At 66.0% G+C, this 56,403-nt stretch carries 50 protein-coding genes and 7 tRNA genes (1 of these 57 only partly in view); 9 read left to right on the top strand and 48 right to left on the bottom strand.

Features of this window, described 5'->3' with window-relative positions; translation table 11 throughout:
* The 16 genes from aroA to ACTOXK_RS04360 all read right to left on the bottom strand — a co-directional run.
* Positions 1-711, bottom strand: partial view of a 3-phosphoshikimate 1-carboxyvinyltransferase gene (gene aroA / locus ACTOXK_RS04435; RefSeq protein ID WP_482277849.1) — the 5' portion only. The gene continues 624 nt to the left of window position 1, outside the view; only the first 711 of its 1,335 coding nucleotides appear in the window; the start codon lies at positions 709-711; the stop codon falls past the left edge of the window.
* Positions 701-1,870, bottom strand: a complete 1,170-nt coding sequence (locus ACTOXK_RS04430) for a prephenate dehydrogenase (RefSeq protein ID WP_482277848.1) — start codon at positions 1,868-1,870, stop codon at positions 701-703. Before ACTOXK_RS04430 ends, aroA begins: the two co-directional genes overlap by 11 nt.
* A 138-nt stretch (positions 1,871-2,008) precedes the next feature.
* Complete coding sequence (locus ACTOXK_RS04425) at positions 2,009-2,488, bottom strand: GNAT family N-acetyltransferase (RefSeq protein WP_482277847.1); 480 nt, start codon at positions 2,486-2,488, stop codon at positions 2,009-2,011.
* Complete coding sequence (locus ACTOXK_RS04420) at positions 2,488-2,721, bottom strand: type II toxin-antitoxin system TacA family antitoxin (protein WP_482277846.1); 234 nt, start codon at positions 2,719-2,721, stop codon at positions 2,488-2,490. The genes ACTOXK_RS04425 and ACTOXK_RS04420 overlap by 1 nt, the downstream gene beginning before the upstream one ends.
* 198 nt (positions 2,722-2,919) lie before the next feature.
* Positions 2,920-4,278: an ABC transporter substrate-binding protein gene (locus tag ACTOXK_RS04415; RefSeq protein ID WP_482277845.1), complete on the bottom strand. Its 1,359-nt coding sequence runs from the start codon at positions 4,276-4,278 to the stop codon at positions 2,920-2,922.
* A complete protein-coding gene (locus ACTOXK_RS04410) occupies positions 4,275-6,527 on the bottom strand; it encodes an ATP-binding protein (RefSeq protein WP_482279857.1) in 2,253 nt (750 codons plus the stop codon). Before ACTOXK_RS04410 ends, ACTOXK_RS04415 begins: the two co-directional genes overlap by 4 nt.
* A gap of 158 nt (positions 6,528-6,685) precedes the next feature.
* Positions 6,686-7,627, bottom strand: coding sequence for a ketopantoate reductase family protein (locus tag ACTOXK_RS04405; RefSeq protein WP_482277843.1), 942 nt, complete (start codon positions 7,625-7,627; stop codon positions 6,686-6,688).
* A 3-nt stretch (positions 7,628-7,630) separates the two neighbouring features.
* The gene (gene panC, locus ACTOXK_RS04400; RefSeq protein ID WP_482277842.1) at positions 7,631-8,482 is read right to left on the bottom strand and encodes a pantoate--beta-alanine ligase; all 852 of its coding nucleotides are present in this window, start codon (positions 8,480-8,482) and stop codon (positions 7,631-7,633) included.
* 9 nt (positions 8,483-8,491) lie between these two features.
* Entirely contained in the window at positions 8,492-9,316 is an 825-nt protein-coding gene (gene panB / locus ACTOXK_RS04395; RefSeq protein ID WP_482277841.1) for a 3-methyl-2-oxobutanoate hydroxymethyltransferase, read from the bottom strand.
* A gap of 259 nt (positions 9,317-9,575) precedes the next feature.
* Positions 9,576-10,403: a pseudouridine synthase gene (locus tag ACTOXK_RS04390; RefSeq protein WP_482277840.1), complete on the bottom strand. Its 828-nt coding sequence runs from the start codon at positions 10,401-10,403 to the stop codon at positions 9,576-9,578.
* 218 nt (positions 10,404-10,621) lie between these two features.
* Positions 10,622-11,587 carry an SMC-Scp complex subunit ScpB gene (gene scpB / locus ACTOXK_RS04385; RefSeq protein WP_482277839.1) on the bottom strand — a complete coding sequence of 322 codons (966 nt, stop codon included), beginning with the start codon at positions 11,585-11,587 and terminating at the stop codon, positions 10,622-10,624.
* A 96-nt stretch (positions 11,588-11,683) separates the two neighbouring features.
* Positions 11,684-12,475 carry a segregation and condensation protein A gene (locus ACTOXK_RS04380; protein ID WP_482277838.1) on the bottom strand — a complete coding sequence of 264 codons (792 nt, stop codon included), beginning with the start codon at positions 12,473-12,475 and terminating at the stop codon, positions 11,684-11,686.
* A 9-nt stretch (positions 12,476-12,484) separates the two neighbouring features.
* Entirely contained in the window at positions 12,485-13,165 is a 681-nt protein-coding gene (locus ACTOXK_RS04375; RefSeq protein ID WP_482277837.1) for a site-2 protease family protein, read from the bottom strand.
* Between the two features lie 172 nt (positions 13,166-13,337).
* Positions 13,338-13,799 carry a tRNA (cytidine(34)-2'-O)-methyltransferase gene (locus ACTOXK_RS04370; RefSeq protein WP_482277836.1) on the bottom strand — a complete coding sequence of 154 codons (462 nt, stop codon included), beginning with the start codon at positions 13,797-13,799 and terminating at the stop codon, positions 13,338-13,340.
* A 191-nt stretch (positions 13,800-13,990) separates the two neighbouring features.
* Positions 13,991-16,171, bottom strand: a complete 2,181-nt coding sequence (locus tag ACTOXK_RS04365; RefSeq protein ID WP_482277835.1) for an ABC-F family ATP-binding cassette domain-containing protein — start codon at positions 16,169-16,171, stop codon at positions 13,991-13,993.
* Between the two features lie 243 nt (positions 16,172-16,414).
* Positions 16,415-16,489, bottom strand: a tRNA-Val gene (locus ACTOXK_RS04360).
* A 134-nt stretch (positions 16,490-16,623) separates the two neighbouring features.
* Here ACTOXK_RS04360 and trpS point away from each other — a divergent pair.
* The gene (trpS, locus tag ACTOXK_RS04355; protein WP_482279856.1) at positions 16,624-17,682 is read left to right on the top strand and encodes a tryptophan--tRNA ligase; all 1,059 of its coding nucleotides are present in this window, start codon (positions 16,624-16,626) and stop codon (positions 17,680-17,682) included.
* 205 nt (positions 17,683-17,887) lie between these two features.
* Here trpS and ACTOXK_RS04350 read toward each other — a convergent pair whose 3' ends face one another.
* From ACTOXK_RS04350 to ACTOXK_RS04330, 5 genes are all read right to left on the bottom strand, one after another.
* Complete coding sequence (locus ACTOXK_RS04350) at positions 17,888-19,930, bottom strand: Na+/H+ antiporter (RefSeq protein WP_482277833.1); 2,043 nt, start codon at positions 19,928-19,930, stop codon at positions 17,888-17,890.
* A gap of 125 nt (positions 19,931-20,055) precedes the next feature.
* Complete coding sequence (locus ACTOXK_RS04345; protein ID WP_482277832.1) at positions 20,056-21,921, bottom strand: NYN domain-containing protein; 1,866 nt, start codon at positions 21,919-21,921, stop codon at positions 20,056-20,058.
* A 53-nt stretch (positions 21,922-21,974) separates the two neighbouring features.
* Positions 21,975-22,050: transfer RNA gene (locus ACTOXK_RS04340), tRNA-Lys, on the bottom strand.
* A gap of 78 nt (positions 22,051-22,128) precedes the next feature.
* Positions 22,129-22,205 (bottom strand) — tRNA-His (locus ACTOXK_RS04335).
* Positions 22,206-22,255: 50 nt separating this feature from the next.
* Positions 22,256-23,005, bottom strand: a complete 750-nt coding sequence (locus tag ACTOXK_RS04330) for a tRNA threonylcarbamoyladenosine dehydratase (RefSeq protein WP_482277831.1) — start codon at positions 23,003-23,005, stop codon at positions 22,256-22,258.
* A 106-nt stretch (positions 23,006-23,111) separates the two neighbouring features.
* Here ACTOXK_RS04330 and ACTOXK_RS04325 point away from each other — a divergent pair, with 106 nt between their 5' ends.
* Positions 23,112-24,236, top strand: coding sequence for a DNA/RNA non-specific endonuclease (locus ACTOXK_RS04325; protein ID WP_482277830.1), 1,125 nt, complete (start codon positions 23,112-23,114; stop codon positions 24,234-24,236).
* Between the two features lie 215 nt (positions 24,237-24,451).
* On the opposite strand, the gene ACTOXK_RS04320 is transcribed toward ACTOXK_RS04325, so the two are convergent.
* The 5 genes from ACTOXK_RS04320 to arcA form a co-directional block, all read right to left on the bottom strand.
* Positions 24,452-24,526, bottom strand: a tRNA-Ile gene (locus tag ACTOXK_RS04320).
* 45 nt (positions 24,527-24,571) lie between these two features.
* On the bottom strand, positions 24,572-26,299 hold the full coding sequence (gene argS, locus ACTOXK_RS04315; RefSeq protein WP_482277829.1) for an arginine--tRNA ligase: 1,728 nt from the start codon (positions 26,297-26,299) through the stop codon (positions 24,572-24,574).
* 210 nt (positions 26,300-26,509) lie between these two features.
* Positions 26,510-28,114, bottom strand: a complete 1,605-nt coding sequence (locus tag ACTOXK_RS04310; protein WP_482278542.1) for a YfcC family protein — start codon at positions 28,112-28,114, stop codon at positions 26,510-26,512.
* A 105-nt stretch (positions 28,115-28,219) separates the two neighbouring features.
* Entirely contained in the window at positions 28,220-29,215 is a 996-nt protein-coding gene (gene argF / locus ACTOXK_RS04305) for an ornithine carbamoyltransferase (protein ID WP_482278541.1), read from the bottom strand.
* Between the two features lie 176 nt (positions 29,216-29,391).
* Entirely contained in the window at positions 29,392-30,615 is a 1,224-nt protein-coding gene (gene arcA, locus ACTOXK_RS04300; RefSeq protein ID WP_482278540.1) for an arginine deiminase, read from the bottom strand.
* Positions 30,616-30,965: 350 nt separating this feature from the next.
* Between arcA and ACTOXK_RS04295 the strand changes: the two genes are divergently transcribed.
* A tRNA-Pro gene (locus ACTOXK_RS04295) sits at positions 30,966-31,042 on the top strand.
* Positions 31,043-31,282: 240 nt separating this feature from the next.
* Positions 31,283-32,509 carry a DUF3810 domain-containing protein gene (locus ACTOXK_RS04290; RefSeq protein ID WP_482278539.1) on the top strand — a complete coding sequence of 409 codons (1,227 nt, stop codon included), beginning with the start codon at positions 31,283-31,285 and terminating at the stop codon, positions 32,507-32,509.
* 121 nt (positions 32,510-32,630) lie between these two features.
* Here the strand turns inward: ACTOXK_RS04290 and ACTOXK_RS04285 are convergent, their stop codons facing one another.
* The 5 genes from ACTOXK_RS04285 to ACTOXK_RS04265 form a co-directional block, all read right to left on the bottom strand.
* Positions 32,631-33,131 (bottom strand): hypothetical protein, encoded by a 501-nt coding sequence (locus ACTOXK_RS04285; protein ID WP_482278538.1) that lies wholly within the window; start codon positions 33,129-33,131, stop codon positions 32,631-32,633.
* 29 nt (positions 33,132-33,160) lie between these two features.
* Complete coding sequence (locus tag ACTOXK_RS04280) at positions 33,161-34,501, bottom strand: ATP-binding protein (RefSeq protein ID WP_482278537.1); 1,341 nt, start codon at positions 34,499-34,501, stop codon at positions 33,161-33,163.
* Between the two features lie 160 nt (positions 34,502-34,661).
* Complete coding sequence (gene cimA, locus ACTOXK_RS04275) at positions 34,662-36,257, bottom strand: citramalate synthase (RefSeq protein WP_482278536.1); 1,596 nt, start codon at positions 36,255-36,257, stop codon at positions 34,662-34,664.
* A 150-nt stretch (positions 36,258-36,407) separates the two neighbouring features.
* Complete coding sequence (locus ACTOXK_RS04270) at positions 36,408-36,944, bottom strand: GNAT family N-acetyltransferase (protein WP_482278535.1); 537 nt, start codon at positions 36,942-36,944, stop codon at positions 36,408-36,410.
* 149 nt (positions 36,945-37,093) lie between these two features.
* Positions 37,094-37,654, bottom strand: coding sequence for an NADPH-dependent FMN reductase (locus tag ACTOXK_RS04265; RefSeq protein WP_482278534.1), 561 nt, complete (start codon positions 37,652-37,654; stop codon positions 37,094-37,096).
* Positions 37,655-37,950: 296 nt separating this feature from the next.
* On the opposite strand from ACTOXK_RS04265, the gene ACTOXK_RS04260 reads away from it, so the two are divergent.
* The 3 genes from ACTOXK_RS04260 (at position 37,951) to ACTOXK_RS04250 (ending at position 38,772) form a co-directional block, all read left to right on the top strand.
* A tRNA-Arg gene (locus ACTOXK_RS04260) sits at positions 37,951-38,026 on the top strand.
* A 49-nt stretch (positions 38,027-38,075) separates the two neighbouring features.
* Positions 38,076-38,375, top strand: coding sequence for a nucleotidyltransferase domain-containing protein (locus ACTOXK_RS04255; protein WP_482278533.1), 300 nt, complete (start codon positions 38,076-38,078; stop codon positions 38,373-38,375).
* Entirely contained in the window at positions 38,353-38,772 is a 420-nt protein-coding gene (locus ACTOXK_RS04250) for an HI0074 family nucleotidyltransferase substrate-binding subunit (RefSeq protein WP_482278532.1), read from the top strand. The genes ACTOXK_RS04255 and ACTOXK_RS04250 overlap by 23 nt, the downstream gene beginning before the upstream one ends.
* Positions 38,773-38,846: 74 nt before the next feature.
* Here the strand turns inward: ACTOXK_RS04250 and ACTOXK_RS04245 are convergent.
* Positions 38,847-38,920 (bottom strand) — tRNA-Gly (locus ACTOXK_RS04245).
* A gap of 264 nt (positions 38,921-39,184) precedes the next feature.
* On the opposite strand from ACTOXK_RS04245, the gene ACTOXK_RS04240 reads away from it, so the two are divergent.
* Both ACTOXK_RS04240 and ACTOXK_RS04235 read left to right on the top strand, forming a co-directional pair.
* Positions 39,185-39,385 carry a helix-turn-helix transcriptional regulator gene (locus ACTOXK_RS04240; protein ID WP_482278531.1) on the top strand — a complete coding sequence of 67 codons (201 nt, stop codon included), beginning with the start codon at positions 39,185-39,187 and terminating at the stop codon, positions 39,383-39,385.
* Between the two features lie 10 nt (positions 39,386-39,395).
* A complete protein-coding gene (locus ACTOXK_RS04235) occupies positions 39,396-39,959 on the top strand; it encodes a hypothetical protein (RefSeq protein WP_482279855.1) in 564 nt (187 codons plus the stop codon).
* A gap of 14 nt (positions 39,960-39,973) precedes the next feature.
* On the opposite strand, the gene ACTOXK_RS04230 is transcribed toward ACTOXK_RS04235, so the two are convergent.
* The 16 genes from ACTOXK_RS04230 to ACTOXK_RS04155 form a co-directional block, all read right to left on the bottom strand.
* Positions 39,974-40,651, bottom strand: coding sequence for a DNA alkylation repair protein (locus tag ACTOXK_RS04230; RefSeq protein WP_482278529.1), 678 nt, complete (start codon positions 40,649-40,651; stop codon positions 39,974-39,976).
* Between the two features lie 83 nt (positions 40,652-40,734).
* Positions 40,735-41,652 (bottom strand): thiamine pyrophosphate-dependent enzyme, encoded by a 918-nt coding sequence (locus ACTOXK_RS04225; RefSeq protein WP_482278528.1) that lies wholly within the window; start codon positions 41,650-41,652, stop codon positions 40,735-40,737.
* On the bottom strand, positions 41,649-42,842 hold the full coding sequence (locus tag ACTOXK_RS04220; protein ID WP_482278527.1) for a transketolase C-terminal domain-containing protein: 1,194 nt from the start codon (positions 42,840-42,842) through the stop codon (positions 41,649-41,651). The genes ACTOXK_RS04225 and ACTOXK_RS04220 overlap by 4 nt, the downstream gene beginning before the upstream one ends.
* Positions 42,839-43,177: a 4Fe-4S binding protein gene (locus tag ACTOXK_RS04215; protein WP_482278526.1), complete on the bottom strand. Its 339-nt coding sequence runs from the start codon at positions 43,175-43,177 to the stop codon at positions 42,839-42,841. The genes ACTOXK_RS04220 and ACTOXK_RS04215 overlap by 4 nt, the downstream gene beginning before the upstream one ends.
* Positions 43,174-43,806, bottom strand: a complete 633-nt coding sequence (locus ACTOXK_RS04210; protein ID WP_482278525.1) for a 2-oxoacid:acceptor oxidoreductase family protein — start codon at positions 43,804-43,806, stop codon at positions 43,174-43,176. The genes ACTOXK_RS04215 and ACTOXK_RS04210 overlap by 4 nt, the downstream gene beginning before the upstream one ends.
* A gap of 72 nt (positions 43,807-43,878) precedes the next feature.
* Complete coding sequence (locus tag ACTOXK_RS04205; protein ID WP_482278524.1) at positions 43,879-44,535, bottom strand: LysR substrate-binding domain-containing protein; 657 nt, start codon at positions 44,533-44,535, stop codon at positions 43,879-43,881.
* A 93-nt stretch (positions 44,536-44,628) separates the two neighbouring features.
* Positions 44,629-45,969: a phenylacetate--CoA ligase family protein gene (locus tag ACTOXK_RS04200; protein WP_482278543.1), complete on the bottom strand. Its 1,341-nt coding sequence runs from the start codon at positions 45,967-45,969 to the stop codon at positions 44,629-44,631.
* Between the two features lie 220 nt (positions 45,970-46,189).
* A complete protein-coding gene (locus ACTOXK_RS04195) occupies positions 46,190-46,498 on the bottom strand; it encodes a holotricin-3 (RefSeq protein WP_482278676.1) in 309 nt (102 codons plus the stop codon).
* A 378-nt stretch (positions 46,499-46,876) separates the two neighbouring features.
* Positions 46,877-47,776 (bottom strand): Rpn family recombination-promoting nuclease/putative transposase, encoded by a 900-nt coding sequence (locus ACTOXK_RS04190; protein ID WP_482278675.1) that lies wholly within the window; start codon positions 47,774-47,776, stop codon positions 46,877-46,879.
* 231 nt (positions 47,777-48,007) lie between these two features.
* On the bottom strand, positions 48,008-49,588 hold the full coding sequence (gatB, locus tag ACTOXK_RS04185; RefSeq protein WP_482278674.1) for an Asp-tRNA(Asn)/Glu-tRNA(Gln) amidotransferase subunit GatB: 1,581 nt from the start codon (positions 49,586-49,588) through the stop codon (positions 48,008-48,010).
* Positions 49,589-51,082: an Asp-tRNA(Asn)/Glu-tRNA(Gln) amidotransferase subunit GatA gene (gatA, locus tag ACTOXK_RS04180; protein WP_482279395.1), complete on the bottom strand. Its 1,494-nt coding sequence runs from the start codon at positions 51,080-51,082 to the stop codon at positions 49,589-49,591.
* Positions 51,082-51,393: an Asp-tRNA(Asn)/Glu-tRNA(Gln) amidotransferase subunit GatC gene (gatC, locus tag ACTOXK_RS04175; protein ID WP_482278672.1), complete on the bottom strand. Its 312-nt coding sequence runs from the start codon at positions 51,391-51,393 to the stop codon at positions 51,082-51,084. Before gatC ends, gatA begins: the two co-directional genes overlap by 1 nt.
* Positions 51,394-51,765: 372 nt before the next feature.
* Positions 51,766-52,497 carry an ATP-dependent sacrificial sulfur transferase LarE gene (gene larE, locus ACTOXK_RS04170; RefSeq protein ID WP_482278671.1) on the bottom strand — a complete coding sequence of 244 codons (732 nt, stop codon included), beginning with the start codon at positions 52,495-52,497 and terminating at the stop codon, positions 51,766-51,768.
* A 99-nt stretch (positions 52,498-52,596) separates the two neighbouring features.
* The gene (locus tag ACTOXK_RS04165; protein WP_482278670.1) at positions 52,597-53,691 is read right to left on the bottom strand and encodes a TIGR02452 family protein; all 1,095 of its coding nucleotides are present in this window, start codon (positions 53,689-53,691) and stop codon (positions 52,597-52,599) included.
* Between the two features lie 68 nt (positions 53,692-53,759).
* Positions 53,760-54,833 carry a redox-regulated ATPase YchF gene (gene ychF, locus ACTOXK_RS04160; RefSeq protein ID WP_482279396.1) on the bottom strand — a complete coding sequence of 358 codons (1,074 nt, stop codon included), beginning with the start codon at positions 54,831-54,833 and terminating at the stop codon, positions 53,760-53,762.
* A 229-nt stretch (positions 54,834-55,062) separates the two neighbouring features.
* Positions 55,063-56,403: sodium-dependent transporter (locus tag ACTOXK_RS04155; protein ID WP_482279854.1), on the bottom strand; the 1,341-nt coding region annotated here is incomplete at its 5' end.

Here is a 56,403-nt window from a genome sequence, read left to right as displayed (position 1 = left end):
GGCGAGCATCTCGGCGGGGCCCTCAACGCCGGCCACGCGGGTGCCGGCCGTGGTGGGCACGTTGAACTCGGGCAGCATGAGCTCGGTGTGGTTGCGCGAGGGCGCCGGCTCGGTCACCGTGGTGGTGCCCTCGGCGAAGATGCCGGCCAGCAGCACGGCGGTCTTCAGCTGGGCCGAGGCCATGGGGCTCGCGTACTCGATGGCCCGCAGGCGGCGGGTGCCGTGCACGGTAATGGGCAGGTGCTCGGGGGATTCCGGCTCGAAGGTGGCGCCCATCTTCGCGAGCGGTGCCACGATGCGGCGCATGGGGCGCTTCTGCAGGCTGGCATCGCCCGTGATGGTGACGGCGATGTCCCACGGCGCCACAACGCCCATGAGCAGGCGCGCGGTGGTGCCGGAGTTGCCGCAGTCGATGGGGGCGTCGGGCTGGCTCGGCCCTTCCGCGTCCCAGCCGGTCACGGTGCCGGCGAGGGTTCCGTCGGGCTGCCGGTCGAGCGCCACCGTGGCGCCCAAGGCCTCCACGGCGCGAATGGAGGCGCGCACGTCTTCCGAATCCAACACGCCGGTCAGGTGCGAGGTGCCTTCTGCCATGGCGGCGAACAACACGGCCCGATGGGAGATGGACTTGTCGCCGGGCACATGGCACGTGCCCGCAAGCGGGCCGCCCAGCGGCTCGATGATGGTGTAGGGAGGCAGGTTCTCAGTCGACATGGGCGTACTCCTTCGGCATGAGGGGACTGAACGATACGGAGAAACCGGCATTGATCAGCTGGAGGGAAAGCTGGCCGATGTCGCCCTCATCGGTCAGGATGAGGGAGAGCACGGCGTTGCCCTCGCTGATATGGTCGATGTCAATGGATTGTATATTGCAGCCCACCGACGAGGCGATGGTGCACACCTCGGCCACCACGCCGGTGCGGTTCACCATGGGGATGCGCACCTCCAGGAGCTTCTCGGTGGAGGGCACCCAGGCGGCGGGCAGGGCGCGGCGGGCCTCGGCGGCCTCGGCCAGAAGCCGCGTGAAGGTCTCGCGGTCGCCCTCTTCCAGGGCGCGCGCGAACGAGCCGATGATGGCGGCCATCTCGGCCAGGCCGTCGCGCAGGGCCGCGGCGTTGTCGAAGGCGATGCCGCACCACAGCTTCGGGGATCCGGCGGCGATGCGCGTGGAATCCTTGAAGCCGCCGGCGGCCAGGCGCATGAGCGAGCGGGAGTCGTCGGCATGGGCACTGGCCAGCTGCATGAGGGACGAGGCCACCATGTGGGGCACGTGGCTCACGATGGCGATGGCGGAATCGTGCTCCTCGCGGCGCAGGGACACCACGCGGGCATCGAGGCCGGTGATGAGCTCGTGCATGCGCTGAAAGTCCTCGGGGGCCGTGCGCTCGTCGGGGCAGAGGATCCAGTTCGCGCCCTCGAACAGGTCGGCGCGGGCCCCGGCGATGCCGTTCTGCTCGGAGCCGGCCATGGGGTGCCCGGGCACGTAGCGCTCAGGGGCCGGCAGCAGCGCTTCGGCTGCGGCCAGGATATGCCCCTTGGTGGAGATGGTGTCGGTCACGAGGCCCGTGTAGCCCCAGTCGCGCAGGCGGCCCAGGTAGTCGTCCACCGCGGCCACGGGCGTGGCGATGACCACCAGCTCGCAGTCGCCCTCGATGAAGGCGCGGAAGGCCGCATCGTCAGGGCCGGCCGCCTCGGCGCACCAGCCGCGCTCCACCGCCGTGGCGCAGGTAGCGGCGTCGGTGTCCACGCCGAAGATGCGCACCCCCGGCATCTTGGCCGCCAGCGTGGCCGCCAGCGAGGCCCCAATGAGCCCCAGGCCGATAACGGCCACGGAGGCGAAGGGAGCTTCGTTCAATTCGGAAGATTCAGTCATGGAAATACTTGTGTCCTCAGTCGAGCAGGTACGAATCATTTCCTATTGTATACGAACGCGCCACCCCCCGGGTTCGCGCACCCGCCAGCGCCGCATTTTCCGCACGGCAGCAGCACGTACGACACGTCTCGACGGCGCCTACCTCTTCAAAGGCACGAACATGCGGCCCATACCCGGAATGTCTTTGAAGCCGTATTTTCCGTAGAAGGCCCGCGCCCGCTCATCAACCGGATCCACCAGCAGCGCCTTCGCTCCAACTTGGTCGGCCACCATCAGGGAGCGACGCAGCGCATCGCCGAGCAGCGAGGCCCCTAGGCGTTCGCCTTGGAAGCGCTTGTCGACCCCGAGCATGCCCAGCAGGATCGTCGGAATGGCCTCGGGGGTATTGCGGCGGAGCCATCCGCCGCCCACGTCATCGCGCACAACAGAATGGGTGCACAGGGAGTACAGTCCCGCCACTGCACCGTCGCAGCCCACGACATACACCACCGCTGTACCGTTTCTTTCGGCACCATGGGCCCTGTTACGCGCCCATTCATCCACAACAGCCATGCCACAGCAGAAATTGCTCAGATCGTCATCGGCCGTTAACTTGCGGGGTGCCTCGAACGCGCCCATTACTCCCAAACCGCCTTGCGCTCCATAAGCGCCTGGGCCGCAACGGGCATCGGCTGGTCGAGAGCGGCGGCGAACCGATCGAAGGTCTCCGCCGCAAGGCGCGTGGTGGTCTCGCGCTCAACATCGTAGCGAGCCGCCTCAAGCAGGTGATCGAGCGCCCATTGGGTCAGCGTCTTGCCCTGGATGGCCGCTGCCCGCTCAATCTCGCTGCGCTGTTCGTTCGTCAGCCTCATATCGAATCGGCTAACCTTCGCCGCCGTCGCCATGACTTACCTCCATTTCCTCATACCAATGGAACTTCTTTATTGTACGTAATTTTTCCGTACAATTCAAGTCGAAGACATTATGGGCGCGTAAACCCCGCCCCGCGATTCGCCCAATCCCCGCGAACGACGCGAGACGAGCGGGGGCCATGCGCGGCCCTCGCTCCCCTACTCGTGCAGCTGACTTTGGGCCCAGCCGGCGTCGATGGCGGCGTTGCAGCGCTCATCGAGGGTGGCAGCGCATTCCTCGGGGGTCACCTTGCCCATGAGCAGGTCGCGGATGCAGGGATGGAAGGCCTCGCGGACGGCCAGGGTGTCGGGGGTCTCGCCGGTGAAGTCCACCACATTGCCGATGTTGCCGACGAACAGGTCATAGGCGGGAATGGCGTCACCATAGCGCTCCGCCACGCGGTTCGATGCCGGCAGGGCCCCGGCGGCGAAATCGAGCCAGCGATCGCTGCCGTAGACAAAGGAGATGAAGTCCTTCGCCACCTGGACGCGCGCCCCATCACCGTTGTCGAACACTTGGAAGCCCGAAACGAACGTGGTGGCGCAGCCGTCCTCGTCGGGCCCGGGGAAGTTCACAAGCCCCACGGTATCGCCATAGCGGGTGATGGAGGCGTTGTTCACCATATAGATGGCCAGCTGCTCGGCGCGGAACAGGCTGGAACAGTCCTCGATCTCCAGGTTCTCGGCATGGGGCGGGAACCACCCGCGGCCCACCCCCTCCTGAATCCAGCGCAGGGCCGCCACGCCCTCGGGCCGCGAGAGGGCGAAATGCCCCGCCTCGTCGTAGAAGGACGAGCCGGCCGAGCGCAGCAGCGTCATGATGTGGGTATCGCCCTGGGACGAGGCCGCGTACATCATCAGCGGGAATGTGTCCCGGGGCAGCTCGGTGGCCAGGGTATCCAGGATATGGGTCCACTCTTCCAGCGACCAAGCGGCGATGCGCCCCTCGGCGATGAAGCACTCGAGCCCCGCCTGGCGGAACAGCTCCTTGCGATAACCGAGCACGTTCTGCCGCGCCAGATAGGGCATCAGGTACACGCGGCCCTCCACGGTGCTGGCGTCCCACAGGTAATCGGACACGTCGGCGCGCAGGTCGGGCGCGATAATATCGTCCAGCGGCACCACGCGGCCTGTGTGAACATAGGTGGAAATATTGAAGTAGTCGCCGTAGAGCACATCGGGCGCCTTATCGGTATCGAAAGAGCCCGCCACGGCCTCGTCGTACTGGTTCTGCTCGAATACAATGACCTCCACCTTCACGGGGCAGCCCTCGTAGCGGGCCTCGAAATCGGCGGCCATGGCCTCGATGACAGTCTCAACCTGGGTAATGCCCTTGTCGAACACCACGCTGTGACCCGTGCGCGGCACCTTCACCACCAGGTGCACGGGCTCTTCTCTCGGCGCTGCGCAGCCCGGCACCCCCGCCATGGCGCAGGCCCCCAACGCCGTGGCGGCCATAAATCCGCGCCGGGTCAGGGGGCGCTCCATCCAACGGGCACGGCAACGTATCTCGCTCATGAGGCCTCCTTCCGCACGGCTTCCAGCTTCTGGAGCATGAGTCCCACGTTCAGCGGCTTGGGCAGGAAATCGTCCATGCCCGCATCCAGGGCCCGACGGCGATCCTCCTCGAAGGTGGAGGCGGTGCAGGCGAAGATGCGCACCGTGGCCGCGTCGGCGCGAGGCAGATCGCGAATGGCCCGGGCGGCCGCATAGCCGTCCATGACCGGCATCTGGGCGTCCATGAAAATGGCGGCGAAGTGCCCCACCGGCGATGCCCTGAAGGCGGCCACGGCCTCCTCGCCGTTGCAGGCCACCGTGACCGTGAAGCCCTCCTCGGTGAGGATGCTCGCGATGATGTCGGCGTTCAGCTCGTTGTCCTCGGCCACGAGAATCTCCACCGGGCCGCTGGCCGCCGACGCGGCCGTCGCGGCGTCCACCGACTCGCCCGTCGCGGCACCCGCCTCCTCGGTTGCGACAGCTTCCAAGTCCGCAGCGGCGCCCGCTTCCCCGACGACAGCTTCCCCGGCCGCAGCAGCCGCAGGCGCCTCTTCCGCAGAAGCCCCCTCGGCCGCGCCATCGTCGCGGTGGGCCGGATCCAGGGGCAGGGGCAACGTCACCGTGAAGCAGGAGCCCTGGCCCAATGTGCTTTCCACAGTCAGCGTGCCGCCCATCTGCTGCACGAGCAGGTAGCTGATGGACATGCCCAGGCCCGTGCCCTTCTGGGATTCGCTGTTGCTGTTGCGCTCCTGGGTGAACACGTCGAAGATCTGCCGCTGGAATTCCGGCGTCATGCCGCAGCCGGTGTCGGCGACGGCGATGGTCAGCTGGGCATCGCGGCCCGATGCCCCCACGAACTCGCTCGCCGTCAGCGTGATGGTGCCGCCCTCGGGAGTGAACTTCACGGCGTTGGATAGGATGTTCATGAGCACCTGGCTGATGCGCACCTCGTCGCCCACCAGATACGGGCGGCTCACCCCGCCGCAATCCCGCCTGAAGCGAATGCCGCGTACCTCCACGGGCTCGCGCTGCATGGCGCACACGTTCTCGATCATCCCGATCGCGTCGAAGGGCTCGTGGACGAGCGTCACCTTGCCGGCCTGCAGCTTCGACACATCCAGGATGTCGTTCACGAGCGAGAGCAGGTACTGGGCCGTCTTGCCGAGCCGATTCACGTAGCCGGCCATGGCCTCCTTATCGTCGATATGGCGTTCCATCAGGTGGTTCAGGCCGATGATGCCGTTCAAGGGCGTGCGAATCTCGTGGCTCATGTTGGAGAGGAACTCGGTGCGGGCGGCCACCTCGGCCCGGGCGCGCGCCGATTGGCGCACGAAACGCAGGATGAGGGCCACCATGATGCCCACCACCACCAGAGTGGCCGTGAGCATGCCCACAGTGAGCGCCATGAACGGGGCGAAGCGCTGGGCGAATACCTCGGTGGGCACGGCCATGATGAACGACCAGGCGGTACCCTCCACCGGCGCGAAGGACATGACGAGCCGTTCTCCCTCCCCCGTGGCGCAGTTGATGACAAAGCTCTTGCCCTCGGCGATGTTGCGGCGCACGTCCTCGATGGTGACGCCGTCCTCGATGGAGCCGGACTCCAGCATGGCGTAGAAGTTGTCGCGGCCGGCCAGGTCGGTGGCGGGGCTGCCACTGACGATGTAGTAGCCCTCGGCGTCCACCACGCTGGAGACGCCCTGGTCGTCGAAGCTCTCGATAATGAGCTGGTTGGAAATGGCCGACAGGTCGCTGCGACCGAGCAGCCCCACGAAGGTGTGCTCGCCGATGCGCAGGTTATCGAGGTCGACGCCGAAGATGAGCGACTCCTTGGTGGTTTCCCAGCGGCCCATCTCATCGTCGTACAGCGTGGCGAAATGGCCGCGCTCTCCCCTGAGCAGCTCGTCGTAGCTGTGCTCGTCGGCCCCCAGGATCAGATACGAGCTGCTGTAGAGCACCCCTTTGTCATCGATCAGGTACAGGGCGTTGAACAAGTTCGAGGACGCCGCCTCCAAATTCAACTGCTCCTGGGCCTCGTACACGTCGCTTACCCGATACACTTCCATGCGCTTGACCACGGCATCCAGCCGGCCGTAGGCATCGTCCAGGGCCCCCTCGATTGATTCCACATCATGGCGGGAAATCTCGTCCACCGAAGTCATGAGGTTGCTGCTCACCGTGGCCGACAGCTGTGCCAAGTACACGCAGGCCGCCCCCGTGATCAGCAACACCGTTACGGCCACGATGGCGATGTACTTTCCTCGGTTCACGGGCATCCTTTGTCTGGCTGGTGACGTTTTCCCAACGACAGTGTAACACTGAACGGCCCGACGCTCAAAGGACGACCAGGTGGAAGGGGGGAACAGCGGGCCGCCCCCCCCCTGACAGGGAGCGGCCCGCTGAAGCAAATCCGGGGTGAGCACCCCCCCTACCAGGCCGCCTCGATGGCCTTGATGGCGGCGTAGAAGCGCTCGTTCACTGGCGTGGGGATGCCGTGGGCCGCCCCGAGGCGGTTGATGGTGCCGCTGAACAGCTCCACTTCGGTGGGCCGGCGCGCCAGCACATCCTGGCGCAGGCTCGGCATGCCGGCAGGGTTCAGGTGGTCGATGATGTCGAGCCAGTAGGTCACGTCCTCATCGGTCAGCGCCACGCCCTCGGCCCGGCCCACCGCGGCTACCTCCCTCATGGCGCCGATCATGGCCTCGCGGGCCTCGCCCGGGGCGTGGATGCCGCTAAAGCAGCAGTCGTACACTGCGCAGGCCTGGTTCACCCCCACGTTGCAGATGAGCTTGCCCCACAGCTGGTGGCGAATGTCCTCGGGGCAGATGAAGGGCTGGTCGATAGCGGACAGCCACGCGGTCACCCGCGCGAGGTTCGCCTGCTGGGCCGTGCTGTCAACGTCGTGCACGCCCAGGGCCACAACGCCCACGGAGCCGGCCGTGACCTGCGGGCCCACCTTGCGGGAGTCCATCTGCTGGGCCACGCACAGAAGCACCCGGTCCCACCCGAAGCGCTCGGCGAGCACCTCCTCGCTCGTCACGCCGTTGAGCACCGAGATAACTGCGGTGCTCGGCCCCACGAGCGGCGCCGACTGATCGATGGCCTCGGCCAGGGCACCGAACTTCACCGCGTAGAGCACCACGTCGAAGGGCTCGTCGACCGCCCGGGCGGCCGCCTCTCCGTAGGTGAGGTAGGTGGCGGCCACCGGCTCGCCGTTGAAGATAGTGGGCTCGGCGCGGTACGTCGCCGTGCGCGCCTCGTCGGCCACCACGAACACGCCTTCGGCTCCCATGGCCTGGCCGAAGCAGCCGGCGTACATGGCCCCCAGCGACCCGAATCCCACGATAGCGACGCGCTTGACCGTGCCCACGGCCTACTCCCCCGCCTCGTACAGGAAATTGTCGATGAGGCGCGTGCGCCCGATATAGACGGCCATGGCGACCAGGGCCGTCTCGCCGATGGCCTCCACGGGTCGCATAGTCAGGCCGTCCACCACCTCGATGTAGTCGATGCGGGCCAAGGGCTCTTCCTCGATGACGGCGGTCATGAGCCGGCGCAGGGTCGTCCCGTCGCGCTCGCCGGCGGCCACGGCGGCCTCGCCGGCGCGGATGGCCCGGGACAGTACGAGGGCCGCCTGGCGCTCCTCGGGCGAGAGGTAGGCGTTGCGCGAGCTTTTGGCCAGGCCGTCCTCCTCGCGCACGATGGGGCAGCCCACCACGGTCACGTTCATGTTCAGATCGGCCACCATGCGCTTGATGATGGCCAGCTGCTGAGCGTCCTTCTGCCCGAAGAAGGCCTGATCGGGACGCACGATGTTGAACAGCTTCGTCACCACGGTGCACACGCCGCGGAAGTGCCCCGGGCGCGAGGCACCGCACAGGGCGTCGGTCAGCGTCTCCATGACCACGTAGGTGTTGTGGGCCGGCGGATACATCTCCTCGGCCGTGGGATGAAACACCACGTCCACGCCGTGGGCGGCGGCGATGGCGCCGTCGCGCTCGATATCGCGCGGGTAGGCATCGAAGTCCTCACCCGGCCCGAACTGTATCGGGTTCACGAACACCGATACCACCACGCGGTCGCAGGCGGCCCGGGCCGCATCCATCAGGCTCTCGTGGCCGGCGTGCAGCGACCCCATGGTGGGCACGAGCCCCACGGTGAGCCCCTCGGCCTTCCAGGCGGCCACCTGGGCCTTCATGGCGCAGACAGTTTCAACGATCTCCATGGCGGCCTCCTACAGGTTCTCGAGCACGCCGGCCGGAGCGGCGTAGCAGTGCTCGGGGGCGGGGAACGTGCCGTCCTTCACGCAACGGTCGTACTCGGCGTAGGCGCCCTTCATGACATCGCCCACCTCGGCGAAGCGGCGCACGAACTTCGGCGTGAAGTCGGTGAAGGTGCCCAGCATGTCCTGGTTCACGAGCACCTGGCCGTCGCAGCCCGCACCGGCGCCGATACCGATGGTGGGGATGGTCAGCTCGGCCGACACGCGCGCGGCCAGCTCGGCGGGAATGGCCTCCAGCACCACGGCGAAGGCGCCGGCCTCTTCCACGGCATGGGCGTCTTCCAGCAGCTTGCGGGCGGAATCGGCGGTCTTGCCCTGCACCTTGAAGCCGCCCAGCGCATTGATACCCTGGGGCGTGAGCCCGATGTGGGCGCAGACGGGAATCTGGGCGGCCACGATGGCGCGGATGCGGTCGGCCACCTCGGCGCCGCCCTCCAGCTTCACGGCGTTGCCGCGGCCCTCCTTCATAAGGCGGCCGGCGTTCACCACGGCATCGTAGACGCTCGCCTGATAGGACATGAAGGGCATGTCGATGACCACCAGCGCGTTCTTCGCACCGCGGGCCACGGCCGCGCCGTGATGGATCATGTCCTCCATGGTGACCGACACGGTGTCGCCCAGGCCCAGCATCACGTTGCCGAGAGAGTCGCCGACGAGGATGGAATCGATGCCGGCCTCATCCACGAGCCGCGCCGTGGTGTAGTCGTAGGCCGTGATCATCGAGATCTTCTCACCCTTTTGCTTCATGGATAGGAATGTGGAAACCGTAACGCTCATGAGCGCCTCCTTTGCGATCCTGCCGCCCGAGACTCTGCTCCCGGTGCAGCGGTATCCTTCACTGGCGCGTATTATAGGCGCGCGACGGCGGCGCGCATCGCACAATATTGATGATTTCCATCAGCATTGCCCATACTGCTATTCTTGCGATCTATAGCACGGGGAAATCGGCGCGCAAGCTCGGGACAGCGAACGGAAGAGGCTCCGCATGGCCCGCACGGCCTGGCACGAAGCCCACCGACCATGGCCGCGAAAGCCCCTAGGAGGCCAGCTCCTTCAGGACGGCCATCTCGCCATCAGATAGCGGGCGCGCATCGCCCCGGGCAAGGTCGCCCAGATCGAGCGGGCCAAAGGCCTGACGGTGCAGGGCGATCACGGGATGCCCCACCGCATCCAGCATGCGGCGCACCTGGCGGTTGCGCCCCTCGCGCAGGCGCACCTCCACATAGGAGCCCGCACCCTCCAGGGCACGGCGCCCGCGCTTGCCCCCGTGGCGCGCCCCCCGGCCGCTGGCCCCGGCCCCGGTACCGATGAGCCGGGCCGCCCGCTCGCCGTCGGCCCCTTCCAACAAGCGCGCGCCGGCCGGCAGGGTCATGCCGTCGTCCAGGGCAACGCCCTCGCGCAGGCGCGCCAGATCGCGCCCGTCGGGACGGCCTTCCACCAGGGCCAGGTAGGTCTTTTCCACGTGGCGACGGGGATGCAGAAGGCCGTGTCCCAACTCGCCGTCGGTGGTGAACAGCAGGAGCCCCGTGGTGTCGGTGTCCAGGCGTCCCACGGGGAACAGAGACGGATGGACCGCGATCTCCTCGGCCATGAGCGCCGCGGCCGTGGGCCGGCCCGCCGGGTCGCTCATGGTGGTCACGAAGCCGGCCGGCTTGTGCAGCATAAAGGTGACGGTTTCCTCGGGCAGGGTCACCACGGTGCCGTCCACCGCCACCATATCGGCGGCAGGATCGACCTTCGTCCCCATCTCCGTGACGACGACGCCGTTCACTGCCACGCGCCCTTCGGCGATGAGCTCCTCTGCGTGACGTCGCGAGGCCACGCCGGCCCGCGCGAGGAACTTCTGCAGGCGCATCTCAGCCATGGAGGCACCTTGCTTTCGGTTGGGATAACCGCCTCATTTTGGCAACAAACTCCGCCAGGAAGACATCCTCGCGTGTCCTTCGACCGCAAAACCACTGCCCCCGAAGCAACAAGGGCGCATATCCCCTGGTGACGGTTAGCCCAAGTTGACCCTTCACCGAGCCTCCTGTCTTCTTGGCGGAGTTTGTTGCACAAAAGCGCCGCCGAGCGATGCCAACCCTACTCATCGTCGGTCTCGAAGGTGAGGGAGTCGAAGTCGATCTTCTCGACAACGCCCAGGGTGGAGGCGATGGCCTCGGCGAACATGGCCTCGGCCGATCGGCCGCCGGTCGTCGCACCTGCGGGCCGCTCGCCCGCGCTAGCGGCCCCGGTCGCCAACGCTCCCCCGGCCCCCACAGCATCTTCGGCCCCCGCGGCGCTCGCCGGCGCGATGTCCCCATCGTCACGGATCTCGGCCTGGACCGCCGCCAGAGCCGTCGCGGCCGCATCCAATCCCTCGTAGACCTCGCCGTCGAACAACAGCGCCTCGCCGTCGCCGCCGGCCGCGTCCTCCCCCATGAGGGCCCGGGCCATGCCGCGAGCCTGCTCGTCGGACACGGTCGCATCCTCGCGGGTGGCGCTCAGGCGCTCGGTGATGAGCCGGCGCGTCTCCTCGTCGGGGGCGAAGTCGGCCAGATCGGGCAGGTCGGCCGGGCTGCGCAGGCCGAACTTCTCCAGAAAGCCGCGGGTAGTGCCGTACAGGGTGGGGTTGCCCGGCGTGTCGGCGGTGCCCACCTCGCGCACGAGCCCCTTCTCCACCAGGGAGTTGATGGGGCTGTCGGAGTTCACGCCGCGCACCGAGGCCACCCCGGCGCGGGTCACCGGCTGGGTGTAGGCCACGATGGCCAGCGTCTCCATGGCCGCCGCCGACAGCTTGCGGGTGTCCCAGGACAGCACGTACTTCTCGATGAGCTCGTGGTAGGCCGGGTGCGTGAACAGGCGCCACCCGCCGGCCACCTCGCGCAGCTGGATGCCGGAGCCGTCCCGCTCCAGCTTCTCGCGCAGGGCCACCAGGGCCGCCTCCACCGAGCCGGGCGCGCATTCCAGCATCTCGGCCAGGGCGATGGTGCCCACCGGCTCGTCGGTCACGAACAGCATGGCCTCCAGGGCCCCCGCCAGCTGGTGCTCCTGCAATCCCTCGAACATCGTCTATCCCTTCGTTGCTCTTCTGAGCGCGGCCCGCCGAGCAGCGGGGGCGCTCCATTGTTTCCAGCCGGCTCCCACCGCGGTCGGGTGCACCCCTTAGGCCTCGCCCACCGAGGTCAGCGCGTCGTCGCCTTCCAAATGCAGCTCGCCGGAGCCCTCGATGTAATCGATGGCGATGTCGCCGAAGGCCTCGTCCTGCACGAGGTTCACCATCATCCGCTTGTACAGCTCCAGGATGGCCAGAAACGTCACTACAATAACTTCCTTGGGCGTCTCCGGCCCCACCAGCTCCGAGAACCGCATCTTCTTGCGGTTGCGGATGCGCTGGTGAATGGCCCGCACGTGCACTTCCACGGGAATAGGCTTCGCGGCGATGTGCTCGCTTTCCAGCAGAAAAACCTCGCGCCGGGCCAGGGCCGCGGCGGCCTGGTAGGCCAGGGCGTCCACGGTAACCCCGGCCAAAAAGTCGGGCATGAGCCCGAGGAAAGCGGCGTCCGGGCCGAAGGGCCGCGTGTGCATGCGCCCCTCGGCGATGAAACGGTTGTGCAGCACGGCGGCGGCGTTCTTGTACTTCTTGTACTCCATGAGCCGTTCGACCAGGATGTCGCGGGCCTCGGAGGGGGCTAGCTCGGCGAGGTCGTCCTCCAGCTCGTCGCGGTCGCGCGGAATGAGGCTCTGGGCCTTGATCTCCAGCAGCGTGGAGGCCACCAGGAGAAAGTCGCTTGCCACATCCAGATCGAGGCTGTCCATGCGGGACACCTCTTCGAGATACTGGTCGGCGATCTCGGTGATGGAGATGGCGCCGATATCCACCTTCTGACGGCTGACCAAATACAGCAGCAGGTCGAAGGGGCCCTCGAAGCTATCGATGCGAACCTTGTAGGACACGGAAAACCCTTAGGAGAAGAACGGCGGGAACATCAGGCCGAACAGGTTGCCAGCCGTCGCCCCCAGATACCACGAGAACGGGTTGAAGTGGAACACATAGGGCACCACCACCATGGCGATCATGAAGATCGGGAAGGCGTACTGCTGAATCTGGTAGTACTTCGGCAGGTACTTCGCCGGCAGCAGGATGGCGAAGATGGAGGAGCCGTCCAGCGGCGGGATAGGCAGCAGGTTGAAGAACATGAGGTACAGGTTGATAAGCGCGAACGTGGGCAGGAACATCACGTAGAAGTAGGCGAACAGCTCGCTGTTGGCGAAGGCCGGGTTGGCCACAAGCCCCGAGCAGCCCCAGGCCACCGCCGCCGCAAGGGCCGCCATGGCCAGGTTGGCCGCCGGACCCGCCAGGCCCACGATGACGTCGTCGCGGCGCGGGTCCTTGAAGTAGCGCGGGTTGTAGGGCACGGGCTTGGCGTAGCCGAACACCGGCCAGCCCATGAGCATGAGCATGGCGGGCAGGATGACCGTGCCGAAGGGGTCGATGTGCTTCAGCGGGTTCAGCGACAAGCGCCCCGATCGCTTGGCCGTGGGGTCTCCCAGCTTGTAGGCGGCAAAGCCGTGGGCCACCTCGTGGAGCACGAGGGCGGGCACGAAGCTCAAGACCGAGCAGATGATGTATGCGATGTTAACCATAGCCCGACAGTGTAGCGCACCGCGCCCACCCCTGCCCCGCTGCCATGGCGAACCCACAGAAACCGCCGACGAGGGGCGCGAACGACGCAGTTCGACCGCACGCGACCGTGCGGGCCACCACGGCAGGAACAGGGCACCGCCCGCCAAGCAACCCAGATCCCGAAGGCCGCCCTTACAGGAGCGTGGGGAATCCCTGTTGGGCCAGGGCCTCGTAGGCGGCGATGGCCACGGCGTTGGACAGGTTCAGGGAACGGGCGCCCGTGCGCATGGGAATGCGCACGCAGACGTCGGCATAGCGGTCGATGAGCCCCTGATCGAGCCCACGGCTCTCGCGCCCGAACAGCAGGAAGGCATCGGCGCCATAGGCGACGTCGCGGTACCCCCGCGCCCCCTGGCCCGTGAACAGGTGCAGCTCACCGTCACCATGGGCCTCAAGGAACGCCTCCACGCAGGGCCAGCGCACGATATCCACCTCATTCCAGTAGTCGCACCCGGCCCGCTTCAGGTTCTTCTCCGTCGGCCGAAACCCCATGGGCTCCACCAAATGCAGCCGTGCCCCCGTGCAGGCGCACGTGCGCGCGATGTTCCCCGCATTCTGGGGAATCTCCGGTTCCACAAGCACGATGTTCAACATGGCGACTTCTTTCATGATCGGTTAAGCAGGCTCGAGATACGGGATGCCCTGACCGAGCGAGTTCCACAGCGACTGCGACAGTCCAGTGGACTGTCGCACAAAGCGAGGACTGTTTGAGCGAATCAGGGTACCCCGTAGCTCGAGCCGGAGAGAGCGAATTGGAACGCCCTGTGGCTCAGACCGGACGAACCCTACCCCTGCTCCTGCTGGCGGGCCATCTCCGCTTCCAGTTCCTCGGTGAGGGCGAACCACTCCTCCTCGGCGGCCGCCAGCCGTGCCTTCAGTTTGCCGTGCTCGGCGATGGCATCGGAGGAGGCATCCTCGTTCACGTAGAAGTCGGGGTCGGCCATAAGGGCCAGCAGCTCTTCCATGCGGGCGTTGTCCCGCTCCATCTGCTCGTCGAGCTGGGCGATGCGCTTGCGGTGGTTCTTCAGGGCGGCGTAGGCGCGGTTGCGGGCCTCGGCCTCGCGGCGCTTCTGCTCCTTGGTCTTGGGGGCGCTGCCCTTCGGGGCCGTGAGCTGCACCTCGCCCCCGCCCGCCGTACCGGCCGCCGCAGCCCCGCCGCGGGCCGGCGCGGCCCCCGTCGTGGTCGCCGGAGCACTGGCCCCCGGCCCGCCCCCGTTGCGGTCGCGGCGGCGGTTCACGGTGATCTTCGTGGCCGCAGCGCCGCCGGGCGCGCGCTTCTCGGGAGCGCCGGCGCTCCCCTTCCCGTGGATGCCGGCATCGGCCAGGGCCTCGTCCACCAGCGTGCGGTCGGCACTCGCGTCGCCTTCCAGCTGGCCCGATTTGTACAGGTAGTAGTCGTAGTCGCCGTCGTAGTTGGTGATGCGGCCGTCCTTCACCTCCACGATGCGGTTGGCCACCCCGCGGATGAGGTGCCGGTCGTGGGTGATGAACAGGATGGTGCCCTCGAAGTGGCGCAGGGCCTGCTCCAGGATGTCGGCCGAGGAGATGTCCAGGTGGTTCGTGGGCTCGTCCAGGCACAGCAGCGGCTTGGGGGCCACGAGCATCTTCGCCAGGGCCAAGCGTCCCTTCTCACCGCCGGAGAGCACGCCCACCTTCTTCTCCACGGCATCGCCGGTGAACAGGAAGGCGCCGAGCAGGCTGCGCACCTGGGAGATGGACCAACCCGGAGCGGCGTGGTCCAGTTCCTCGAACACGGTATTGCCGGCGTGCAGCTCTTCCAGCTGGTGCTGGGCGTAGTAGGTGAGGTCCACGTTCACGCCGTAGTCGATGGTGCCCCCGTCGGGCCGCTCCACCCCGGCGATCATCTTCAGCAGCGTGGACTTGCCCGCACCGTTGGGGCCCACGAGCGCCACCTTGTCGCCGCGGTACAGGGTGAAATCCACCCCGTCGTAGACCGTGTGGTCGCCGTAGCGCTTCACGAGGTTGCGAGCCCGCACCACCTCGTCGCCGGTGCGCGGCGGCTGCACGAAGTTGAAGTGAACGGTCTTCTTCTCCTCGGGGATGATGGGCAGCGTTTCCTTGATCTTCTCGATGCGGCGCTCGCGCTCCTGAGCCTGCTTGGCCTTGGTGGCCTTATAGCGGAAGCGATCGACGAAGGCCTGGAGGTGCGCGATCTCCTCGAGCTGCTTGGCCCGCTCGGCCCGCAGGCGCTCCAGGCGCTCCTCGCGCATGACGAGGTACTTCGAGTAGTTGCCCTTATAGAGGTTCACCTGGCCGTTGTCGATCTCGGCCACGCGGTCCACCATGTTGTCCATGAAGGCGCGGTCGTGGGACACCACGATGACCGTGCCGGCGTAGCCGCGCAAGAAACCTTCGAGCCACTTCACCGACTCCAAGTCCAGATGGTTGGTGGGCTCGTCGAGCAGCAGCACCTCCGGATTGCGGATGAGCAGCTTCGCGAGCGCGATGCGCATCTGCCAGCCACCGGAGAACTCCGTGGTGGATCGAGCCATGTCCCCCTCAGTGAACCCGAGGCCGAACAGCACGCTGCGCACCTTCGACTCCAGCGAGTAGCCGCCGAGCATCTCGTAGGCATCCCGCGCCCGCCCCACGGCCGCCAGCTGCGCTTCGGTGGGCGCAGGCCCCAGCTCGGCCTCCAGCTTGTGCAGGCGACGTTCGGCCTCAAGCACCTCGGTCTGGGACGAGATGACCTCTTCGAAGACGGGCAAGTTCCCCATCTCGATGGCCTCCTGCTCCAGGTAGCCCACCCGGGCCCCCTTGGCGAACAGCACGCGCCCCTCATCCGGGTCGTCCTCGCCCGATATGATGTTCAAAAGCGTGGTCTTCCCCGCCCCGTTGGGGCCCACGAGCGCCAGCCGATCAAACTCCTCCAACCGGAAGGTGACGTCGTGGAACAGCACGCGGCCGCCGTAGGCCTTGGAAAGATGTTCAGTTTGCAGAATCATGATGGTGCCTTCTGGATGTCATCGTCGAAACGGGGCGACCCGGCGGCCACCCCCATTATTGCCGACTGCATAGTGTAGCACGAAGGGACCCCGGGCCCTAAGCGCGCCCCCGAAGACGGCGCCCAGAGCCTCGAGGAGCTGCTCGACTTGGGGGGTGACTTGGGGGGTGATTGGGGGATAAGGTTGCGATATCATCGGCCCGGAGATACCAAAAGGCCCCTCCGCAGAGGGGCCTGTGAGTTATGGTGGTCGCTACAGGATTTGAACCTGTGACCCCCGCCGTGTGAAGGCGATGCTCTCCCGCTGAGCCAAGCGACCGGATCGTGCGCAACTCACTGAGTGACTTGCGACGGCTAAACATAATACACAGGTTCCGAACATCGCGCAAGGGGTAATCTTGTATACTACCCCTAGATATTCACAATTCCATCGCAAAGGAGAAGAAAGCACCGATGGCGAGCGATATGACCAGCGAGACCTTCCTCGCTTCTAAGAAGATCAGCGACGAGATCAACGCCGATCTGCCCCTGCATCCCGAGAAATATACCATGCTGTCGGGCGACCGTCCCACGGGCCGGTTGCACATGGGCCACTACTTCGGCACCATCAAGGAGCGCGTGGCCCATCAGAACATGGGCATTCGCACGAACATCATCATTGCCGACTACCAGGTCATCACCGACCGCGATACCACGGCCAATATCGCCGACAACGTGCACAACATGGTCATCGATTACCTGGCCTGCGGCGTCGATCCGGAGAAGACCGTCATCTTCACCCATTCGGCCGTGCCGGCCTTAAACCAGCTCATGCTCCCCTTCCTGTCGCTGGTGACCGAGGCCGAGCTGATGCGCAACCCCACGGTGAAGGCCGAGCAGGAGGCCTCAGGCCACGCGCTCACGGGACTGCTTCTCAGCTACCCGGTGCACCAGGCCTGCGACATCCTGTTCTGCAAGGGCAACATCGTGCCCGTGGGCAAAGACCAGCTGCCCCACATCGAGCAGACGCGCCTCATCGCCCGCCGCTTCAACGAGCGCTACGGCCAGATCTTCCCCGAGCCCCACGGTCTTCTGACCGAGGCCGTGGAGATTCCCGGTCTCGACGGCCGCAAGATGTCGAAGAGCTACGGCAACGCCATCGCCCTGTCGGCCACGGAGGAGGAGACGGCCAAGCTCATCAAGAAGTCCCAGACCGATTCCGAGCGCTTCATCACCTTCGACAAGGAGAACCGCCCCGGAGTGTCGGCCCTCCTGACCACCGCGGCACTCACCACGGGCCGCACCGAGGAGGAGATCGCCGCCGAGATCGGCAACGACGGTGCCGGCGCCCTCAAGCGCTACGTGACCGAGGCGGTGAACGGATACCTCGCCCCCATCCGCGAGCGTCGCCGCGAGTTGGAAGGCAAGCCGGAGATGGTGCGCGAGATTCTGTACGAGGGCAACCGCCGCGCCAACGAGATCGCCAACGCCACCCTCGATGAGGTGCGCGAGGCCATGGGCATGGTGTACTAGCGCCCCATCCCTCCCCCCGAACGGCGAAGGCCCGCGAGACGTCTCGCGGGCCTTTTTGCATACGGAACGGGGATGGGGCAAAGGCCAGCGGCCGGAAACGGGGTCGCGGGGCCCAGGTGCACAGCGGCCGAAAATAAGGTCGCGGAGACGCCGCACGATGGCCGCGGGATCGCACGCCAAGCGCACGGTCCCGTGGCGGGACTCCCTACACCGTGTCCTCCAGATCCATCTGCATGAGCTGCACGCTCTCGCGCATGCGCTGGGCATGGGCGCGGGAGAGGCGGCCGTCCTCGTAGGCGTCCTGGATCTGCTCCAGCTCGAAGGCGTAGGCGCGGCGCTTGATGCCGTCGGCCAGATCGTCCACTTTGATGACCGAGGTCACCGATGGCCGGGCGCTGTGGAGGGCCGCCACGGAGCGCTGGTACTCCACGAGCAGCGTGGCCGCGTCCTCGGTGGGCACCTGACTGGAGGCCACAGCCTCTTCCAGGTGCTCAATGGCATAGGTGCGCGTGGCCGTTTGCAGCCAGCGCATATCCTCGGTGCGCTCGGCCAGGGCCGTGTTGCCCGGCAGCTCTCGCAGCACCGCCCGCAGGCCCCGGTGCCACAGGGCCCGGAAGCGGCCGTTCCAGCGCCGCAGGCGCCCGCGGCCGCGCCCATGCTCCAAAAGGCCCATCACCTGCTCGAGGCGGCCCATATAGCGGTAGGCCACCACACCGGACACCACACCGCGCTCCATGAGCTCCATGGCCCGATCGTACTCCCATCCGAGGGCCTTCAAGCGCAGGGCCACGTTGGGCTCGTCCTCGATGCCGTTGTTGGCCTTGATGCGGGACAGGCGATCGTTGTAAGAGCGAATGACAGCCTGGGTCTCGGCGCTGTTCTCCGCGTTCTGCTGAGCCGTGAGCATCTCGATGACCTGGCGCATAATATCCATGGTGGTGGCGGCATCCTGGTCGGCCCGGCGCTGCTCGTCCTCCCCCTCGTCGCGGGCCGGGGCCAAAAGCGGCACCACGAACGTGGCCAACAGCAGCGTGCACACGATCACGCCGCAGGCAAGGAAGATGAGCAGCTCGCGCTGGGGAAAGGGCACGTTGGGCGGCCCGATGACCGCGTAGGTGGGCAGGGAGAACATGATAGACAGCGTGATGGTGCCCTTGGCTCCCGAGAAGGTCGTGATGAGGGCGCTGCGCACATCACGACCCGTGAAGCGACGATGCTGAACACGGCGCACATGGACAAGGTCCATGACGAGCACCCAGAGAAAACGGGTTGCCAGAAGGACGAACGTGAGCCCGAGTACGAGCAGCACCAGGGTGGAGTTCGTGATGCGCACGTTCTCCCAAGTCTCCTGCATAGCCAAAGGCAGCTGGGTGCCCAGCAGCACGAATACGATGCCGTTCAGGGCGTAGGTGAGCACGTGCCACACGCTGCCGGAGACGATGTTCATGCGCGAGACCGACGGCCCGATGACCCCCTTCGGCGACGTGACGTTGATGAGGCCCGCCACCACCACGGCGATGACGCCGGACACATGGCAGACGTTGGCCACCAGGTAGATGAGAAAGGGAATGAGCACCTCGAACAGCACATGGAAGTTGGTGTTCTCCACACCGATGGAGCGGGCGCGACGCACCACCCCGTTGCCGATGAGGCCGAGCACCACGCCGAGTAAGAGGCCGCCGACGAATTCCACGAGGAAGTCCACGCTGGCGTTCACGAGAGAGAACGAGCCGGTGAGCACGGCGGCGATGGCGAACTGGAAGGACACGATGCCCGAGGCGTCGTTCAGCAGCAGTTCCCCCTTGAGCATGGAGGCCTGACGCTTGGGGATGTCCACCGACTTGGACAGGGACGACACGGCCACAGCATCGGTGGGGCCGAGGGCCGCGCCCAGGGCGAAGGCCGCCGCCAGGGGGATGGAGGGCACAAAGGCGTGGAGCAGAAAGCCGATGACGAGGGTAGTGGCCACCACGAGCCCGATGGCCAGGGACAGCACCGGCTGGCGCTCGCGCCAGAGGGCCTGCTTGTCGGCGTGCTTCGCCTCGTCGTAGAGCAGAGGCGCGATGAACATGACTAAGAAGAGCTCGGGATCGAGAGTGACCTTCACATCGCCGCCGGCCACGAGCGCGATGACGAGCCCGATGGCGATCTGGATGAGGGGCAGCGATATGCGGGGAATGATCTGATCAACAAGGGAGGACGCCAGCACGGCGGCAAGCAAGAGCAGGCCGAGGGTCAGGGCTTCCACAGACGCATCTCCTTCGGAACGCAGGTTGACGGGAGTACGCTATTGTAAAACATGGACGGGCGCCCTTTCCAGCGAAAGGGCGCCCGCACTCGGCAAACCAACAAGACCGGGGGTCGCTGCGCCGCCTACTTCGCGAGACGGATACGGAGGTTGCGGCCGCTCTGCTCAAGGTCGTAGTCCCCGATGGCGGCCATGTACTGGCGCATCTGGGCGTAACCGAGGTCGCGCACCTTGAAGTCCTTGAAGCGGGCCCGCAGGCGGTCGGTGATGGTGGAGAGCATGATGCCCCCCTCCCCACCCTCGACCACCATCTGGCGGATGTAGCCCTCCGGCGTGTCGGCCGCCGGCTGGGACGCCCCCCTCTTCGCCGGCGATTTCCGCGCGCGCTTCTTCGGCTGGGCGGCCTCGCGCGCCTCCAGAGAAGCCTCGGCTGCGGAAGCCTCGGCGATCGGCTCGGCCGGCGCGGCCTCGGCCTCAGCCGGGCGAGCGGCCGTCGTGCGGCGGGCGCGGCGCTTCGGCTGGGCCGCGGGCGCCTCGTCGGCAGCGGCGGTCTCAGCTGCGGAAGCCTCGGCGGCCTCAGGGGCCTCCGCAGGCGCCGCGGCCTCCGTGGACGCGGCGGCCGGGGCGGCCTTCTTCCGGGAGCGGCGCGGCTTTGCGGGCGCCGCCTGCGCGGGAGCCGGGGCCGGCTCGGCATCGGCCGGCGCAGCCTCTGCGGGCGCGGAAGCCTGAGCGGCCTCGGCCCGGGCCTTGCGCTCGGCGCGGGCCCGGCGGCCCGGCTTCGTGTCGCGCGGGGGCTCCGGCACGGCCTCTTCCCCAGCGGCCGCCGGGGCCTCCTCGGCCGGTGCGGCGCCCTTCGCGGGCTCCTCGGGAGCAGCTTCGCCGGCGCCCTCGGCCGGACGGGCCGCCGCCTTGCGGCGGGAGCGGCGCTTCGGCTGGGGCTCGGCGGCCTCGACCGGAACGGCCTGCGGGCCCTCAGCGCCCTTCGCGGGTTCCTCGGGAGCAGCCTCATCGGCGCCCTCGGCCTCGACGGCGGCCTGAGTGGTCACCCGGCGCGTGCCGCGGTGATTGCGGCCGCGGGCCGGCTTCTCAGCCTTCTCGGCCTTGTCGGCCGACTCCGCCGCCTCGGTCTTCCCCTCGCCGGCGGCCTCCGCCTCCTCAGCAGCGGCCTTCCCCCGGGTGGAGACCTTCTCCTCGCTCGCGGTGCCCTTCTCCCGAGAGGTGCCCTTGTCCTTGGACGGGCGCGCGGGCTTCTCCTCGCCGCCCTCGGCCAGCTCCACGGTGACCGAGCTGTGGTCCTTGGTGATGTTCACGCGCGTGAACTCCTCCAGCAGCTTCGAGAGCAGGTTGGTGCCGTAGCTGCGCACGTCGAAGTCGGGGTAGCGCTTCTGCAGGCGGCTGCCGATCTCGCCAAGACCGGTGGCCTTCCCGTTGTTCTGGTTGTCGGTGATGATATCCACCACGGCCTGTTCCACGGCGTCCTTGGGCACGGCGCTGCCGTTGCCTCCGCCTGAGCCGCCGGAGCGCTCGCGCTTGTTCTGTATGAGCAGCTCCAAGGTAGTGAACACATCGCAGGCGCGACGGAAGGGCACCGGGGTCTTCTTCTCCCCCATGCCGATGACGGTGCGCCCGCTCTCGCGCAGGCGGCTGGCCAGGCGCGTGAAGTCGGAGTCGCTCGACACGAGGCAGAATCCGTCCACGTTGTCGGTGTACAGCAGGTCCATGGCGTCGATGATCATGGCCGAGTCAGTGGCGTTCTTGCCCTGGGTGTAGCCGAACTGCTGGATGGGGGTGATGGAGTTCTCCAGCAGGGCGTCCTTCCACTTGGAGTGGAGGGTGAGCGTCCAGTCGCCGTAGATGCGCTTGATGGTGACGGTGCCGTACTTCGACAGCTCGTTCAGGATGGGCTTGATGTAGCGGGCCGACACGTTGTCGGCATCGATGAGCAGCGCGAAGCGCTTGTCGGAAGTCTCGCTGAGTGGTTTGGTTTCCATAATGGGAGCCTTACATGAAAAGAACTCCCGAGCGGGAGTTCGATGTTTCAAAATGGTGCTCCGTGAAGGACTCGAACCTTCGACCTTGGGATTAAGAGTCCCCTGCTCTACCAACTAAGCTAACGGAGCACATCGTGCCTGCGCAAAGCGCTTGAATATTTTAGATCATTGCGAAGTTTTATGCAAGACCTAATTTTTCAAGCGCGCTGGGGTGGATGATGGGACTCGAACCCACGATCTCCAGAGCCACAATCTGGCGCCTTAGCCAACTAGGCCACACCCACCATTTCGCGCAAGGCTGAATTATAGGCGTATCCGTTTGTTTGCGCAAGACCTAATTTTTCTCGACCGTTCCCGCCAGATCTCGTACCACTTCCCCGCCGAGAATGAGGCCGGCCACCGAGGGCACGAAGGCCACGGAGCCAGGGGCCGGACGGCTGCCGTCCTTGATGGCCTCGGGGGTGGCGGCAGGGGCGCGGGGCGGCTCGGTGGAGTAGACCACCTTCAGGCCGTCGATGCCCCGGCGGCGCAGCTCCCGGCGCATGACCCGGGCCAGGGGGTCCACCGAGGTCTCGTAGATGTCGGCCACGCGGAAGGCCGTGGGGTCCAACTTGTTGCCGGCCCCCATGGACGACATGATGGGAGTGCCCGCGGCCCGGGCCGCCTCCACGAGCGCGATCTTGGCGCTCACCGTGTCCACGGCGTCGATCACGTAATCGTAGGCGGAAAAGTCGAAGGCGCCGGCCGTCTCGGGCAGGAAGAAGCAGCGATGGGCCCGCACGGTGCAGCCCGGGTTGATGGAGGCCACGCGCTCGGCGGCCACCTCCACCTTGGGACGACCCACGGCCGGCAGCGTGGCGATGATCTGCCGATTGAGATTGGTGGGATCCACCGTGTCGCTGTCGATGAGATCGAGGGCGCCCACGCCGCTGCGGGCCAGGGCCTCCACGGCGAAGCCCCCCACGCCCCCCACGCCGAACACGGCCACGCGGGACGCGGCCAGGCGCGCCAGGCCCTCGTCGCCGAGCAACAGGCGGGTGCGGGCGAATATATCGACGGGCTCGCCGCCGCAATGCTGGTCCACTTCGGCTCCTTCCGCTGGACAACCCTTGAGCTCGGGCCATTTTATCGCAGGTTCTGCGCTACGGGGGCCCGCGGGCCGTGGTAGGCTTAGGAGGAAAGGAGAAACCATGGACCACCGCCTACTCCCCCGCCGCCTGGGACTGCTGCTGGCCGCCGCCCTGCTGGCCCTGGCCTGCGCCCTTCCCGGTTGCGGCAGCGCCGACGAGAGCGAGACCCCGGCTGCCCCCGCCGCCCCCGACACGCCGGCTGCGGCGACACCGGAATCGGAGCCGGACGAGGCGGCCGAAGCATCCCTGCCCGAGACGACCGCCGAGCCCGATGCTGCCCCCGAGGCCGCCGGCGCCCCGGACACCCCGGCCTACCACGACCTGCCCGCTTACGACGGCAGCCCCTACGTCTATGTGAACGACGGGGAGCCCACCTTCACCGGCGAGGAGCGCGCGGCGGCCGCGGGCACCGAGTTCTACGGCGAGCTGGACGCACTCGGGCGCTGCACCACCACCTTCGCCGTGGTGGGCGTCGAGACCATGCCCACTGAGGAGCGGGGCTCCATCGGCGAGGTGAGGCCCACGGGCTGGAAGATGGGCAAGTACGACTTCGTGGACGGGAAGTACCTCTACAACCGCTGCCATCTCCTCGGCTTCCAGCTGACCGGCGAGAACGCCAACGTGTGCAACCTCATCACCGGCACCCGGTACATGAACGTGGACGGCATGCTGCCCTTCGAGAACGCCGTGGCCGACTACATCCACGCCACGGGCAACCACGTGCTCATGCGCGTGACCCCGGTCTTCGACGGCGACGATCTGGTGGCCCGCGGAGTGCACATGATGGCCGAGTCGGTGGAGGACGGCGGCGACGGCGTGGCCTTCAACGTGTTCGTCTACAACGTGCAGCCCGGCGTGGTCATCGACTACCGCACCGGCGAGAACATGGCCGCCGAGGACGCCACGCCCCTGCCCGCCGTATCCGGCGACGGGGCCGAGGCCTCCTCGGGCGACGGTGCCGGTCCTCAGGGCTCTGCCGATGGCGGCACGGCCCTCTCCGACAGCGGCGCGGGCACCGACAAGGGCACGACCGAGTACGTGCTGAACACCAACTCCAAGAAGTTCCACGTGCCCAGCTGCTCCTCGGTAGATCAGATGAGCGCCAAGAACCGCCAGGACGTGGAAGACACCCGCGAGAACATCATCGCCCGCGGCTTCGACCCCTGCAAGCGCTGCAACCCCTAGGGGCACGGCGCGGGGCCGGCCGATGAGCACGGCGTCGCTGGCGCACGCCCGGCCGCCGAGCCCAACACCGCCGGCGGCACCAGGGCCCCGGGCCGCTATCGCCCGGCATCTGCCCCCGTCGCCAGCGCCCGGCACCACCGGCGCCATCGCTCCCCTTCCCCGCCCCCGAACGCCAAAAGGCCCCCGCCATCGCTGACGGGGGCCTTCTCATGTCGTGGTAGGCCCGCCCGGATTCGAACCGAGAACCAAGGGATTATGAGTCCCCTGCTCCACCGTTGAGCTACAGGCCCGTGGACGCTGGCTATTCTAGCGCAAGTGACGCGCGCTCGCCAAACCTACATCTTCTGCGGAGCGGAAACGCCCAGCAGCGTGAGGGTGAGGGCCAGCACGATGCGAGTGGCATCGCACAGGGCCAAGCGCGCGGTCTGCACGGCCGCGTCCTCGGTGAGCACGTGGCAGTTGGTGTAGAACTGGTGGAACAGGGCCGCCAGGTCCTGGGCGTAGTGGGTCAGGCGGAACGGCGCGCGATCGCGGGCAGCCAGGGCGATGAGGTTGCCGAAGTCGGCCATCTTGCGCATGAGGGCCAGCTCGGAGGGATGGGTGAGCGACGAGAGGTCGCAGCCCTCGGGGGCCACCTTCGCGGCCAGCTCGGCCATGGTCATAGTACCGGCCTCCAGGGCGGCCACGTCGGCCTCGTCGGCCGCCTTGCGCAGGATGGAGCAGATGCGGGCGTGGGCGTACTGCACGTAGTACACCGGGTTGGAGGCGTCCTTCTTCTTGGCCACCTCGATGTCGAAGTCGATGGGCTGGTCGGCCGAGCGGGACAGCATGAGGTAGCGGGTGGCGTCCACGCCCACCTCGTCGATGAGCTCCTCGAAGGTGACCATCTCGCCAGTGCGCTTGGACATGCGCACAGCCTTGCCGTCGCGGAACAGATTCACCAGCTGGCCGAGCTGCACCTCCAGCGCCCCGGGCCAGCCCCAGGCCTCCAGCATGCACTCGCAGCGCTTGATGTAGCCGTGGTGGTCGGCGCCCCACAGGTCGATGAGGTGGTCGAAGCCGCGCATCATCTTATCGTAGTGGTAGGCCACGTCGCTCATGAAGTAGGTGGCCTCGCCGTCGCCCTTGATGAGCACGCGATCCTTGTCGTCGCCCAAGTCAGTAGAGCGGAACCACAGGGCCCCGTCCTTCTCGTAGAGGTAGCCCTTCTCGCGCATGGCGGCCAGGGAGCGGGACACGGGGCTCTCGCCGTTCTCGTCCTCCACGTACAGGGAGCGCTCGGAGAACCACTTGTCGAAGGTGGTGCCGAAGCCGGCCAGCACGGCCTTCTGGTTGGCCAGGGTCTGCTCGTAGGCCATCTCGCGGAAGGCCTCCAGGCGCTCCTCGTCGGAGACGTTCAGCCACTTGTCGCCGTCGCGGTCGATGATCTCCTGGGCAATATCCTTCACGTAGGCGCCGCCGTAGCAGGCCTCGGGCATCTCCACGTCGCGGCCGAGCAGCTGCTGGTAGCGCACGCTCACGGAGTTGCCGAACACGTCCATCTGGTTGCCGTGGTCGTTGATGTAGTACTCCTCGTACACGTCGTAGCCGCCATGGCGCATGACCCGGGCCATGGCGTCGCCGAGCGAGGCCCAGCGGCCGTGGCCCACGTGGAAGGGGCCGGTGGGGTTGGCCGACACGTATTCCAAGTTCACGTAGCGCTCGCCCTCGGGGATGGTGCCGCGGCCGAAGTCCTCGGCCTCGTCGCGCACCTCGCGCACGACGCCCTGGAGCACGGCATCGGACAGGCGGATGTTGATGAAGCCGGGGCCCGCGATCTCCACGGCGGCGATCATGTCATTGGCGGGAATATGGTCCACGATGATCTGCGCGACCTCGCGGGGGTTCTTGTGGGCGAGCTTGGCGCAGCGCAGGGCGACGGTGCTCGCCCAGTCGCCGTTGGCCTCGTCGCGGGGTCGCTCCAGGGCAGCTTCGGGGGCTTCCGTCAGCTCCAGGGAGCCGTCGGCACGGGCCGCCTCGATGGCGGCGTCGATGATCGCTTCGAGAGATTCGCGAATTTCCATTGATCCAACTTCCTTTTCGGTGTAGCCAGCTTTTCCACGCATCCGGGCTGTGCCGTACCCGTTTGCGCCTATAAGCTGCCATAGTATCACGGAAACGGCGGAAAACACAGAAGTACCCGAGCGCGATGCCCGGGTACTTCCGCTAGCGGCCCTGGGGCCCGAAGGCCGACAGGACCTTTGCACGCTGCGTCCCGTGCGCCGGGAGGGGCGCTAGGACAGGATCACCATGGCAGCGGTGAGCAGCACCATGCAGACCACGCCCAAGACGATGAACAGCTTCGCGCCGAACTTGAGCCACGTGGAGTACTCCACCTTGGCCAGGGCCAGGCCGCCCATGATGGCGCCGGAGGTGGGGGTGAACAGGTTCACGAGGCCGTTGCCGGCGGAGTAGATCATGACCATGGCCTCGACGGAGAAGTTGAGCTGGTGGGCCAGGCCGCCGAGGATGGGGATGGACACCGTGGCCATGCCCGACGAGGACGGGATGAGGAAGGACAGCACGATGTAGAGCAGGAACGACAGGGGCGCGAACACCACCGCCGACATGCCCGTGAGCGCCGCGGCCGCGTTGTTGAGGATCCACATGTCCAGGCCGGTCTTGGCCATGAGCACGGTGATGGAGCGGGCCAGCGCGATGATGAGCACGACCGACATCATGTCGGCGGCGCCGTTGATGAAGGCCTTCACGAAGCGGCTCTCGGACACGCCGCCGATGACGCCGATGACCAGCGCCATGAGCAGGAACCAGGTGGAGGCCTCGTCGAAGTACCAGCTGCCGAGCGGCACGCCCGTCAGGAAGCTCGACCAGGCCGGGGTGACCTCCTCCTCGGAGACGGAGGTGGCCTCCACGGGCTCGGTGATGGTGGTCGTGGTGGCGCCGTCGTTGGCGTCGTCGATGAACGCGGTGATCTCCTCGCCGGTCATCGTGGTGGTCACTTCCTCGGTGGTGGCGCCGGCGTCGAAGATGGTGACGCCGAGGTCGGCCCAGGGAATGAAGGACACGATCATGATGACGAAGGTCAGCGCGAACACCACGAGGGAGGCCTTCTGGCGACCGGTCATCTTCGGGTTCGCCAGCGCGTCGCCGTCAGTGCCCTCGGCGTCGGACTCCTTCATGCCCCACTCGTCCATCATGGCCTGCTGCTCCTGGAGCGACAGGAAGGTGGAGCCCTTGTCCTCCTTCACCTTCTTGGCGTAGCGCATGACGAAGACGATGGAGATGGCCAGGGTGACGAGCCAGAGGATGAGGCCGAGCACGATGATGATGCCCTGGTTCACGGCGATGCCGATGCCGGAGAGCGCGTCGACGGCCACGCCCACGGCGAAGGGGTTCACCGTGGAGCCGAGCACGCCGCAGCCGGCGCCCAGAAGGACGACCGCCGCGCCGGTGAGGCTGTCGAAGCCCGCGGCCACCATGGTGGCGGCGAGCAGCAGGTAGAAGGGCACCGTCTCCTCGCACATGCCGTAGGTGGTGCCGCCGATGGAGAAGATGAACATCAGAATGGGGATGAGCACGAGCTCGTTGCCCTTGAGCTTGTGCACGAGCGCGGCGATGCCGGCGTCGAGGGCGCCGGTCTCGGTGATGATGCCGAGGAAGCCGCCGAGGATCATGACGAACAGGCACACGCCGATGGCGTCCTGGAAGCCGAACACGGGCGCGGTGAGCACCTGGGACAGGGTCGCCCCCTGGACGCCCTCCACGCCGCTGGCGGCCATGATGACAGTGATAACAGCCAGCACCACCAAGATAATGAGCAGAATCGTGAACGAGGACAGCGGCGCCCTCTTCTTCTTGCCTTTCTCAGCCGTTGCCATGGTTATCCCTCCTTAATCGAAAAACGGGTAGAAAGCCCGAGGGCCGTGCGGCATCCCTCCCGATCCCGCACGGCCCCGAGGTATCGCGATGTATCGCCGGCGCTGCTACTGCAGGGTGGCGTACATGACGGCCTTGATGGTGTGCATGCGGTTCTCGGCCTCGTCGAAGACCTTGGACTGCTTCGACTCGAACACCGCGTCCTCCACTTCCATCTCGGTCACGCCGAAGCGCTTGGCGATGTCCTCGCCGGTGGTGGTGTTGGTGTCGTGGAAGGCCGGCAGGCAGTGCAGGAAGATGGCGGTCGGCTTGGCCATGGCCATGATCTGGGTGGTCACGCGGTAGGGCTGGAGCTGCTCGATGCGCTGGGCCCACACCTCGTCGGGCTCGCCCATGGACACCCACACGTCGGTGTAGATGACATCAGCGTCGGTGGCCGCTTCCTTCACGTCCTCGGTGCACTTCACGGTGCAGCCGTTCTCGGCGGCGATGCCCTCGCAGGTCTTGATGAGGTCGTCGTCCATCCAGCAGTCCTTCGGGCCGCAGCCGACGAAGTTCATGCCCAACTTGGCGCACATCACCATGAGCGAGCGGCCCATGTTGTTCTTCAGGTCGCCGAAGAAGACGAACTTCAGGCCCTTGATGTCGTAGTTGAAGTTCTCCTGCACGGTGAGGGCGTCGGCGAGCATCTGGGTGGGGTGCCACATGTCAGTGAGGCCGTTCCACACCGGCACGCCGGCCTTGGCGGCGAGCTCTTCCACATCGGTCTGGGCGAAGCCGCGGAACTCGATGCCGTCGTAGAAGCGGCCGAGCACGCGGGCAGTGTCCTCGATGGACTCCTTCTTGCCCATCTGGGAGGAGCCGGGATCCAGGTAGGTCACGCCCATGCCGAGGTCCATGGCGCCCACCTCGAAGGCGCAGCGGGTACGGGTGGAGGTCTTCTGGAACAGGAGAACGATGTTCTTGCCCTCCAGGTAGCGGTGCGGGGTGCCGGTGCGCTTGAGGTCCTTGAAGTTCTTGGAGAGCTTCAGCAGGTAGTCGATCTGCTCGGTGGAGAAGTCCAGGAGACGCAGGTAGGGCTTGCCGGAAAGATTCACAGGCATAAGAGGTTCCTTTCAAGGGAGGGCGGCCGCTGAGGGCAGCCGCCCGGTTCACAGTTCAGCGGGTGCGGCGGTTACGCCGCGGGGCGCGTGCGACGCCGAGCGCCGACGCGGGGTGCGCGGGTGCGCCGACGCCGAGCGCCGACGCGGGATGCGCGGTTGCGCGGGTTGCGTGGGGCCTACAGGGCCTCGCGCCAGGCCGGCATGGACATGCAGCGCGGGCCGCCGCGGCCGCGGGACAGCTCGGCCGACGGCATGACCAGGCAGTTGATGCCGTTCTTGTACAGCACGTCGTTGGTGACGTTGTTGCGCTGGTACACCACCACGGTGCCGGGGCGGACGCACAGGGTGTTGGAGCCGTCGTTCCACTGCTCGCGCTCGGCCGCGATGCGGTCGCCGCCGCCGCAGGGGATGAGGGTGACCTTCTCGCCCACGTACTCCGACAGCACGCTCTCCAAATCCTCGTTGCGCTCGCGGATCTTGGTGCCGCCGTTGCCGTCGGGGGTGATCTCGAAGACGGTCAGCGGGCCCATGATGCCGGGGTGGATGGTGAACTTGTCGCGATCGATCTGGGTGAACACGGTGTCCAGGTGCATGAAGGCGCGGGACACCGGGATGTTGAAGGCGAGGATGGTGTCGATGGGGCTCGTCTCGTCGTTGAAGATGTTATGGGCGATGTGGTCGATGGCATCGGGCTCGGTGCGCTGGGAGATGCCGATGGCCAGCACGTGCTCGTTGATGTTCAGGATGTCGCCGCCCTCGATGTGGAAGGTGTCGTTGCGGCTGTAGTACTCGGGAGTGCCCGCGAAATCGGGGTGGTTCTTGAAGATATAGTCGCCGTAGATGGTCTCGCGGTTGCGGGTCTGGCTGTACATGCGGTTGATGGACACGCCGTTGCCGATCATCGCGAACGGGTCGCGGGTGAAGTACAGGTTCGGCATGGGGGCGCACACGAGCTTGCAGCGGTCGGACACCATGTCCACCAAGAGGTGCGTATCCCTCTGCGGCAGCTCCTGGAGGTTGATGCCCGCCATGGTCTTCATGACCATGGCCTTGGTGTCGGCGTAGTTGCTCTCGATGTAGTCGGTGATGATGTCGTGGTACATCTCGGTGCGGATGCCGGCCTCGTAGATCCACTGGTCGAGGAACTGGCGGCGCAGCTCGGGCTTGGTGTCGAGCACCTCGGCCATGAGATCCTCGAGGTAGACCACTTCCACGCCCTCCTCGCGCAGAATCTTCGCGAAGGCGTCATGCTCCTCCTGGGCCACGGGCAGAAACGGGATGTCGTCGAACAGCAGCTCTTCCAGCGTGTTCGGGGTGAGATTGAGCAGCTCGTCGCCGGGGCGGTGCAAGATGACCTTCTTGAGGTTGCCGATCTCGCTCTTGACGTTTACTCCTTGCATAGAAGCTCTCCTATCTTGGAAACGGACCGATAGAAAACGTGCCAGCCACACAAGATCCCGCGCGCCCCGGAAGCGCTGTCCCGGGCCGTTTCTGTAGGTCAGTTGTGTTGTGACGGGGTCTACCTTCCCACATTTTGCGGATGGGCCCTCCCCGACCGCCGTTTGTTTGCCAGAGCGCAAGCAAGCCGACACCAGACTGTCAACTAATGTTGAGGCGAAAGGTCTGTATTCCTGCCCAGTGGTTCATCCATGCAGCAACGCCGCCCGAAGAAACCTCCCCGCGCAGACCCGCGGCAATGCTATAATCATCGGCGCCGCAAGCGAAACCGCTCGCTGCGGTTCGCGAGCGTCGGGATGTGGCGCAGTCTGGTAGCGCGCCTGCTTTGGGAGCAGGATGTCGCAGGTTCGAATCCTGTCATCCCGACCATTTTTGTTTCGCCGTTGCTGACGCAACGACGAACGAGGCCGATGCTGCGGTTCCGACATGCACCTGGCCTTGCACTTCACCACTTTCCCTCACGGCCCGAAGGCCGCTCGGCTGCGGTTCAGCACAATTCCAGGCACCTGCCGGATCCTCGCCGACTTCCTTGGGCGAACCTGTTCTACAAAATGTTTACTATATGTATCTTCTTTAGTTCTGCTTGCCCAATTTCGGCATAATGCAGCCATGGAAAAGACGCAGACATACCGGCTGAAGCGGCTGTGGCTTTTGCTGCCGGGGGCGGCGGCGCTGCTGCTGACGTGGGTGGCGAGCGCGAATCCGGGGCTCACCGAAGCGTGGTTTTCGCGGGGCGTGTACCCATGGCTGTCCTCGGCCTGGGGCTTTTTGCCCTCGCTTGTGCCCTGGTCGGTGGCGCAGTGGGTCGTAGTGGCGTTTCTCGCCTTCTGCATCGGATGGCTCGTCTTCTATGTCGTTGCCCTGGTGCGGAATGCGGGCGCGCGGCGGTTCGTGCTGTGGCGGGCGGTGTCCACGATGTTGGCGGTGCTGTCGGTGGGCTACTGTATCTTCGCGCTGATGTGCGGGCTCAACTACTACCGGCTCACCTTCGCCGAGAACGCCGGGTTCGACTTGGCCCCGTCGAGCACGGCCGAGCTCGCGGCCCTCTGCGAGCACCTGGCCGATGAGATGAACGACGCCCGGGCCGCAGTGACCGAGGCAGCCGAGAGCGGGGAGGCCGCAGCGGACGCCACGACGCAGCCCCCGGATCCCGCGAACGACGCAAGCGGGAGCGCCCAAGCCGACGCCGCGATGGCCACCGTCCCCGACGACTACGCCGCGGCCCGCGGCGGCTTCGAGACCTACGCCCGCGAGGCCGTGGACAACATGGCGGCCCTGGCCGAGACCTATCCGGCGCTTTCCCGGCCGCTGTACTCCCTTCCCAAGCCGGTGTTGTTCTCGGAGCTCATGAGCTATGCCGACATCGCCGGCATGTACTTCCCCTTCACCGTGGAATCGAACATCAACGGAGACGGCCCCTTCTTCACCATCCCCGCCACCATGGGCCACGAACTGGCCCACCAGAGCGGCTTCATGCGGGAGGACGAGGCGAACTTCATCGGGTATCTGGCCTGCAAGGACGCCGCCGACCCCCTCACCCGCTACAGCGGCTACTCGCTCGCCTACGACTACGCGCTGTCGGCCCTCATCCGCGCCGACCGCGACGCGGCCGTGGCCGTGAACGATGGGCTGTCGGAAGAGGTGCGGGCCGACCGCCAGGCCCGGGCCGAGTACCTGAAACAGTTCGAGGGCCCCGTAGCCGAGGCCTCGAACGCCGCCAACAACGCCTACCTCAAGGCCAACAAGCAGGAAGACGGCACCAGAAGCTACGGCCGCATGGTCGACCTGCTTCTGGCCGAAGCCCGGCAAGAGCAGGACACGGCCCCGGCCGCCTAGCCGGTAAACTTTCTACTTTAGCGAATTTAGCGTTTTTAGCACTTTTAGCGACTTTAGCGACTCTAGCGACTTTAGCAAGTCGCATCACCATCGAAGAAGAGAGAATCACAGCACGGATCCCCTACCATCGTGCGTCTTCGCGATACTGATTCCACGAGTACGTAATCAGCTCCGATTCGGAAACCCAGGGAACTTCAAAGCGGAGATCGCATTCTTTATGATAGGCCCCACGAGTGTAGGGTTCTCCGAACCAGATGAGGCAATCGAACCTGAGATAAGGACCACCGTCGTATCGGTACAAAAATTCTAGCTGCCAGTTCCCCTCGTTGATCTCCCGCACAAATCTCTTCGCATCGTAAAGAACACGAAGGGCCTTGTCTTCGCCGACAGGAGTGAATACGTAGGGAAACAAGTCCTCCGCGCCGTTCCCATACAATGCAATGGTCACTTCAGACGCGTCTGTCCGAACCTTATCGTCCAGGTGGATCCCATCGTGATCGCCCCACACCCAAAACCCATCAGGGAACACGAAGGTTATCTCGTTATCAGAGAGGCGAATGCGGGTCGCCCTGCAATCATGCAGCGAAATGTTGCATGCTCCTGTTTCGCGATGAAGAAACATGGCACCTCCCGTTTTCGAAAATCGCTTCCCTATCTTCCCCCTCCTCCACGCACTTGGGTGCGGAAGAGGAACATCGCCAAGTACAGGGGCAGCGTCACCTTCTTGCCGACCTTTCCCACGTTGCCATCGATCAGCTTGTACCCCACCTTGACGTCGTCGCGCTCGAGAAACTCGTTGAGCGAGATAGTGGCGCCCCTCGATGCCTTGACCTCGACGGGAATGACGGACGCACTTCCGTCGACGAGAAACTCGATCTCCCGATCGCCGCTCCTCGACATCCAATAGCGCAGCGGCACCCCGTTCTTCACAAGTGTGCCTCCGACGAGGTTCTCGTACAGCCCTCCCTTCATCGGCCCGACAAGCTCATCGTTCACAACCGCGGCCATCATCTCGAACCCGTACATCGCCATGAGCAGGCCGGTGTCGTTGGCATAGATCCGAAATCGGTCGTCAACCTCGTAAGCAGCCAGCGGGAACGATGGCATGCTTACCATGGGGCACTTGAGCACCATTCGAGCTCCCACGAGCCAGTCGATAGAGCCTTCGAACTTGCGGCTTGAGCTGCGCTTCTCAACAACAGCGTATTGAAACTTCGTATTCTCCTTGGCAAGCTGGCGGGGAAGGGAGAGGTAGCAGGCTCGTGCTTTAACGCGCTCGGTGGCGCTTGCATACTTCGCTATGTCATCCAGATAGGAGGCCAGAAGCTTCGTCTGCTCGGCATGCACTTTCCCGTAGTTTTCCGTATCGATGAACCGCTGTACAACCGCGGGCATGCCCCCTATGGCCAGGTACTCTCTCAAATAGCGCATCATCTTCTCGTGGACCAGCTGGGGCACTGGCTGCAAATCAACCGCATAGCGCCCGAGGGCCGCCGTTGCCGATTCGTCGTAGCCCCGCGCCCAGAGAAACTCCTCGAAATCGAGCGGGCGCATTTCGACCTCACGCTCATAGCCGACGGGAATCGAAGGCTGGTCCTCGCCCTCGCGGAATTGGATGCCGAGCAGGGATCCCGAGGCTATGACATCGAACCGACCATCGATCGCGAGGTACTTGAGCGCCGTTCGGGCCTCGGGACACTCCTGTATCTCATCGAGAAAGATAAGCGTCTCCCCGTCGATGAACTCCACCCCGGGCAGCACGAGCGACAGCTGCTGGTATATCTCGGCCGGTTCCGCCGTCCCCTGGAACACAGCCCTCAGTTGGGGCTGCTCTATAAAGTCGATCGGAATGTAACTTCGGTAGTCGCTTCGGCCGAACTCCCCGACAATGAAGGACTTCCCTACTTGCCGCGCCCCCTTCAGCAAGAGGCACTCGTTGCGCTTCTCCCTGCGCCACTGCCGCAGATAGCCAAGCATCTTTCTCTTCAGCACGAGCCGCCCCTTTGAAATCCGTGGTACATCCAACATTTGCAACTTTTCAGACCTATAGTTGAAGCAATTTTGCATCTTTTCAGAATGCTTCCAGGGAATTATTGCAACTTTTCAGGATGTTCGCAAGAGAAGAATGCAGCTTTTCCCGCTGCAAGCCGCCCTAGGAACGGGCGCGGGCGCGGAAGAGGCCGTACTCGAGGGAATCTACGAGGGCGTTCCAGGAGGCCTCGATGACGTTCTCGGACACGCCCACGGTACCCCAGGTGTCCACGCCGTCGGTAGCGGTGATGGTCACGCGGGTGATGGCGTCGGTGCCCTGGCTCTCGTCGAGCAGACGCACCTTGTAGTCGACGAGCTCCATGGCCGCCACCTGCGGGTACGAGGGCGTGATGGCCAGGCGCAGAGCCGCATCGAGCGCTCCCACCGGGCCGGTGCTCTCGCCCGTGGCCACGAAGCGCTCGTTGCCCACGTGGATCTTCACCGTGGCCTCGGACAGGGCGTCTTTGGCGAGAGCCCCGGTATCTTCCCGGTCGTCCACGATAACGCGGAAGCTCTCCAACGTGAACGCCGGCGCATACAGCCCCAGATGGCGCATGAGCAGAAGTCCCAGCGAGCCGTCGGCCACCTCGTAGGTGAAGCCGGCCGCCTCTCGGGCCTTGATGTCGTCGAGCACGTCCTGGGTGCTCACGCCGGCCTCCTCTGGATTGAACCCGAGGGCGGCCGCCTTCGACAGCAGCGACGCCTTGCCCGCCAGCTCGCTCACCACCGTGCGGCTCGCGTTGCCCACGGCCGCCGGGCTCACGTGCTCGTAGGCCTCGGGGAACCGCGCGATGGCGCTCGCGTGCAAGCCGCCCTTGTGGGCGAAGGCGCTCGTGCCGGTGTAGGGGTGGTGGGCCGGCTTCGACACGTTGCAGAGCTCCGCCACGTACTGGGCCACGGCCGTGAGCTGCGCGAGGCTGTGCTCCCCCACGCAGGTGGCGCCCATCTTCAGCTCCAGATCGGCAATGACCGTGAGCAGGTCGGTGTTGCCCACCCGTTCCCCGATGCCGTTCACTGTGCCCTGAACCTGGGTGGCGCCGGAGCGCACGGCGGCCAGGGTGTTGGCCACAGCGCAGCCGGAATCGTTATGGCAGTGGATGCCGAAGGCGGCGTTCGGGAAGGCGGCCGCCGTGGCGGCTACAACGGCCTCCACCTCGAAGGGCAGCGCGCCGCCGTTGGTCTCGCAGAGGTCCACCGAGTCGGCCCCCGCTTCCACGGCGGCCCCTACGCAGGCCAACGCGTAATCGGCGTTGGCCCGGTAGCCGTCGAAGTAGTGCTCGGCATCGAACACCACGCGCCGGCCGGCCGCCTTCAGGTATGCCACCGAGTCGGCGATCATGCGCAGGTTCTCCTCGAGGGTGGTCTGCAGGGCCCGCTCCACCTGGGCATCCCAGGTCTTGCCCACAATGGTGACCACCGGCGCGCCGCACGCCAGAAGATCGGCCAGGCCCGCGTCGTCGGATGCGGCCACGCCCTTCTTGCACGTGGAGCCGAACGCCGCGATCTGGGCGTGGCGCAGCTCCATAGCGGCCACCTCGCGGAAGAACGCCACGTCCTTGGGATTCGACGCCGGAAAGCCGCCCTCGATGTAGTCGACGCCGAACTCATCGAGCCGGCGCACGATGGCGAGCTTGTCCGCCAGGGACAGCGCAATGCCCTCGCACTGCTCCCCATCGCGCAGGGTGCAGTCGTAGGTGTAGATGCGCGTCGCGGTCATAGGTGCCTCCCCTTCTCGGTCGCCCGCCATTATAATCCCTGGGAGAGAGCGGCGAAAACCCGAGAGCCGTGGACGGCGAGCGAAACCCCTTCCCCTGAACGCGCCAGCCCCCTGCGCTCCCGCCAGGCTCGCGCTGGCGAGGGGGCGCCTCTATGCCAGCACCTTCTCGAAGGCGATGCGGGGACTGCCGGCCTCGGGGCCGTCGGCCAGGGTGATAGTGCCGCAGAGGGCAAAGCCGGCCTTCGCGCAGGCGCGGCCCATGGGGACGTTGTCGGCGTGGGTGTCGATACGCACCGAGGCCATGCCGTCGGCGGCGGCCTTCGCGCAGGCGAAGGCGAAGATCTCGCCGATAAGGCCCCGGCCGCGCAGAGCGGCGTCCACGGCGCAGCGATGGATGGTGGCGTAGGGGCCTTCCGTCAGCCACGCGCCATCGATGGCATCGTAGGCGACCTCGGGCTCGGTGCAGTAGCGGAACATGCCCGCCACGCAGTCTCCGTCGAGCATCACGTAGGCGCCCCCGGCCGCCACATCGGCCTCCCAGGTCTGACGGTTCGGATAGCCCCGCTGCCACTGGTCGAAACCCATGGCGGCCATATTCGCCTTCGCCTGATCGGTAATGGCGACCATGGCGTCCACGTGCTCCGGCCGCGCAACAACGATATCCCTGGGTTTCCTCGACGTGGCCATCGCCCGCTCCCTTCATCGGCACCCAACATTTTTGCTGCCGCCCACCATAGCAGATCGCAGGAGCCCCTTGGCCGGGAGCCCCTTTTGGTGGACAACGGAGCAGGCGGTGGATGCCGGTTTCGGGGGCGCTGGCGATTCGATGGCGCAGCCTAAGCCAGACGGTCGAGCAGGGCCCAGGCCTGGGCCTGCAGGGCGGTTTCCTCGGCAGGGGCCAGCACCAACGCGTCGGTGGTGTAGTCCTGGCGCGTGAGGGCCACTTGAGTGTGCACCGTTTCCACGAGGTCGGCCTGTACGAGCGACAGCGTCTCAGCCAAGTCGGCAGCGCAGTAGCGCGCCTTCGCCCCGCCCCCGGCGCAGCTGAACAGGGTCAACCGATCCTTGAGGGCCGTCTCCTGCGAGCCCGGCTCCAGCGGCCGCGACAGCCAGTCGATGCAGTTCTTCAGGCCGCCGGGAATACCGTGGTTGTACTCCGGCGAGAAGATCCACAGCCCGTCGGCGGCCATCACCTCGTCGCGCGCGCGACGCACCGGGGCCGGCGCGGGGAATTCGATATCCTGGTTCATGAAGGGCAGGTCGGCGTAATCCAGCCAGCGGACCTTCGCCTTGCCCTGCAGCAGCTTCGCCACGTAGGCGCCCATCTGGCGGTTCAGGGACTTCTCCCGCAGGGACCCGCAGATGAACAGCACGTTCTTCTCGGGTTTCGCTTCCATGGCTCTCCTTCCAACGGACCGCCGGGCCGGCGCCTGCCGTCTCACCGCGCGGTCGCCTCACATGGGCTTGAAGCAGCAGCATAGGCCATGGCAAACGCCACCCACGCACCTGTTGGCACCCAGTCAACGAACCGTTACGACTACCAGAAGAGAGCCTCTTCCCGACCATCTCACACCTGCCGAAGAGCCTGTGCGTCACAGTCTCGGCCGCCACCGTGCCCGCGATGGCCGCTGCCATCTTTGCCAACGGAGAAGATGCGCTATAATGGGCTGGTTGTCGAGACGGCTCGACGCTTGCGCCCATGGCTCAACGGATAGAGCAACGGACTTCTAATCCGTAGGTTGTAGGTTCGATTCCTACTGGGCGCACCACGAAACTCCCGAGCCGGGCCTGCGCCCGGCTCTTTTTCTGAGGATAGCCGTGTACGAATACCGCGACATAGCGATGGAACCGTCGGTGGTACTTACCACCGTAGATGAGACCGTCGAGGCCGTGGCGGATATTTGCCGCAGCTTCCAATCCCATGCGTGGCTCTTCGGCTCCCAAGCCCGAAAACGGGCTCAGGGGGGAAGCGATATCGATATTGCCGTTCAAAGCGACGACTTCGACGCCATCGAGGAGCTCGTAGATAATCTCGACACCGTATTCCTCATCGACCTGGTAGACCTGAACATCGCCCACCGGAAGGGATTGGACCATGCCTGGATTAGCATTGCGTGATCGCTTCGAATCGTTTCTGCGCCTTCTGGCGGACACCCGCGAGTTCATCAGCGAAATGCCCGTCTACCGAAAACGAGACGGCGCGGCGGTTATCTACGCCTTCAACAGCCTGTTCGATATTGCGTGGAAGCTCATGAAAGATTCCCTCTCGGAATTCTACGGGCTTTCCGACGTGAAGCCGTCGCCCCGCGACATCATCAAGCAAGCGGGATCCGTGGGGCTCATCGCCGATCAGGAGCACTGGCTTGCCATGCTCAAGAACCGCAACCTGAGCACCCACGATTACATGAGCGTGAATCAAGAGCACTACTGCGCGTTGATTGAACGGGAATACCTGCCCCTGATGGAGAACTTGAGGGGCGAGATCGGAAGACAGCTGGAAGAGCTCGACGATTAGGCGCCCAGCAAGTCGCGTCCCTTTCCCGAAACGAAAGCAACCCCGCCGGTTGGGCGGGGTTGCGAGGCTCCTCATGGAGCGGGTGACGGGAATCGAACCCGCGTTATCAGCTTGGAAGGCTGGAGTTCTACCATTGAACTACACCCGCAGTGCGTCCGAGATTATACCCCAAGCCCCACTCCCGCCAAGCCAAACCCCGCGAATAATCCACTAAGCGGCGCCGTCGCAGGTTTCGAGCACGTAATATAGCAGCTCCGATGCTCTGTTTTGAAGATGCGCCTCCTCCGAGTATCACAACCCAGCATGAAGCAATCGCCATCCCTAGGTCAGCGGAATCGCGCCTTGACAAACACGCGCGGGCATGTAAGATATACATTGCATGCAAGATATATCTTACATTGGGAGAACGTACATGGAAGGTAAGAAGAACGAGCGTCTGAAGGCGGCGCGCATGGCCTGCGGTCTCTCGCAGCAGGAGCTTGCCGATGCGGTCGGAGCCACACGCCAGACCATCGGCCTCATTGAAGCGGGGCGATACAATCCCAGCCTCAAGCTCTGCACGGCCATCTGCCGCGCCCTCGGCAAAACACTGGATAACCTCTTTTGGGAATAGGAGCCGCACAATGTATCTGATACGGAAATGGAACGAGTACCTGGGACCGAAAGACGAGCGCCTTGCGGCAGAGGAGGACAAGGGCACGAAAATGGCGGCCACAATCCTTCTCATCGGCTCCGTTATCAGCCTGTACTACGGGATCATGGTGAACCAGGTGGCCGCCACCACCGATCATCCGGTTCTCACGCCCCTCGGCGAAACAGTGATTCCCGTCCAGCTGCCGCTCATCTTGACCATCCTCGCCGCGGGCATTGCCTCCTGCGCCCCGCAGATGCGCCAAGGAGCGTTTTCCAGCCGCAAGCGCTTCGCGGAAGTCGACCGGATACCCTGGGATCTCGTTACCCTCTGCGCCCTGGCCTGCGGGGCCGTGGTAGGGGTTCTCACCTGCGCCCTGCGCATCGTGGCGGAAATCCAGATCGTGGGCATCGGGAACGTCGCGTGGATGGGCGACGTGGCCACCGGGATCGTGTTCTTCGTCATCGGGTTCGCCGTCGGCCTCGGCGCCTTCGCACTCGCCTTCAACGAGGCCATCAAGAACCGCCGACGCCTCGAAGCGGAGCTGGAATCCTAAGCGTGAGCGGCGCCTCACCGCTCACGGCGCCTGAGCGTGGCCAGGTGGGCCTTCATCTCGACGGGGACGCGGGGCCTCTCGCGGGCTTTCTGGATGGCCTTGTTGTGGGTCCACCGATCGAGGGAGCCGGCCTCGAGGAGGGCCACGGCGACCTCGGGCTGCTTGGCCGCGGCCTCGGCCACGTACCAAGCGCGCATCATGTTCACGTAGTACTCGTCGGATTCCACGGCGGCCACCCAGCCCATCTGCTCCGACGAAAACCGCTCGTCCAGGAACAGTTGCAACGGCACGCCGATGGCGAAGCGCACCACATAGGTGCGGCCGTCGGCCAGCCATTGGCGCACCAGATCGAGCGCCCGTTCCGGTTGCTCGGCCAACGTGCGCGGCGAGAGCTGGTCGCAGGTGGCCCAGTTGTCCACCAGGGGCAGGAACGCCCGAAGCTCCGCCACGTACTCATCGAAGTCGCGCATATCGGCCACGATGAAGGCGTGCAGCTGGTTCTCCTCGAAGGTGCCGTGGGGCACCAGGCTCAGAAACACCTCCGCCTTCCCTTCCCGCGCCAGCGCTTTGGCGAAGCGGCGCAAGACCGGCGTGCGCACACCGATGATGGAGGCGCTATCGATATTGGGAATGAGCTTCGCCTGGAACGCCTGGTACCCCTCGTCGCGATTGGCCGCCAGAAAGGCGGCCAATCCGATCGCGGATGACCGCCTCCCCGTGGGCGCAAGCAGCCGCCCCTCCGTCGTTCGCGCAAACGGCCCGCTCGGCGGTCACGCTAGGCCCACCGCTCGCGCATGTAGGCCCAGCGCTCGTCGCGGGCGGCCTCGATGGCGGCTAGGTCGGCCCCGTCGTCGGCGCGGAAGCGGCCCTGGCGGCGCAGGTAGGGCTCGATGGGCTTGAACGCCTTGGGGTTGCGGTTCAGGCGGAAGGTTCCCCCGGGCATACCTGACAGGGCCGGACCCTCGTACTCGGCGAGGTACCACAGGCCCGTGTCCACGATCTCCTTGGCCACGTCCACCATGTCCTCCGAGGGAAAGCCCCAGCCCACCGGACAGGGCGCCATCACGTGGATGAACCGGGTGCCGCGCACATCGCGGGCCCGCTCCACCTTCTTCAAGAAGTCGCTCAGATAGCCCACCGAGGCCGTGGCGGCGTAGGGAATGCCGTGGGCCGCCACGATGTCGAACAGGCTCTTCTTCTGCGTGAGGCAGCCGTGCTCGCTCTGGCCCGCGGGCGTGGTCGTCGTAGAGGCGCCGAAGGGGGTGAGCCCCGACTTCTGGATACCCGTGTTCATGTAGGCCTCGTTGTCGTAGCAGATGTAGAGCACATCATCGTTGCGGTCGATGGCCCCCGACAGGGCCTGCAGGCCGATATCCGCCGTGCCCCCGTCACCGGCGAACCCCACCACGGTGCAGTCCTCGGGGGCCGTCCCCTGGGCCGCAAGCCCGGCCCGGATGCCCGAGAGCACCGCGGCCGTGGCGGCGAAGGGGGTGATCGTGGCGTTGTTGCCGAAGGCCAGCTGGGGGAAGTTGAAGCCCACGGCGCTCATGCAGCCGGCGGGCAGGGCACTCACCGCATGGGGCCCGAGCACCTTCAGCACCTGGCGCACCACAAGGGCGCCGCCGCAGCCGGGACAGGCCTTGTGGCCGTAGAAGAACTCCTCGTCGGTGATGTTCCGCGCGTTCACGGTCATCGCGGGCCCCCTTCCTCGTCGTCGATGCCCAGGAACACGACCTGGCCGGCCTCGCCCTGGCCGGCCGCCAAACGCTCCAGATCGGCGAAGCAGGCCCGCACCTGGTCGCGGGAGATGTCGGCGCCGCCCAGGCCCCCGATGAAGTTCAGGGCCGACCGGGCCACGCCGCGCCGGGCGCAGGCGGCCAGCACGGTGGAGAACACCGCGCCGCCGTCGCCGCCGAAGGAGATGTCCTTCTCCAGCACGCCCACGGCCGCCGCCCCGGCCAGAGCCTCGGCCAGCTGGCGGCCCGGCACCGGGCGCAGGTAGCGGATGCGCAGCACGCCGGCCCGCTTGCCCGCCGCGCGCAGCTCGTCGGCCACATCGCGGGCAATGCCGGCTACCGAGCCCAAGGTGACCAGCACGAAATCGGCGTCCTCACAGCGGTAGGCGTCCACGAGCCCCGGGTACCGGCGCCCGCAGGTGGCGGCGAAGCGGGCCTCCACCTCTTCCACCACGGCCTCGGCGGTCAGCATGTCGCGGTGGTGCCAGTACTGGTAGTGGCCGTTGAACTCCGGGCCGGCGGAATAGCCGATGCTCACCGGGTGCTCGAAGTTGAAGCGGTTGGCCGTGCGGTAGGGCGGCAGGAAGGCGTCGGCATCTTCCGCCGCGGGCACCTCCACCGACTCGTAGGTGTGGGTGAGCGCGAAGCCGTCCACGTTCACCATCACCGGCAGGCTCACGCGCTCGTCCTCGGCCACGGCGTAGGCCATGAGCGCCAGATCGAGCGCCTCCTGGTTGTTCTCGGCGTATACCTGGATCCAGCCGTGGTCCAGAAGCGACAGCGAGTCGCGCTGGTCGCCGTAGATGTTCCACGGCAGGGCGAGGGCGCGGTTCGCGTTCATCATCACAATGGGGAACCGGCCGCCCGAAGCGTAGGTGAGGCACTCGGCCATGTACAGCAGGCCCTGGGACGAGGTGGCCGTGAACGTGCGCGCGCCCGTGGCCGCCGCCCCCATGGCCGCCGCCAGGGCCGTGTGCTCGCTTTCCACGTGCAAGTACTCGCAGGTAAGGCTGCCCTCTTCCACCATGGAGGCCAGGGCCTCCACCACCGTGGTCTGGGGCGTGATGGGATAGGCCGAGATCACCTGGGGCCGCGCCAAGCGCACGCCCTCGGCGAAGGCCTCGTTGCCCGAGAGGAACTTCCTCATGCCGCACCTCCTTCCTGCTCGTCCACCATGGCGATGCAGGGCACGGGGCACACCTTCGCGCACACGCCGCAGCCCTTGCAGAAATCGTAGTCGATAGCGAGGCCGCCGGCCACGCCATCGTCGTCGCGCACCTTGAAGATGGTGCCGTCGGGGCAGTACATGTAGCAGTTGAGGCACAGCGTGCACTGCACCGGGTCGATCACGGGCCGCAGGCTGCGCCAGCCGGCGTTCACCGAGGTGAGGTAACCGCCCTCAAAGCAGGTGGAGCGGGCGAACTGCTCGGGTCGCGCCGCCAAACCGTCCCGCAAGTGCGGGGTGAACGTCCGATTCATCATGCCTCGCTCCCCTCTTCCGCAAGCAGCACCGTGGCCGCCAGGTCGAACAGGCCCGTGCCCGAATCGCCGCCGCGTGGACCCAAGCCGCCCAGATGGGGCACGTCGGGCCGAGACGCCAGCGTCTCGAAGGCGGCATCCACGATACGCAAGTTCTTCTCGTGCAGCCGCGCGGGCATGGTAGCGCGAATACCCTCGTGCACGTCTTCCAAGCTGACCGCGTCGCAGAGGGCCGGAATGGCACCCAAGAACACCGTATTGGGAATGGGCCGCCCCAGCACACCCGCAGAGATGCCGTCGGCGTCGATGGCCACCACCCGCGGGTCGTCCACCGTCCGGCGGGTGTTCAGCAGCATGAGGCCGCCGTCGGCCAGCTCGGCGTCCCACCCGTCGGCCAAGAGCGTCTCGTCCAAATACACCACGATGCCCGCCCGGGCCACGACGCTGCGGTCGCCGATGGGCGCCCGGTCGATCTTCGTGAACGCACGCATGGGCGCACCTCTCCGTTCCGGCCCGAAGGTCGGGAAGGCCAGGGCGTGGGCCCCGGCCGACAGGGCCGCCGCGGCGCCCAGGCACCGGGCCGCCGTAAAGGCCCCCTGCCCGCCCCGCGCGTGCCAAATGACTTCCAGCATGGGCATCCCTCTCTCAATACCGAAGGGCGACCGTAACGGCCGCCCTTGCATCTCTCTCGTTATCCCTTGCGACTATTTATTCGCATAGTAGTCTAGGCTGCGCGCGAGATGGGTGACGAAGCGCTCCCCCATGACCGACAGGTCGCGGTTGTCGGCGGACACATAGCCCAGGTGCAGAACCACGTCGGTCTCCAGCGGAATGGTGGTCAGGGCGCTGCCGTCGGTGATGCCCACCAGGATGCCGCTCGTCACCGTATAGCCGTTGATGGCCATGATGAGCTCGGTGAGCGACGCGCGGTCGGTGCAGGCCACCTTCTTGGCCCGGGGCATGTCGGACAGGGCCTCCTCAAAGAAGGCGATGGGAGCGCCCTCGCCCTGGTCGAAGTACACGTAGGGATAGTCGGCCAGCTGCTCCAGGCTGAGCTCCTTGGCGTTCACGAGCGGGTGGCTCGACGGGAGGGCCACCAACGGCGCCGAGGCGGCCAGCTCGTGGAAGGTGAGCCCTGCCTCGGTGAAGGCCTCGGTGAGCGCCGCCTCGGTGGCCGAGGTCAGCATGACCACACCCAGCTCGGAAGTGCCGGAGGCCACGTCGTCGATGACCCCTTGGGTGGTGCGGTCGCGCAGGGCGTAGGAATAGCTGTCGCCGCCGGCGGCCAGGATGGTGTGGGCGAAGGACTGCACGTCGAACAGGTAGTGCTGCCCGGAAATGGAGAAGTCGAAAGCGGTCATGGGGTTCCCTTCTATCGGTTATCCGCATTATAGCGGGCCGCGCACGGCCGGAGGGCGGCACGCGGCCATCAAGTGCAACGGGGGCTTCGGGCCCTAGGCGCCCTTGCGCTCGTCGATGAAGCGGCTGGCCTTGTGCTCGGAAGAAGTGCCCAGCTTGCCGGCATCAAAGACGAGCACCTTGGCCGGCTTCACGCCGGTGTGGGCCTTCAGCGCCGCCGACACGCGGGCGGCCACGGCATCGAAGGGCTCGTCGGATCCCTGGGCGCGCTCCACCGATACCTCGTAGCGCGTAGAGAAGTTCTCGTCGTACACGCGGATGAGGTACTCGCCCGTGAGCCCGTCCTCAGCGCGCACCACGTACTCCACATCAGAGGGGAACACGTTCACGGCGCCCACGATGAACATCTCGTCCTTGCGGCCGGTGATGTGGATGCGGGCCAGGGTGCGCCCGCAGGTGCATTGCTCGTTGGACACGTACCCGATGTCGCCGGTGCGGAAGCGGATCATGGGACGGGCCTTCTTCATGAGGGTGGTGTACACCAGCTCGCCCACCTCGCCGGGGGCCAGCACCTCGCCGGTGGCCGGGTCCACGGTCTCCACGAGGATCTGGTCCTCCGCAATATGCAGGCCGTCGTGGGCCTCGCAGGCCGCCGCGCAGGCGCCGTAGATGTCGGACAGCCCGAAGAAATCCACCACCTTCGCGTCCCACAGGTTCTCAATGGCCTCGCGGGTGCTCTTGATGGAGCCACCCGGCTCGCCGGCCACGATGATGGTGTGGATAGAGAAGTCACGGCGCGGGTCGAGTCCCTTCTCCTTGATCTTCTCGCCCAGCGTCCAGGCGTAGGACGGGCTCGTCCAGATCACCGTGGGCTGGTACTGCTGCAGCACGAAGATGAGGCGGTCGGAGGGCACCGCGCCCACCCAGATGGCCAGGGCTCCCAGGCGCTGGGCGCCGATGACGTCGGGGCCGCCCACGTAGAGGGCGAAGTTCAGGCCGTGCACGTAGCGGTCGGTGGGGCGCATGCCGGCCTGCCAGAACAGGCGCGCCTCGGTGTCCTGCCACAGGTCGAAGTCCTCCTGGGTGAAGGGGCTCACCGTGGGCACGCCGGTGGAGCCAGACGAGGTGGCCATGAAGATGACCTCCTCCTCGGGCACCGAGCACATCTCACCGAAGAACGAGCCCACGTGCTGGGTCTCGCGCTCGGTCTTCTTGTCCACGAAGGGGAAGCGCTCCAGATCCTTCAGGGTCTTGATGTCCTCGGGCTTCACGCCGGCCTCGTCGAAGGAGCGCCTGTACCAGACGGTGTTCTCGTAGGCGTAGCGCACCATCTCCTGGAGCCGCTCCAGCTGCATGGCCTCCAGCTCGGGCCGCGGCATGCACTCGATCTCGGGATCGTAGTACTTCTGATCGTAGGGGATGTTCTTCTTCGCCATCACTGCTCCTTGTTCCGGTCTCCTGGGGCGCGAGGAATCCAGCGGCTCCTCGCTTCTTTCGTGTGGGTCAGTATGATGCCCGAAGCCACGGCGCGGAGCAAGGGCAAAACGCATACAGAATAGGGAAAGCCCGCCATCGCGAAGGTCGATAGCAGACTTTCATCTGGGAAAATGAAGCGGCGCGGGGTGCCCCTCACCGCGGACGGCCCGGTGCTCCCCTCTAGCTGAGCGTGCCCTGGGCGGCCAGGACAGCTTGGGACATCTGGTAGGACAGCACTACGAGGCCCAGGATCACGATGGTGACGATCACCTTCACGACGACATGCCAGGTACAGGCGCCGCGCCACATCATCACGAGCCCCACGGGCCACAGCACGATCAGGAAGAACACGATCCAGAAGGCCTGGTCGTACCACTTCTTCTCGTCGCCCGTCGTGACGATGTCGTTGGCGTGCTCGCTCGTGCGGCCCTGGCCGCGACGCGTCCAGTCGCCGTAGCTGCGACCGTTCTCGTCCTTGAAAATGCCCATGGAAAATCCCTTCGTCAATGTTGACCTTATAACTTTTGGTTGGGATTCTATCATTGCCTCCGCGCAAGGGCGCCCGAGCGCTGCCCCTGTCACGAACCCGTCACAGCCAAGCACCGCGACCGATAATCGATCGTTGCCGGTTGCGGGCACAACGCCCAACTTTCGCTGGACCGATCGCCAATTCCCGAGCCGCACATTGTGAACGGCGTGTTTGCAGCTAGCCACATCTTTATAGCGAAAGACGCAAGCTATGGCGCCTACCACCCCGCCTTCAGCCCATCGATGGCAGACGCATCACCGTCAACGAGCAGCTTAACCCGACCCTCCCCAAAAGGCCGCGCTCCCCCACGAGATGCGGTCTTTCTTGCAGCCAGAAGCTTACAATCCGTATTCCCGAAGAAGACTCTCGACCGCCACAGGGTCGGCCATAACGGAAAGGGCGTCTTCAGCGCGGCCATCTTCTGCCAGCTTGGCGGCAAGAGCAGCCACCCTGGCAACGCCTTCTGCGCGACCCTCTGCGCGACCCTCAGCGCGACCCTCAGCTAAGCCTTCCTCGCGACCTTCTGCCAGGCCTTCCTCGCGACCTTCTGCCAGGCCTTCCTCGCGACCTTCCGCCAAGCCTTCAGCGATGGCATCGGCACGGGCCTCTTCCAGCAAATCTCTTACGGTCATCACGGAGCCCACCCACTCTCTGTCCTCATTGGCCGTGGAGACTTCGGCATCCATAGCGCTCACAAGCTTGTCATCTGGCGCTACGGAGCCTCTTTGAATATATTCTAGCAGATTACGCAGCCCTTCATTGGGCGCGGCAGCGGCGGCCCGCGCGTTCAGCACCACCCACGTGGAGCCGGTCTGAGCCGCAAGGGCCGGATTCTCCCGGCAGAGACGGTCGAAGGTGTACACGGGAAGGCCTGCGCCGGGCCAGTCGAAATCACAGGCAAAGATGATGTAGCTGTCGCGCAGATCCCTCCACGACGAACCCTGGTCCAGCAACCCCGAATCGATGCTCGCTTGATAGTAGCGCAGACGGCGCCCCAAATCGGCATGGGGATTGGCCTGCATCTCCACATCGATGACGCCCAAGACCGTCTCAGCGTACACATCGAGCCGCACCCCGCGGGATGCCACGGCGGGCTGGAGCACCTGCTCCCGATTGAGATAGGAGATGGAACCCACTTCGGTACCGAGAACGCGCTCTAAAAAGCCCCGGCAAATATCCTCGCGGCAGAGCACGCGTCCGAACATGAAGTTGTTGGATATGGTAATACGGCTGGTCATGGCAGCCCCCTTTCTTCTCGGCGGCTGTCCCCGTTTCCGGGTTAGGGGCTCCCCAGCCTCAGGTTCACCTCTGGTGAACCTGTAAGAACATTTGTTCTATTATAGAATCTTGAGTTAATAATTGCAAGAGGGGAAAGCGGTCATTTGAAAAGCCAGCCCCTTTCCGACGAAGGGCCGCCCCTCTCAGGACGACCCTTCGCAGCACAAGGCAAAATTGACGATCTCGCTTCCCTACCCCAGCTTCTTCGCCAGCAGCTCGTTGATGATCTTGGGATTGCCCTGGCCGCGCATGGCCTTCATGCACTGGCCCACGAAGAACCCGATGACCTTGGTGTTGCCCTCGCGGTAGCGGGCCACCTCGTCGGGGTTGGCGGCGATTACCTCGTCCACCACGGCCTCGATGGCCCCGGCGTCGGACACCTGCTTCATGCCGCGGGCCTCCACGATAGCCGCCGGCTCGGCGTCCTCGTCCATCATGGTCGCGAACACCTCCTTGCCCTGCTTGGAAGAGATGGCCTCGCTCGCGATGAGCTTCACCAGCGCGAGCGCCCGGGCGGCCGTCAGCGGCGTGTCGGCCAGAGCGGTGTCCTCGTGGGCGTTCAGCCAGGCGGTCACATCGTTGATGATGAGGTTCGCAAGGGGCTTGGCGAACTTGCTGCCGCCCTTCTCGGCGACAGCCAGCGCCATGCACTCGTCGAAGAAGTCCGCCGTGGTCCGATGGTCCACCAGGTGGCGCGCATCATAGGCCGTCAACCCGAAATCGGCGGCGTAGCGGGCCGCCTTCTGGTCGGGCAGCTCGGGCAGCTTGGCCCGCACCCCCTCGATGAACTCGTCGGTGAGATCGTAGGGCGCCAGATCGGGCTCGGGGAACAGGCGGTAGTCGTCGGCGGTCTCCTTCACGCGCATGACGATGGTGCGCTTGGCCGACGGGTCCCAGTGGCGCGTCTCCTGGTAGATGACGCCCCCCTCTTCCAGCACCTCGGCCTGGCGGCAGATCTCGTAGGCCAAACCGTCGTGGAGGTTCTTGAAGGAGTTCATGTTCTTCAGCTCGGTCTTGGTGCCGAAGGCGGTGGTACCGCGGCGGCGCAGGGACACGTTGCCGTCGCAGCGCAGGGACCCCTCCTCCATGGAGCAGTCGGAAATGCCAATGGCCAGATAGATCTGGCGCAGCTTCTGCATGAACAGGCGCGCCTCCTCGGGCGTGCGCAGGTCGGGCTCGGTCACCAGCTCGATGAGCGGGGTGCCGGCGCGGTTGTAGTCCACAAGCGACTGGGTGGCCCCGGCGATGCGGCCCTCGCCGCCGCCCAGGTGCACCATCTTGCCGGCGTCCTCCTCCATGTGGATGCGGGTGATGCCCACATGGGCCACATAGCCGTCCTCGGTGCGGGTGATGTTGCCGTCGCGCTCGCCGGGCGCAAGGGCGTCCAGGCGGTAGCGCTCGGCGGCCCCGCGGCCGTCCACGTCCAGATCCAAGTGGCCGCGCATGCAGAAGGCGATGGGGCCCTGGGTGGTCTGGAAGTTCTTCGCCATATCGGGGTACATGTAGTTCTTACGGTAGAACATCGAGTGCTTCTCGATATCGCAGTTGGTGGCCAGGCCCGCCAGCACGATGGACTCGATGGCGGCGCGGTTGGGCACGGGAAGCGCCCCGGGCAGCCCCAGGCACACCGGGCAGGTGTGGGTGTTGGGGGCCGCGCCGAACTCCAGCTTGCAGCCGCAGAACATCTTCGTCTCCAGGGTGGTCAGCTCGGCGTGGATCTCCAGGCCGATGACGGCCTCCCAAGTCTCGAATACCTCTTCCAGGGTCTTCATTTACGCACCCACCTTTCCGTCGGCATAGTCGGGGGCCACGGGCGCCGGGCCGTAGACGGTCTCCAGGGCCGCTGCGGCGCGGAACATGTTCGCGTCCTTGAAAGGCGGCGCGATAAGCTGGACGCCCACGGGCAGGCCCGTGTCGGCGCCGAGGCCCACCGGCACGGACATGCCGCCGTTGCCGGCGATGTTGATGGAGATGGTGAACATGTCGCCCAGATACATCTCGGTGGGATCGCCGATCTCGCCCAGCTTGAAAGCCGTGCGCGGGGCCACCGGCGTGAGGATGCAATCCACCGACTCGTAGGCGGCGGCGTAGTCGCGAGTGATGAGGGTGCGCACCTGCTGGGCCGGGTAGTAGTACCTGTCGTAGACGCCGGCCGACAGCAAGTAACTGCCGAGCATGATGCGGCGGCGCGCTTCGGGCCCGAAGCCGCGGGCGCGGCTGGCCTCGTACTGGCTGCCCAGATCCTTGTGGCCCGGATCGCAGTAGCCGTAGCGCACCGAGTCGAAGCGGGCCAGGTTGCTGAAGGCCTCGCAGGGGCCCAGCACATAGTAGGCGCTCATGGCGGCCTGGGCGTGGGGCAGCTCCACTTCCACGAGCTCGGCGCCCATCTTCTCCAGGGCCAGGGCGGCCTCCTGGGCCTTGGCCTTCACCTCGGGGGCGAGGCCGGCGGCCTCCAGGAAGGCGGGCACAATGCCGATTCTCATGCCGCGCACCCCCTCGGCAAGGTTCGCCGTGAAGTCCACGTCGCTCGGCTGGCTCGTGCAGTCAAGCTCGTCCCGGCCGGCCAGGGCGTTCAGGGTCAGGGCGGCGTCTTCCACCGAGCGGGCGAAAGGGCCCACCTGGTCCAGCGAGCTGCCGAAGGCCACCACGCCGTAGCGCGAGACCACGCCGTAGGTGGGCTTCACGCCCACCAGGCCGCAGAAGGAGCCGGGCTGGCGGATGGAGCCGCCGGTATCGGAGCCGAGGGACACGGGCACCAAGCCCGCCGCCACGGCCGCCGCGCTGCCGCCCGAGGAGCCGCCGGGCACGCGCTCGGTATCCCACGGGTTGCGCGTGGGCCCGAAGGCGGAGGTCTCGGTGGAGCCGCCGAAGGCGAACTCGTCCATGTTCAGCTTCCCGATGGGCAATGCCCCGGCCCGCAGGGTGCGCTCCACGCAGGTGGCGGTGTAGGGCGACACGTAATCGCGCAGCATGTTCGAGGCGCAAGTGGTGTGGGTGCCCGTCAGGTTCAGGTTGTCCTTGTAACCCACGGGCACACCGGCCAGAGGCCCCATCTCGGCCAGGCGCCCCTCGGCGATGGCCCCATCGATGCGGGAGGCGGCGTCCAAGGCCAGCTTCTCGGTGGTCTCCAGGAAGGAGTGCACCACCCCGTCGGCGGCCTCGATGCGCTCGAAGGTGCCGCGGGCCACCTCGGCGGCGGAGAACTCCTTGGCGGCGAGCCCCGCTTGAAGCTCGCGGACGGACATGCTTCCGAACGGCGTTGCCATTAGCGATCACCCCCCTCGCCCAGAATGGACGGGATGAGGAAGCTGCCGTTCTCCTGCTTCGGGGCGTTCTCCAGGGCCACGGCCTGGGCGAAGCTGCCGCGCACCGTATCGTCGCGCATGACGTTCGAGAGGTCGCCGATGGGATGGAACGTGGGCTCCACACCGTCCAGATCGAACTCGGTGATGGGCGCGAGGCTGTCGATGATGGCGTTCAGGTCGGCCGTCATGGCGACGACCTCCTCCGCCGTAAGACCGATGCGGGTGTACTCGGCAATGCCCCGCACATCAGCCTCGGAAAGATGCTGCGTCATGGCTGAGCGCTCCTTCTCGATGTTCGTAAATTAACCGCCCTATGATAGCAAAAAGCGGAGCCGCGAAACGCGCCGCGCCGCCAAGTGCGAAGATTCAGCAATTGGGCAAGGTAGTTTTTTTGCGTCAAATTTAGAGTTATGAGCGTCTCGCTTCCCCGCACCGCACCGCAGCTTGGAAGACAGTCGACAAAACGCCCGATCAGAGCATTGCAGAGAGCGGTCAATCTTTCGAACATGGGCCGAGCGAACCCCCGAGACGCTCACAACTCGAGATCTGACGCATCTTCCGGCCCCTTCGTCGACCGAGACGCCTGGGCGCAAAGCCGCCCCCCTCGAGCTACAGCCTTCACGGGGGAAGGCGCCCCGAGCGGTCTACAAACCGCGGACGCGGGCAGCCTCAGCCAGGGACGCCTCGTCGATGGGCTCTCCCTCGGGCACGTAGACGGCCAGGCACGGGAAGCTCGGCTTGGCGGCCATGAGAGCGCCGGGCTCAAGGCCGAAGCGCTCTTCCAGGCCGACCAGCACGTGGCGCACGTTGGCCTTGGTCATGCCGGCCCGGCGCAAGGGAGAGACCACCCCGGCCTCGGCCAGGGCCTTGAAGCCAGGGCGCCGCCCCGGATCGTCGGAGGCGTTGGTGCCGTCCACGATCACCGCGAAGCCATCGGCCGCGGCGGCCCGACGCACCGTATCGAAGATGAAGCGCTTGCAGCGGTAGCAGCGGTCCGGCGGGTTCGCGCAGATAGCTTCCTCGGCGAGCACATCGGCTTCCACCACCGTGAGCGGAATATCCAGGGCGTCGGTCACGGCCCGAGCGTCGTTCAATTCGAAGGCCGGCTGGAAGGCGGTCTTCACCAGGTAGGCGCGCACCTCGCAGCCCGCGAGCTTCGCCGCCGCCAGCACGAGGGACGAATCGCAGCCGCCCGAGAAGGCCACGGCCAGCTTCGGCTCCCGCAGCAGGTACATCTCCAGCGGCTCTCCGAACAGGTGCTGGCCAGGGCCCACATCCTCGGTATCCTCGGCCACGCGGGCCTCGTAATCGACCGGCACGCTCTCACTCGCGCCCTCGCTCGGGTCCGTCATTTCCCCAATCTTCGCCACGTCCATGATCGTCCTTCTGCATCGCAGCGGGCGGCGCGCCACCATCGCGCACCGCCCGCCCCACTCGTCTTGCCATGCGCCCCATTCGCGCGGGGAGCCGCTCCCCTAGCGCAGGGTAATGCCCTCGGGCAGCTCCGCAGTGCGCCAGTCCTCATCCTCGTCGCGCTCCTCTTCCACGACCGCGACCGCCGGCCGCTCCGGCTCCGGCGCCCCGAAAGCAGTGCGGAAGGCGTCGGCGTGCACGCGGGGCACGGCGAACACCACCAACGGCACCGCACCGGGGTTCTCGGCGAGCCACCCCTGGATGAGCCCGATGACCTGGGCCGGGTCGTAGCCGTTGCGGCCGCAGCCGAAGGCGCCCATGATGAGCGTCTCGACGCCGTTGGCGGCCGCGATGCGGAAGATGGCCTCGATGCGGTCGGCCAGGGCCTTGTCGCACTCGCGAGGCGAGCGGTGGTTCTCCAGGGCGTAAGCGCGGGTGGGCTCGGCGATGACCAGCACGTCGGCGCGACGGGTCTCCCCGCCCCGGTTGAACAGCACGCCGGGCACGTACAGGGCGCGGTCGGTGAACAGCGAGCCGCGACGGTAATCGCGGTTCTTGTCGTAGAAGTCGCGCTTGTGGGCGCAAAGCACCGGGTACAGGTTGCTCTCGGCGCAGAGGATCTGCTCGGGCCCGAAGGCGCCGTCCTCGTAGGCCCCACCGGGGCGCGTGAAGGCGCCGGGATCCACGATCATGGTCTTGCCGGAGGCGTCGCGGTACAGCGCCTCGGGAGCGAAGGAGGTCACCACCTTGGTGGTCGTCTCGGTAGCCGAGGGAGTCGCCCCGACGGCAGCCTCAGCCGCCTCAGCAGCCGCGGTCTCAGCAGTTTCGGCAGTCTCCGCCGCCTCAGCGGCCTCTTCAGCGATCTCGACTTCGGCCGCAGCCTCCTCGTTGCCGGCCAGGGCGCCGTCGGCATCCGCCTCGGCCACCGCGGCCGCGGCCCGGGCCGCCTCGGCAGCCGCCGCGCCCCACAGAAGTGCGCGACCCTCCCCTTCTTCATAGATGCGCGCGTTCTCGATGGCCTCGTCGGTCTCGCGTCCGAAGGCCGCCTTCATGAGCCCGATATGCCGCGCCGCCTCGCGCCGGCGCTCCTCGCGCTGCTCATCCCGGCTTGGCCGCCGCTCGCCGCGGCCGCCATCGCGCCCCCTGCATTCCACCATGTCCGCTCCTTTCGCCGATCTATGCCACAGCATACAAAGAGGCGGCCCGAGCCGCCTCTTCGCCATTCCTACACGTTGAACTTGAAGTGCATGACATCGCCGTCGCGGACGACGTAGTCCTTGCCCTCCTGGCGCAGCTTGCCTGCGTCGCGGCAGCCCTTCTCGCCGCCGAGGGTCACGTAGTCCTCGTAACTGGCCGCCTCGGCCTTGATGAAGCCGCGCTCGAAGTCGGTGTGGATGACACCAGCGGCTTGGGGGGCCTTCGCGCCTACGGGGATGGTCCAGGCGCGGGTCTCGGCCACGCCGCTCGTGAAGTAGCTCTGCAGGCCCAGAAGCCCATAGGCCTCGCGGATGAGGCGGGCCAGGCCGCTCTCGGCAAGCCCCAGGGCCTCCATATACTCCTTGGCCTCCTCCGGATCCATCTCGGACAGCTCGGCGATGTCGGCCTCCACCTTCGCAGAGATGGGCACGGGCGTGCAGCCGTCGATCTCGGGCAGCTCAGCATCCACGGCGTCCTCGTCCACATTCGCGATGTAGAGCATCGGCTTCATGGTCAGCAGGTGCAGGTCGTAGATGGCCGCCTGCTCGTCGTCGGTTAGCCCCAGGGTGCGGGCGCGATGACCCTCGTTCAGGCCCTCGAGCACCTTACGCGCCGTCTCCAGCTTCGCCACGCCGGCCTTATCGCGCTTGGCCTCCTTCTCCAGGCGGGGAATGGCCTTCTCCAGGGTGGCGATGTCGGCCAGGATGAGCTCGGTCTTGATGGTGTCCACATCGGAGAGCGGGTCCACCTTGCCGGCCACGTGGGTCACGTCCGGATCGCCGAAGAAGCGCACCACCTCGGCGATGGCGTCGGTCTCGCGGATGTTCGCGAGGAACTGGTTGCCCAGGCCCTCGCCCTGGCTCGCCCCGGCCACCAGGCCGGCGATGTCCACGAACTCCACGGTGGCCGGCACGATCTTGGCCGTATGGTCGATCTCGGCCAGAGCGTAGAGCCGCTCGTCGGGCACCGGCACGATGCCCACGTTGGGCTCGATGGTGGCGAACGGGTAGTTGGCTGCCAGACCGCCCTTGTTGGTCAGCGCCGTGAACAGCGTGGACTTGCCCACATTGGGCAGCCCCACGATACCGATTGAGAGAGCCATGCACATTCCTTACTTGAAGCCAATTTCGCAGTCGAACCATTATAGAGCTTTATTTCAAGATTCACAGGTTCGCCCAAGGAAGACAGCGAGGGTCCGACAGGTGCCTGCAATCGGCCCGCCTTTCGCCCAAGCGTACTTAGGTACGCGCCGTGGAGAAAACAAGGGTCGAGTGCAGGCGCCCATCGGACCCGCAGCGTCGAGGTGAGTTAGAAAGCCGAGGCTTTCTAACTCACATGGAAAAGAAGCCGAACTGAGCGGCCACGTAGGCCACCAGGATGATGATGACGAGCACCGGAGCGATGTACTTGATCATGGCCGTCCAGGCACCGGCGGCGGTGAACTTGCTGGAGATGCGCACCTCGTCGATGATGGCCTTGGGCTTGATGATCCAGCCGACGAACACGCAGGTGAGCAGCGCCACGATGGGCATGAGCACCGAGTTGGAGATGAAGTCGGCGAAGTCGAGCATGGAGCTGCCGGCCCCGAGCGGCTCGATGAAGGAGGCCACGTTGTAGCCAGCGTTGATGATAGCACCGGCGATGACCACGAACGCGATCACGATGCCGAGGGCCTTCCCGCGGGAGCACTGCAGGCCGTCGTGCACGATGGAGACGAGGGTCTCCACGAGGGAGATGGCGCTCGTCAGCGCCGCGAACAGCACCAGCAGGAAGAACAAGAAGCCGATGATGGTGGCCATGCCGCCCATGTCGACGAACACCGTGGGCAGCGTCACGAACATGAGGGAGGGGCCGGCCTTGGCGGCCACGGCGTCACCGGAGCCCATGGCCACGAAGGCCGCGGACACAATGAGCAGGCCGGCGATGAAGGACACGCCCAAATCGAAACCGCCGATGCGCACCACCGAGGAGGTGAGGCTGTCCTGCTTGCGCATGTAGGAGCCGTAGGTGATCATGATGCCCATGGCCAGCGACAGGCTGTAGAACATCTGGCCCAGAGCGCCGATGACCAGCTCCGGCGAGAACTTGCTGAAGTCCGGCGTGAGGTAGTACAGCGCGCCCTCCACGGCACCGGGCATGGTGAGCGTGTAGATGGCGATGCCGATGGCCATGATGATGAGCGCCGGCATCATGAACAGGTTCGCCTTCTCGATGCCGCCCTTCACGCCCAGGCCCACGACCACGAACACGATGGCCATGAACAGGAGCATCCAGATGTAGCTCTCCGCGCTCGAGGTGATGAAGCCGGTGAAGAAGTCGCCGCCGTCAGCGAGGGCAGCCGGGCCGTTCACCAGGTAAGCGGCCGTGTACTTCGTCACCCAGCCGCCGATGATGCAGTAGTACGGCGTGATGATGAAGGGCACCGCCGAGGCCAGGATGCCGATGAAGGCGTACTTCTTGCCGAAGCTCTTGAAGGCGCCGATGGCGGACTGGCCGGTCTTGCGGCCCAGGGCCGTCTCCAGCAGCAACAGCGACACGCCGAAGGTGAACACGAGCACCATATACGTGATGAGGAAGGTGCCGCCGCCGTACTTCGCCGCCAGATAGGGGAAGCGCCACATGTTCCCCAGACCCACCGCCGAGGCGGCCGCGGCCAGAATAAAGGCCCACTT

The organism is Adlercreutzia sp., assembly GCF_056795635.1.
The sequence above is the reverse complement of the archived record's forward strand: the minus strand, read 5'-3'. Positions and strand labels throughout refer to the sequence as shown.

What these genes read in the sequence shown, in the direction of transcription:
- ACTOXK_RS04215 (WP_482278526.1), bottom strand. Translation starts at nt 43,177, where the DNA reads ATGATGAATCGGACGTTCACCCCGCACTTGCGGGACGGTTTGGCGGCG.
- ACTOXK_RS04235 (WP_482279855.1), top strand. Translation starts at nt 39,396, where the DNA reads ATGTATCTGATACGGAAATGGAACGAGTACCTGGGACCGAAAGACGAG.
- scpB (WP_482277839.1), bottom strand. Translation starts at nt 11,587, where the DNA reads ATGTTCGAGGGATTGCAGGAGCACCAGCTGGCGGGGGCCCTGGAGGCC.
- ACTOXK_RS04345 (WP_482277832.1), bottom strand. Translation starts at nt 21,921, where the DNA reads ATGGAAACCAAACCACTCAGCGAGACTTCCGACAAGCGCTTCGCGCTG.
- larE (WP_482278671.1), bottom strand. Translation starts at nt 52,497, where the DNA reads ATGGACGTGGCGAAGATTGGGGAAATGACGGACCCGAGCGAGGGCGCG.
- panB (WP_482277841.1), bottom strand. Translation starts at nt 9,316, where the DNA reads ATGAGCGTTACGGTTTCCACATTCCTATCCATGAAGCAAAAGGGTGAG.
- ACTOXK_RS04250 (WP_482278532.1), top strand. Translation starts at nt 38,353, where the DNA reads ATGCCTGGATTAGCATTGCGTGATCGCTTCGAATCGTTTCTGCGCCTT.
- ACTOXK_RS04205 (WP_482278524.1), bottom strand. Translation starts at nt 44,535, where the DNA reads ATGACCGCTTTCGACTTCTCCATTTCCGGGCAGCACTACCTGTTCGAC.
- ACTOXK_RS04365 (WP_482277835.1), bottom strand. Translation starts at nt 16,171, where the DNA reads ATGATTCTGCAAACTGAACATCTTTCCAAGGCCTACGGCGGCCGCGTG.
- ACTOXK_RS04375 (WP_482277837.1), bottom strand. Translation starts at nt 13,165, where the DNA reads ATGGTTAACATCGCATACATCATCTGCTCGGTCTTGAGCTTCGTGCCC.
- ACTOXK_RS04425 (WP_482277847.1), bottom strand. Translation starts at nt 2,488, where the DNA reads ATGGGCGCGTTCGAGGCACCCCGCAAGTTAACGGCCGATGACGATCTG.
- ACTOXK_RS04290 (WP_482278539.1), top strand. Translation starts at nt 31,283, where the DNA reads ATGGAAAAGACGCAGACATACCGGCTGAAGCGGCTGTGGCTTTTGCTG.
- argF (WP_482278541.1), bottom strand. Translation starts at nt 29,215, where the DNA reads ATGCCTGTGAATCTTTCCGGCAAGCCCTACCTGCGTCTCCTGGACTTC.
- ACTOXK_RS04190 (WP_482278675.1), bottom strand. Translation starts at nt 47,776, where the DNA reads ATGACCAGCCGTATTACCATATCCAACAACTTCATGTTCGGACGCGTG.
- ACTOXK_RS04195 (WP_482278676.1), bottom strand. Translation starts at nt 46,498, where the DNA reads ATGGGCATTTTCAAGGACGAGAACGGTCGCAGCTACGGCGACTGGACG.
- ACTOXK_RS04200 (WP_482278543.1), bottom strand. Translation starts at nt 45,969, where the DNA reads ATGGCGAAGAAGAACATCCCCTACGATCAGAAGTACTACGATCCCGAG.
- argS (WP_482277829.1), bottom strand. Translation starts at nt 26,299, where the DNA reads ATGGAAATTCGCGAATCTCTCGAAGCGATCATCGACGCCGCCATCGAG.
- ACTOXK_RS04370 (WP_482277836.1), bottom strand. Translation starts at nt 13,799, where the DNA reads ATGTTGAACATCGTGCTTGTGGAACCGGAGATTCCCCAGAATGCGGGG.
- ACTOXK_RS04270 (WP_482278535.1), bottom strand. Translation starts at nt 36,944, where the DNA reads ATGGCCACGTCGAGGAAACCCAGGGATATCGTTGTTGCGCGGCCGGAG.
- gatB (WP_482278674.1), bottom strand. Translation starts at nt 49,588, where the DNA reads ATGAAGACCCTGGAAGAGGTATTCGAGACTTGGGAGGCCGTCATCGGC.
- panC (WP_482277842.1), bottom strand. Translation starts at nt 8,482, where the DNA reads ATGGAGATCGTTGAAACTGTCTGCGCCATGAAGGCCCAGGTGGCCGCC.
- ACTOXK_RS04220 (WP_482278527.1), bottom strand. Translation starts at nt 42,842, where the DNA reads ATGAGGAAGTTCCTCTCGGGCAACGAGGCCTTCGCCGAGGGCGTGCGC.
- ACTOXK_RS04430 (WP_482277848.1), bottom strand. Translation starts at nt 1,870, where the DNA reads ATGACTGAATCTTCCGAATTGAACGAAGCTCCCTTCGCCTCCGTGGCC.
- gatA (WP_482279395.1), bottom strand. Translation starts at nt 51,082, where the DNA reads ATGGCAACGCCGTTCGGAAGCATGTCCGTCCGCGAGCTTCAAGCGGGG.
- ACTOXK_RS04210 (WP_482278525.1), bottom strand. Translation starts at nt 43,806, where the DNA reads ATGCTGGAAGTCATTTGGCACGCGCGGGGCGGGCAGGGGGCCTTTACG.
- gatC (WP_482278672.1), bottom strand. Translation starts at nt 51,393, where the DNA reads ATGACGCAGCATCTTTCCGAGGCTGATGTGCGGGGCATTGCCGAGTAC.
- ACTOXK_RS04225 (WP_482278528.1), bottom strand. Translation starts at nt 41,652, where the DNA reads ATGACCGTGAACGCGCGGAACATCACCGACGAGGAGTTCTTCTACGGC.
- ACTOXK_RS04265 (WP_482278534.1), bottom strand. Translation starts at nt 37,654, where the DNA reads ATGGAAGCGAAACCCGAGAAGAACGTGCTGTTCATCTGCGGGTCCCTG.
- ychF (WP_482279396.1), bottom strand. Translation starts at nt 54,833, where the DNA reads ATGGCTCTCTCAATCGGTATCGTGGGGCTGCCCAATGTGGGCAAGTCC.
- ACTOXK_RS04390 (WP_482277840.1), bottom strand. Translation starts at nt 10,403, where the DNA reads ATGGCTGAGATGCGCCTGCAGAAGTTCCTCGCGCGGGCCGGCGTGGCC.
- ACTOXK_RS04310 (WP_482278542.1), bottom strand. Translation starts at nt 28,114, where the DNA reads ATGGCAACGGCTGAGAAAGGCAAGAAGAAGAGGGCGCCGCTGTCCTCG.
- cimA (WP_482278536.1), bottom strand. Translation starts at nt 36,257, where the DNA reads ATGACCGCGACGCGCATCTACACCTACGACTGCACCCTGCGCGATGGG.
- ACTOXK_RS04415 (WP_482277845.1), bottom strand. Translation starts at nt 4,278, where the DNA reads ATGAGCGAGATACGTTGCCGTGCCCGTTGGATGGAGCGCCCCCTGACC.
- ACTOXK_RS04165 (WP_482278670.1), bottom strand. Translation starts at nt 53,691, where the DNA reads ATGGTGGAATGCAGGGGGCGCGATGGCGGCCGCGGCGAGCGGCGGCCA.
- ACTOXK_RS04420 (WP_482277846.1), bottom strand. Translation starts at nt 2,721, where the DNA reads ATGAGGCTGACGAACGAACAGCGCAGCGAGATTGAGCGGGCAGCGGCC.
- ACTOXK_RS04325 (WP_482277830.1), top strand. Translation starts at nt 23,112, where the DNA reads ATGGACCACCGCCTACTCCCCCGCCGCCTGGGACTGCTGCTGGCCGCC.
- ACTOXK_RS04240 (WP_482278531.1), top strand. Translation starts at nt 39,185, where the DNA reads ATGGAAGGTAAGAAGAACGAGCGTCTGAAGGCGGCGCGCATGGCCTGC.
- trpS (WP_482279856.1), top strand. Translation starts at nt 16,624, where the DNA reads ATGGCGAGCGATATGACCAGCGAGACCTTCCTCGCTTCTAAGAAGATC.
- arcA (WP_482278540.1), bottom strand. Translation starts at nt 30,615, where the DNA reads ATGCAAGGAGTAAACGTCAAGAGCGAGATCGGCAACCTCAAGAAGGTC.
- ACTOXK_RS04285 (WP_482278538.1), bottom strand. Translation starts at nt 33,131, where the DNA reads ATGTTTCTTCATCGCGAAACAGGAGCATGCAACATTTCGCTGCATGAT.